Source organism: Paenibacillus wynnii (assembly GCF_030812855.1).
GTDB lineage: Bacteria > Bacillota > Bacilli > Paenibacillales > Paenibacillaceae > Paenibacillus_AQ > Paenibacillus_AQ wynnii_A.
Genome location: NZ_JAUSTK010000003.1, coordinates 114,154 through 171,824, shown reverse-complemented (window position 1 = coordinate 171,824; position 57,671 = coordinate 114,154). Strand labels below are relative to the sequence as shown.

Annotated in this window: 54 protein-coding genes and 1 other RNA gene (2 of these 55 only partly in view); 49 read left to right on the top strand and 6 right to left on the bottom strand. The window is 46.3% G+C overall.

Annotated features, from left to right (window positions below):
• From addB to rnpB, 30 genes are all read left to right on the top strand, one after another.
• On the top strand, positions 1–927 hold the 3' portion of the coding sequence (gene addB, locus J2T20_RS04775) for a helicase-exonuclease AddAB subunit AddB (protein WP_307586092.1). Its footprint begins 2,571 nt before the window's first position; 927 of the gene's 3,498 nt are visible here — the last part of the coding sequence; the start codon falls outside the window, past its left edge; it ends in the stop codon at positions 925–927.
• Positions 924–4,865 carry a helicase-exonuclease AddAB subunit AddA gene (addA, locus tag J2T20_RS04770; protein ID WP_307586090.1) on the top strand — a complete coding sequence of 1,314 codons (3,942 nt, stop codon included), beginning with the start codon at positions 924–926 and terminating at the stop codon, positions 4,863–4,865. The genes addB and addA overlap by 4 nt, the downstream gene beginning before the upstream one ends.
• Positions 4,866–4,912: 47 nt before the next feature.
• Positions 4,913–6,094, top strand: a complete 1,182-nt coding sequence (locus J2T20_RS04765; RefSeq protein WP_307586089.1) for an exonuclease SbcCD subunit D — start codon at positions 4,913–4,915, stop codon at positions 6,092–6,094.
• Positions 6,095–9,529: an AAA family ATPase gene (locus tag J2T20_RS04760; protein WP_307586088.1), complete on the top strand. Its 3,435-nt coding sequence runs from the start codon at positions 6,095–6,097 to the stop codon at positions 9,527–9,529.
• Positions 9,530–9,959: 430 nt separating this feature from the next.
• Positions 9,960–10,319, top strand: a complete 360-nt coding sequence (locus tag J2T20_RS04755) for a histidine triad nucleotide-binding protein (RefSeq protein WP_307586087.1) — start codon at positions 9,960–9,962, stop codon at positions 10,317–10,319.
• Between the two features lie 135 nt (positions 10,320–10,454).
• The gene (gene rpsU, locus J2T20_RS04750) at positions 10,455–10,628 is read left to right on the top strand and encodes a 30S ribosomal protein S21 (protein WP_036657994.1); all 174 of its coding nucleotides are present in this window, start codon (positions 10,455–10,457) and stop codon (positions 10,626–10,628) included.
• Between the two features lie 15 nt (positions 10,629–10,643).
• Positions 10,644–11,087, top strand: a complete 444-nt coding sequence (locus J2T20_RS04745; protein WP_036657988.1) for a GatB/YqeY domain-containing protein — start codon at positions 10,644–10,646, stop codon at positions 11,085–11,087.
• Positions 11,088–11,192: 105 nt separating this feature from the next.
• Positions 11,193–12,596, top strand: a complete 1,404-nt coding sequence (locus tag J2T20_RS04740; protein WP_373457755.1) for an NfeD family protein — start codon at positions 11,193–11,195, stop codon at positions 12,594–12,596.
• 60 nt (positions 12,597–12,656) lie between these two features.
• Positions 12,657–13,658 carry a flotillin-like protein FloA gene (gene floA / locus J2T20_RS04735; protein ID WP_373457754.1) on the top strand — a complete coding sequence of 334 codons (1,002 nt, stop codon included), beginning with the start codon at positions 12,657–12,659 and terminating at the stop codon, positions 13,656–13,658.
• A 16-nt stretch (positions 13,659–13,674) separates the two neighbouring features.
• On the top strand, positions 13,675–14,253 hold the full coding sequence (locus J2T20_RS04730) for a hypothetical protein (protein WP_307586071.1): 579 nt from the start codon (positions 13,675–13,677) through the stop codon (positions 14,251–14,253).
• A 134-nt stretch (positions 14,254–14,387) separates the two neighbouring features.
• Complete coding sequence (yqfC, locus tag J2T20_RS04725; protein WP_307586069.1) at positions 14,388–14,681, top strand: sporulation protein YqfC; 294 nt, start codon at positions 14,388–14,390, stop codon at positions 14,679–14,681.
• Entirely contained in the window at positions 14,678–15,868 is a 1,191-nt protein-coding gene (gene yqfD, locus J2T20_RS04720) for a sporulation protein YqfD (protein WP_307586067.1), read from the top strand. The genes yqfC and yqfD overlap by 4 nt, the downstream gene beginning before the upstream one ends.
• Before the next feature lie 6 nt (positions 15,869–15,874).
• On the top strand, positions 15,875–16,846 hold the full coding sequence (locus J2T20_RS04715) for a PhoH family protein (protein WP_307586066.1): 972 nt from the start codon (positions 15,875–15,877) through the stop codon (positions 16,844–16,846).
• Between the two features lie 16 nt (positions 16,847–16,862).
• Positions 16,863–19,115: an HD family phosphohydrolase gene (locus tag J2T20_RS04710; protein ID WP_307586064.1), complete on the top strand. Its 2,253-nt coding sequence runs from the start codon at positions 16,863–16,865 to the stop codon at positions 19,113–19,115.
• Positions 19,112–19,609, top strand: a complete 498-nt coding sequence (gene ybeY, locus J2T20_RS04705; RefSeq protein WP_307586062.1) for an rRNA maturation RNase YbeY — start codon at positions 19,112–19,114, stop codon at positions 19,607–19,609. Before J2T20_RS04710 ends, ybeY begins: the two co-directional genes overlap by 4 nt.
• Positions 19,609–20,004: a diacylglycerol kinase family protein gene (locus J2T20_RS04700; RefSeq protein WP_307586060.1), complete on the top strand. Its 396-nt coding sequence runs from the start codon at positions 19,609–19,611 to the stop codon at positions 20,002–20,004. The genes ybeY and J2T20_RS04700 overlap by 1 nt, the downstream gene beginning before the upstream one ends.
• 73 nt (positions 20,005–20,077) lie before the next feature.
• A complete protein-coding gene (gene cdd / locus J2T20_RS04695; RefSeq protein ID WP_307586058.1) occupies positions 20,078–20,500 on the top strand; it encodes a cytidine deaminase in 423 nt (140 codons plus the stop codon).
• Between the two features lie 528 nt (positions 20,501–21,028).
• Positions 21,029–21,922, top strand: coding sequence for a GTPase Era (gene era, locus J2T20_RS04690; RefSeq protein ID WP_307586056.1), 894 nt, complete (start codon positions 21,029–21,031; stop codon positions 21,920–21,922).
• Positions 21,923–22,025: 103 nt separating this feature from the next.
• A complete protein-coding gene (locus J2T20_RS04685) occupies positions 22,026–22,169 on the top strand; it encodes a YqzL family protein (RefSeq protein ID WP_307586054.1) in 144 nt (47 codons plus the stop codon).
• A gap of 36 nt (positions 22,170–22,205) precedes the next feature.
• Entirely contained in the window at positions 22,206–22,961 is a 756-nt protein-coding gene (recO, locus tag J2T20_RS04680) for a DNA repair protein RecO (protein ID WP_307586052.1), read from the top strand.
• Positions 22,962–23,003: 42 nt separating this feature from the next.
• Positions 23,004–23,177 carry a hypothetical protein gene (locus J2T20_RS04675; protein WP_307586050.1) on the top strand — a complete coding sequence of 58 codons (174 nt, stop codon included), beginning with the start codon at positions 23,004–23,006 and terminating at the stop codon, positions 23,175–23,177.
• A 217-nt stretch (positions 23,178–23,394) separates the two neighbouring features.
• Entirely contained in the window at positions 23,395–24,282 is an 888-nt protein-coding gene (gene glyQ, locus J2T20_RS04670; protein ID WP_307586049.1) for a glycine--tRNA ligase subunit alpha, read from the top strand.
• Positions 24,275–26,350: a glycine--tRNA ligase subunit beta gene (glyS, locus tag J2T20_RS04665; protein ID WP_307586048.1), complete on the top strand. Its 2,076-nt coding sequence runs from the start codon at positions 24,275–24,277 to the stop codon at positions 26,348–26,350. The genes glyQ and glyS overlap by 8 nt, the downstream gene beginning before the upstream one ends.
• Positions 26,351–26,523: 173 nt before the next feature.
• Positions 26,524–27,003 carry a YaiI/YqxD family protein gene (locus J2T20_RS04660; protein WP_307586046.1) on the top strand — a complete coding sequence of 160 codons (480 nt, stop codon included), beginning with the start codon at positions 26,524–26,526 and terminating at the stop codon, positions 27,001–27,003.
• Between the two features lie 39 nt (positions 27,004–27,042).
• Positions 27,043–28,863: a DNA primase gene (dnaG, locus tag J2T20_RS04655; RefSeq protein WP_307586044.1), complete on the top strand. Its 1,821-nt coding sequence runs from the start codon at positions 27,043–27,045 to the stop codon at positions 28,861–28,863.
• Between the two features lie 40 nt (positions 28,864–28,903).
• Positions 28,904–30,037 (top strand): RNA polymerase sigma factor RpoD, encoded by a 1,134-nt coding sequence (gene rpoD / locus J2T20_RS04650; RefSeq protein WP_307586042.1) that lies wholly within the window; start codon positions 28,904–28,906, stop codon positions 30,035–30,037.
• Between the two features lie 70 nt (positions 30,038–30,107).
• Positions 30,108–30,956 carry a hypothetical protein gene (locus J2T20_RS04645; protein ID WP_307586040.1) on the top strand — a complete coding sequence of 283 codons (849 nt, stop codon included), beginning with the start codon at positions 30,108–30,110 and terminating at the stop codon, positions 30,954–30,956.
• Positions 30,953–31,732, top strand: a complete 780-nt coding sequence (locus J2T20_RS04640; protein WP_307586038.1) for a tRNA (adenine(22)-N(1))-methyltransferase — start codon at positions 30,953–30,955, stop codon at positions 31,730–31,732. Before J2T20_RS04645 ends, J2T20_RS04640 begins: the two co-directional genes overlap by 4 nt.
• Positions 31,708–32,823, top strand: a complete 1,116-nt coding sequence (locus J2T20_RS04635) for a Nif3-like dinuclear metal center hexameric protein (RefSeq protein ID WP_307586036.1) — start codon at positions 31,708–31,710, stop codon at positions 32,821–32,823. The genes J2T20_RS04640 and J2T20_RS04635 overlap by 25 nt, the downstream gene beginning before the upstream one ends.
• A 79-nt stretch (positions 32,824–32,902) precedes the next feature.
• Positions 32,903–33,321: RNase P RNA component class A (gene rnpB, locus J2T20_RS04630), an RNA gene on the top strand.
• A gap of 186 nt (positions 33,322–33,507) precedes the next feature.
• On the opposite strand, the gene J2T20_RS04625 is transcribed toward rnpB, so the two are convergent.
• On the bottom strand, positions 33,508–34,728 hold the full coding sequence (locus J2T20_RS04625; RefSeq protein WP_307586034.1) for an aminotransferase-like domain-containing protein: 1,221 nt from the start codon (positions 34,726–34,728) through the stop codon (positions 33,508–33,510).
• 90 nt (positions 34,729–34,818) lie between these two features.
• Here J2T20_RS04625 and pdxR point away from each other — a divergent pair, with 90 nt between their 5' ends.
• A complete protein-coding gene (gene pdxR, locus J2T20_RS04620; RefSeq protein ID WP_307586032.1) occupies positions 34,819–36,258 on the top strand; it encodes a MocR-like pyridoxine biosynthesis transcription factor PdxR in 1,440 nt (479 codons plus the stop codon).
• Here pdxR and J2T20_RS04615 read toward each other — a convergent pair.
• On the bottom strand, positions 36,255–38,141 hold the full coding sequence (locus J2T20_RS04615) for a S8 family peptidase (protein WP_307586030.1): 1,887 nt from the start codon (positions 38,139–38,141) through the stop codon (positions 36,255–36,257). The two genes, pdxR and J2T20_RS04615, sit on opposite strands and share 4 nt — an antisense overlap.
• 165 nt (positions 38,142–38,306) lie before the next feature.
• Between J2T20_RS04615 and J2T20_RS04610 the strand changes: the two genes are divergently transcribed.
• The 6 genes from J2T20_RS04610 to thiI all read left to right on the top strand — a co-directional run bounded on the left by J2T20_RS04610 (position 38,307) and on the right by thiI (position 43,652).
• The gene (locus J2T20_RS04610; RefSeq protein ID WP_307586028.1) at positions 38,307–38,804 is read left to right on the top strand and encodes a YpuI family protein; all 498 of its coding nucleotides are present in this window, start codon (positions 38,307–38,309) and stop codon (positions 38,802–38,804) included.
• 180 nt (positions 38,805–38,984) lie between these two features.
• The gene (locus J2T20_RS04605; protein WP_307586027.1) at positions 38,985–39,212 is read left to right on the top strand and encodes a DUF1540 domain-containing protein; all 228 of its coding nucleotides are present in this window, start codon (positions 38,985–38,987) and stop codon (positions 39,210–39,212) included.
• Positions 39,213–39,222: 10 nt separating this feature from the next.
• Positions 39,223–39,615, top strand: coding sequence for a hypothetical protein (locus J2T20_RS04600; protein ID WP_307586026.1), 393 nt, complete (start codon positions 39,223–39,225; stop codon positions 39,613–39,615).
• Between the two features lie 589 nt (positions 39,616–40,204).
• Entirely contained in the window at positions 40,205–40,954 is a 750-nt protein-coding gene (locus tag J2T20_RS04595; RefSeq protein ID WP_307586025.1) for a lytic transglycosylase domain-containing protein, read from the top strand.
• A gap of 257 nt (positions 40,955–41,211) precedes the next feature.
• Complete coding sequence (locus J2T20_RS04590) at positions 41,212–42,366, top strand: cysteine desulfurase family protein (protein ID WP_307586023.1); 1,155 nt, start codon at positions 41,212–41,214, stop codon at positions 42,364–42,366.
• Positions 42,363–43,652 carry a tRNA uracil 4-sulfurtransferase ThiI gene (thiI, locus tag J2T20_RS04585; RefSeq protein ID WP_373457753.1) on the top strand — a complete coding sequence of 430 codons (1,290 nt, stop codon included), beginning with the start codon at positions 42,363–42,365 and terminating at the stop codon, positions 43,650–43,652. The genes J2T20_RS04590 and thiI overlap by 4 nt, the downstream gene beginning before the upstream one ends.
• Here the strand turns inward: thiI and J2T20_RS04580 are convergent.
• Positions 43,649–44,335: a TerC family protein gene (locus tag J2T20_RS04580; protein ID WP_307586270.1), complete on the bottom strand. Its 687-nt coding sequence runs from the start codon at positions 44,333–44,335 to the stop codon at positions 43,649–43,651. The two genes, thiI and J2T20_RS04580, sit on opposite strands and share 4 nt — an antisense overlap.
• 197 nt (positions 44,336–44,532) lie before the next feature.
• Between J2T20_RS04580 and J2T20_RS04575 the strand changes: the two genes are divergently transcribed.
• The 6 genes from J2T20_RS04575 (at position 44,533) to J2T20_RS04550 (ending at position 50,009) form a co-directional block, all read left to right on the top strand.
• Positions 44,533–45,192, top strand: a complete 660-nt coding sequence (locus J2T20_RS04575) for a TerC family protein (RefSeq protein ID WP_307586021.1) — start codon at positions 44,533–44,535, stop codon at positions 45,190–45,192.
• Positions 45,193–45,365: 173 nt separating this feature from the next.
• A complete protein-coding gene (locus J2T20_RS04570) occupies positions 45,366–45,878 on the top strand; it encodes a hypothetical protein (protein ID WP_307586019.1) in 513 nt (170 codons plus the stop codon).
• Between the two features lie 185 nt (positions 45,879–46,063).
• Positions 46,064–47,908, top strand: a complete 1,845-nt coding sequence (gene typA, locus J2T20_RS04565) for a translational GTPase TypA (RefSeq protein WP_307586017.1) — start codon at positions 46,064–46,066, stop codon at positions 47,906–47,908.
• A 121-nt stretch (positions 47,909–48,029) separates the two neighbouring features.
• On the top strand, positions 48,030–48,326 hold the full coding sequence (locus tag J2T20_RS04560; RefSeq protein ID WP_307586015.1) for a YlaH-like family protein: 297 nt from the start codon (positions 48,030–48,032) through the stop codon (positions 48,324–48,326).
• Between the two features lie 47 nt (positions 48,327–48,373).
• A complete protein-coding gene (locus J2T20_RS04555; RefSeq protein ID WP_307586013.1) occupies positions 48,374–49,453 on the top strand; it encodes an LCP family protein in 1,080 nt (359 codons plus the stop codon).
• A 103-nt stretch (positions 49,454–49,556) separates the two neighbouring features.
• Entirely contained in the window at positions 49,557–50,009 is a 453-nt protein-coding gene (locus J2T20_RS04550) for a pyridoxamine 5'-phosphate oxidase family protein (protein ID WP_307586011.1), read from the top strand.
• A gap of 40 nt (positions 50,010–50,049) precedes the next feature.
• Here the strand turns inward: J2T20_RS04550 and J2T20_RS04545 are convergent, their stop codons facing one another.
• Positions 50,050–50,580 (bottom strand): YhcN/YlaJ family sporulation lipoprotein, encoded by a 531-nt coding sequence (locus J2T20_RS04545; RefSeq protein ID WP_307586009.1) that lies wholly within the window; start codon positions 50,578–50,580, stop codon positions 50,050–50,052.
• A gap of 104 nt (positions 50,581–50,684) precedes the next feature.
• On the opposite strand from J2T20_RS04545, the gene J2T20_RS04540 reads away from it, so the two are divergent.
• Positions 50,685–52,016, top strand: a complete 1,332-nt coding sequence (locus tag J2T20_RS04540) for a PhoH family protein (protein WP_307586008.1) — start codon at positions 50,685–50,687, stop codon at positions 52,014–52,016.
• Between the two features lie 160 nt (positions 52,017–52,176).
• Positions 52,177–53,433: an extracellular solute-binding protein gene (locus J2T20_RS04535; protein WP_307586006.1), complete on the top strand. Its 1,257-nt coding sequence runs from the start codon at positions 52,177–52,179 to the stop codon at positions 53,431–53,433.
• Between the two features lie 20 nt (positions 53,434–53,453).
• Here the strand turns inward: J2T20_RS04535 and J2T20_RS04530 are convergent, their stop codons facing one another.
• Entirely contained in the window at positions 53,454–54,590 is a 1,137-nt protein-coding gene (locus tag J2T20_RS04530) for a coiled-coil domain-containing protein (protein ID WP_307586004.1), read from the bottom strand.
• Between the two features lie 183 nt (positions 54,591–54,773).
• Positions 54,774–55,010: a DUF2626 domain-containing protein gene (locus tag J2T20_RS04525; protein ID WP_307586003.1), complete on the bottom strand. Its 237-nt coding sequence runs from the start codon at positions 55,008–55,010 to the stop codon at positions 54,774–54,776.
• A 343-nt stretch (positions 55,011–55,353) separates the two neighbouring features.
• Here J2T20_RS04525 and J2T20_RS04520 point away from each other — a divergent pair, with 343 nt between their 5' ends.
• From J2T20_RS04520 to J2T20_RS04505, 4 genes are all read left to right on the top strand, one after another.
• Positions 55,354–56,004, top strand: coding sequence for an RsfA family transcriptional regulator (locus J2T20_RS04520; protein WP_307586001.1), 651 nt, complete (start codon positions 55,354–55,356; stop codon positions 56,002–56,004).
• Between the two features lie 123 nt (positions 56,005–56,127).
• Positions 56,128–57,102, top strand: coding sequence for a ketopantoate reductase family protein (locus tag J2T20_RS04515; protein ID WP_307585999.1), 975 nt, complete (start codon positions 56,128–56,130; stop codon positions 57,100–57,102).
• 5 nt (positions 57,103–57,107) lie between these two features.
• A complete protein-coding gene (locus tag J2T20_RS04510; RefSeq protein WP_307585997.1) occupies positions 57,108–57,494 on the top strand; it encodes a DUF3397 domain-containing protein in 387 nt (128 codons plus the stop codon).
• Between the two features lie 150 nt (positions 57,495–57,644).
• Positions 57,645–57,671 carry the start of a peptide ABC transporter substrate-binding protein gene (locus tag J2T20_RS04505; protein ID WP_307585995.1) on the top strand. The gene runs 1,677 nt beyond the window's last position, so only the first 27 of its 1,704 coding nucleotides appear in the window; its start codon is at positions 57,645–57,647; the stop codon falls past the right edge of the window.

The following is a 57,671-nucleotide window of genomic DNA, read 5'->3' as shown; positions in this document are numbered from 1 at the left end:
CGTGAGGCTGTTGAGACGGTGGATCGTCTATCACCGATGCTGCAGGGTGAGATCCTGATGAGCTCGAAACGTTATGGCTATATCTCCCGCAAGCTAAAAAATATTGTCGGCCGTGCCTCCGTAATCCTCGGCGAGCATGCCCGGAGAGGCAGCTTCGAACCGGTAGGACTGGAACTGGATTTTGGGCCCGGGAAACCCTTGCCACCTCTTCAAATTAACCTCCCAAACGGCTGCGTTATGGAGATTGTAGGCCGTATAGACCGTGTTGATATGGCAGAAGGCGAGAACGGTCTTCTACTGAGAGTTATTGATTATAAGTCGAGTCAAAAGGATTTGAAGCTGCACGAGGTGTACTATGGGCTGTCGCTTCAAATGCTAACCTATCTTGATGTCCTGCTTACGTATGCAGAGCAGTGGCTGGGTCGTTCTGCGCTTCCGGCTGGAACGCTATATTTTCACGTACACGACCCGCTGCTCTCGTCACCTAACGGAATGAACCGGGAACAGGCAGAACAGGAATTGCTGAAACGGTTTAAGATGAAAGGTCTGCTGACCGCTGACCGTGAGGTCGTTTCTTTAATGGACACCAGTCTGGATAAAGGACATTCCTCCATCGTCCCGGTGGCGCTGAAGAGTGACGGCAGCTTTTACAGCAGTGCTTCAGTGGCTACACCGGAGCAATGGACTCAGCTATTAAGCTCCGTACGAACGACTATTTCGGAGATCGGAACAAGGATTACGGAAGGTGATGTGGCTATTCAGCCTTACCGCATCCAACAGGAGACGGCATGCACTTTCTGTTCCTTCAAACCGGTGTGTCAATTTGACGAATCCGTTGAAGGCAACCATTATCACAATCTCGCGAAGCCGGGGAAAGATGTAATCTGGGACCTGATTTCCCGAAGTGAAGGAGGTACAACGCTGTGAATATAGTGTCCAAACCGGAAGGAAGCTTTTGGAGTGATGATCAGTGGCGAGCGATCGCTGAGAGCGGAGAGGATATTCTAGTAGCGGCAGCAGCTGGATCTGGGAAGACGGCTGTTCTTGTAGAGCGTATTATTCGCAAAATCAGCTCGGAACAGAGCGGCTTTAGTGTAGACAGACTGCTGGTAGCAACCTTTACAAAAGCAGCAGCAGCCGAGATGCGGCAGCGCATTCGGGAAGCGTTGGATCGGGAGCTGGAGAATACACCGGATAATGACCATTTACGCCGTCAGCTTGCACTATTGGGTAGAGCCTCAATTACTACACTGCACTCTTTTTGCCTTGAGGTCATCCGTCGTTACTATCAACAGATACCCATTGATCCCGGATTCCGTATTCTGAATGAGCATGAAGCGGAAATGATGCGGCAGGAGCTGCTGGAGGAACTATTTGAAGAAAAGTACGGTACAGCCGGTGAAGACGGTGTGTTTGTAACACTTGTCGACTGGTTTAGCGGAGAACGCACTGATGATGCTATGCATGCACTCGTCCAGAGGCTGCATGATTTCGCCCACAGTCATCCTTGGCCAGCACAGTGGCTTAGAGATACGGCTGCTGAATTTTCCGTACCAGACACGGAGAGTCTTGGGAATTCTCAATGGGTGCAGAGCATTCTTGAAGAGGCCAAGTTAACACTGGACGGAGCTATTAGCCAACTCGAACAGGGATATGCCATTTCACTTCAGCCGGGAGGCCCATCCGCTTACGCAGAGAATATGACTGCTGATCTCCAGATGGTTACGGGGCTGCGTGAGGCTTTGAGACAACAACCATGGTCTGAGTTGTACGAGGCCTTTCGGGGAGTATCCTTTGGTAAATTAAAGCCTTGCAAAAAGGATTCCTCCGACCCGGGTCTGCAAGAAAGTGTTAAAGAGCTGCGTGACAGTGTCAAAAAAAGCATATCCGAACTGCAAACCGCCTTGTTTGGACGTCATGCAGAAGTTTTCTTGAATGAATTAAATGAAGCGGCTCCACTTATGGAGGAATTGGCTGAGACTGTAATAGAATTCGGGGAGCGTTACAGAATTGAAAAGGCAAGCAAAGGCTTGGTCGATTTCAGCGACTTGGAGCACTACTGCCTGCAAATTTTGCGTCATCCCGATTCACTGCCTGGGAACCCTCAACCTTCCGATGCCGCTATAGAGTACCGGAATCAGTTCGATGAAGTGCTTTTAGATGAATATCAGGATACGAATAGTGTACAGGAAGAGATTGTACGGCTGATCTCCAGAGAAGGTCCGGGTAACCGGTTCATGGTCGGAGATATGAAGCAGAGTATCTATCGGTTCCGCCTTGCTGAACCGGGTTTATTCTTAGACAAATACCGGAGTTTTGGCAAGAGCGGTGAACCTGCTGATCCTACGGAAGTTTCCACGGGTCGGGTTATTGATTTAGCGCGGAATTTCCGCAGTCGGCTTGAGGTCGTGCATGCAGTTAACATGCTTTTCCGGCAGATCATGAACGAAACAGTGGCCGAGATAAGTTATGATGAACGCGCAGAACTGGTGTATGGTGCGAAATTTCCGGGAGCGGCCGAGAAGGGACCGGATTCTTTTTTTGCACCCGAGCTATTGTTGATTGATAAAGGTTCATCAGCAGCAGGACGTGCAGAGGAATCAGAGGATGGAGAATTGTCCACACAGGAAAGCGAAGTCATCGAGGCTGAAACGGCTCAGTTGGAAGCGCGGGCTATTGCCCGGCGTATCTCACAACTGACAGGAATGACCGGCGGTTCTCCGCTGCTTATTTATGATAAAGGAATCCAAAAGATGCGACCGGTATTTTACGGGGACATCGTGATTTTGCTTCGTTCTGCACGGATGTGGACTCCGCTGATCATCGAGGAGCTTCGTCTTGAGGGGATTCCAGCCTACGGGGATCAGAACAAGGGGTATTTTCAGGCTACAGAAGTGGAAATTGCCCTGGCCTTATTAAAAGTTGTAGACAATCCTCAGCAGGATATTCCACTAGCCGGTGTGCTTCGTTCTCCGGTCGTAGGGTTGAGTGAGGAGGAGCTGGCGAAGGTTCGTTTATGCAGCGGCGGGGCTTTCTATCAAGCTGTACTTGCCGCAGCCGGTGACCAGCCTGTTGTGCAACTAACTGCAGACGAAATTCCGGTCATTTCTATACAACTTCGTTCCAAGCTGCAGAATTTCCTGAACCAATTGAAGAATTGGAGAGATGAAGCGAGACAAGGCAGCCTTGGCGGTCTCATCTGGCGCATATACCGTGAAAGCGGGTATTTGGAGTGGGTCGGAGGATTGCCCGGAGGTTCGCAGCGACAGAACAATCTTAAGGCATTGTATAATAGAGCCGTACAATTCGAGAAGGATACCTCTTCCCGTGGCTTATTCCGGTTTTTGGTCTTTATTTCCCGACTCCGGGAGAACGGCGGTGACCTAGGTGTTGCCGGGGGAAGCGGTGAAGAAGGCAGCGGCGTAAGAATTATGACCATTCACAAAAGCAAAGGGTTGGAGTTTCCGGTTGTTTTTCTCGCAGGAATGTCCAAACTCTTTAATAAACAGGATCTTCATGCACCGTTTTTAATGCATAAGGAGTTAGGCTTCGGGCCTCGCTTTGTGGAGCGTGATACTCGGCTTAGCTATCCTACGCTGCCTTATTTGGCGATTAGCCGCCGAACCCGTTTGGAACTTTTGGCAGAGGAAATGCGTGTGCTGTATGTTGCACTAACACGCCCGAGAGACAAAATGATTCTAGTGGGAACTGTCCGTGATCTTCCCCGCAAAATTGCCGGATGGGCTGCAATGCAGGGCAGGGAAGAGCTGCTCATGGCTGATCATTTATTAGCCCGGGGCCGCAGTTATCTGGATTGGGTGGGACCTGCTCTTATAAGGCATCCGGGAGCGGCAATACTGCGAAAGATTGTGGGAAATGAAGGAACGACATCTACCGTTCTGCATAGTGATGTCTCTAACTGGAGCATTAGTGTGGTAAACTCCGCAGACCTTAAGGCCGGGTCTCTAGCTGGTATGGATAATAACGGGGAAGAAACCACGCTACGCGAGACTGTACTAGAAGCTTTGCGACAGGGCCATACCGTTCCTTCAATGGCAACGGAAGACGAGGAACTTACAGCGGGTAAGTTAAATTGGTCTTATCCTCATGAGGCCGAATCCACCATCCCGGCAAAAACCTCCGTCACCGAATTGAAGGCCTTATTATCCATGGAGGAGCAGCCTTCCTTTGATCGGTTGGAAGCGGAAGATAACGGCAGAACACCTACTGACATGATACGCAGCGGTGTGGAGAACCTTCGCTTAAGAAGACCGAAGTTCATGGAGAAACGCAGCATGACCTCAGCGGAGCGGGGGACCGTGTATCATACAGTGATGCAGCATATTCCCCTTGAAGGTCCGGTAAATAAGACGCAGGTGGAAGATACTTTGGAACATCTACAGCACGCAGGGATTTTGTCCGCAGAGCAGGCAGAGGTTGTGACTTCTTCTGAAATCCAAGCCTTTTATGACAGTGAGCTTGGTTCAAGGCTGCTGAATTCTTCCTGGAAAAGAAGGGAAATGCCATTCAGCTATATGGTTCCGGCATCTGATGCCTATCGTGGACTTCAATTTATGGATGAAGCGTTATCAGGGCTTTCTCCTGACAATCTTGAATCATCTCAGCCGCAAACGGTGCTGATTCAAGGTGTCATTGATTGTTTGTTCCGGGAGGGAGAACGGCTCATTTTGCTAGATTACAAAACAGACTCTGTTGTAGAGCATCAAGGCGGTTTAGAAGCTCTTAAAGAGAAATACCGGTTTCAGCTGGATCTCTACGGCAAGGCGTTACATGATATTTTAAAAGAAGAGATTAGCGAGACTTGGTTGTATTTTTTTGACGGTGGACATGCAGTTAAGTTATAGAGAAATTATATTATTTGCCACATAGAGGGCGGGGAAAGAGGCGGGGAATGCGGATACTACATACGGGAGACTGGCATTTAGGCCGTACGTTGGAAGGTAGAAGCCGGATGAAAGAGCAGGAGCAATTCATAGATGAGCTTGTGGAGATTGCTGATGAACAACAGGTGGATATTATCCTGATGGCGGGTGATGTCTATGATTCTGTTAATCCTCCGGCGGCTGCAGAGCAATTGTTCTATGATGCTGCTGCGAGGTTAACTGCAGGTGGCAGACCGCTGGTCGTCATAGCAGGTAATCATGATCAGCCCGAACGTGTCTCCTCCGTATCCCCGCTTGTTCTAAGACAGGGAATTACTTTGGTAGGTCTCCCTACTTCGGAGCCGGTTACGATTCATACGGCCCGAACAGGAGAGATTGCCAAGATTGCAGCACTTCCTTATCCCTCGGAAGCCCGTCTCGGTGAACTACTGGCAGGTGATGGGGATGAGTCACAGCTTCGACTTGCTTATAGCGCCCGAGTCGGAAAACTTATGCAGCTTTTAGGTCGGGAATTTACGCCTAAGACGGTTAATTTGGCTATGAGCCATATTTATGTACTCGGGGGTGTAGAGTCTGACTCTGAACGGCCTATTCAAGTGGGTGGAGCCTATACAGTAGATCCCTCTGCACTTTCCTCAGGTGCGCAATATACGGCACTTGGGCATCTTCATCGTGCACAGCGGGTCAAAGGGGACGGGATGATCCGCTACAGTGGCTCTCCGCTAGCCTATAGCTTCTCCGAAGCAGGACAGGCAAAGTCCGTGACATTAGTCGATGTTGAACCTGGTGGAGAGCCTGTATTCGAAGAAATCTATCTGCGCTGCGGACGACCGCTAGTGAGATGGAGCTCAACCGGAGGACTTGATGAAGTGTATCGCTGGCTCGATGAGAGCAGAGATCTCTCTGCTTTTATTGATCTGGAGATTCGGCTGACTGAAGCTATGTCTATGAATGATATTCAGCGCTTGCGCAAATCCCGGGAAGGGATTATTCATATCCGGCCGATTTATCCGCAGATGGAAGGGGAACTGGAAGTCTCTCCGCGTTCACGTATGCCCGTACAAGAGCTGTTCCGTAAGTTTTATCAGCGCCAGACGGGTGGAGCCGAGCCTGATGATAGTCTGGTAGAGCTGTTTCTTGAGCTTACGCAAGAAGAGTCGCGCGAGCAGAGTGAAGAGGAGGAGAACTAAGTGAAGCCGATTTTATTAAAAGTAGCAGGTCTGCAGAGCTATCGGGAGCAGCAGGAAATTGACTTTACCAGTCTGTGCGAAACCGGCCTGTTTGGAATATTCGGACCGACCGGAAGCGGGAAATCCAGTCTGCTGGATGCTATTACTTTAGCCATGTACGGCAAGGTAGAGCGGGCTGTTAACGGGACCCAAGGCATTATGAATCACTCGGAGGATTCACTTAGTGTGGCTTTTACATTCGAGCTGACCTCTTCCGAAGGAACTCGGCGCTACCGTGTTGAGCGGAGATTCAAGCGAACCGGCGAACAGTCTGTCAGCAATACGATTAGCCGGTTTGTCGAGATTACTTCTGACGGCGAGAATGTTATGGCGGACAAGCTGGCAGATGTAACCCGGTGTGTAGAGGAAAAAATAGGTCTCAAAATGGATGATTTCACCCGTGCGGTAGTACTCCCGCAGGGTAAATTTGCTGAATTTCTCTCGCTCCGCGGTGTAGATCGCAGACAAATGCTGCAGCGGCTGTTCCATCTGGAACAATACGGTGATCATTTGGCTATTAAGCTTAGCAAAAGAGTCAAAGACAATGAGGCTGCGCTTCGAGCGGTTGAAGCGGAGCAGCAGGGACTTGGAACCGCAGGTGAGCAGGATGTTGAGGCTGCTGCGGAACGATTGCAGGAGGCTGTTATATATGCGGCAGAGTGCCGCCGTAAATTAGAGATTGCGATTAAAGTATCGGAGAAATATGCCAAAATCCGCGACCTGCAGGAAGAGCGGACCCGGAGGGAACTGCAGCGTCAGGGACTGCTGGCACAGGAGGAGAGCATCCTCCTGCTGGAGAAGAGACTCGGCCAAGCGGATGAGGCCGAGAAGTTACTTCCCTCTCTCAAAGGCTGGAGAGAGTCGGAAGGTGCTTGGAAGAGCCTCCAGACCCGCGCCGAGGGGCTGGAGGTGCAGTCCGCAGCCGCCGCAGAAGCAGCGGCGCGTACCGTCGAGGCCGAAGCGGCGGCGCTGGCCGCGCTTGCGGCGGAAGAGCCGGCCCTCCGCGAGGGGGCGGACAAGTTCCGGCGTGCGCTCGAGCTTACAGCCGAGCGCGACCTTTTGCGGCGCGAGCTGGCTTCGCTCGCTGAGCGCCGCGGGGGCGCCTCCCGCAGGCTGGAAGCCCTGCGGGAGAGCCAGGCCCGGGAGCGGGAGCTTCTGGCCAAGGGCCAAAAGCGGCAGCAGGAGCTGCAGGCGCAGCTGCAGCCGCTGGGCGTCCGCTCCCAGGACCGGCAGTCTCTGCAGGAAGCCATGCAGAGACTGCAAGGTCTGCGCTCAGCTGAATCCCACTGGGATTCAGCTGAGCGTGAGCGCCGCGAGCGGGCGGTGACGCTTGCGGCAGCGCAGCAGCGGCTCGCGGAAGCCGCGGCGCGGCGCTCGCAGCTGGAAGCCCTCCGATCAGGTATGATCGGAGAGGCAGCGCTGCATATGGAGAAGCTGCTTGCAGCGGAGGAAGCCTCCGGTATCGTAACGGAGAAGTTGGAACTCCACAACAGCACTCTAGAAGCAGTACTCAAGAGCAGGGAGATTCACAGGTTGTCGCTAGCCTTAGCCTTGGATCTGGAAGAGGGACAACCGTGCCCGGTCTGCGGCAGTAATCATCATCCTCACCCGGCATCATTAGAAGGGAACGGGGAGCAGGATATACAAGAAATAGAGCTGGAAGCAGCCCGTTCATTATTCAAGCAGGTGCTGGAAGCCCAACACGTCCTCCGCAGCTTGCGGGAGCAAGATCATGCCTGGCTGGATCAGATCTACGGGGACGGTTCAATAGCTTCACTGAGTATTCCTGCCGCAACTGGAACTGAGCAAAAATTCAATGATGAAGCAGTTTTGTCCTTTGTTCCCTCCTTGAATAAGAATGTGCCGGATCAATGTACACTGACTGAGCTGAATACCCTTATTGCTGAGTTAAAAGAACACTCCACAGAGCTGCGTCGGACTGCGGTAGAATGGCAGCGCTCCATGAACGAAGCCCAGCAGAGCTTTCTGAAAGAATCCGCCAGTGCTGAAGCTGAGAGCGGATGGGGAGCCGGAATTGCTGCCAAGGCGGAAGAACTGGGTAGCCAGTTATCTACTTTACGGCAGAGCTGGAAGCAACAGTTCCCCCTTTTAGCCCCAGAGGACGCAGAGCAAGCGTATCGTGAATTATTACTTAAGGATGAACAGGCAGAGGAGATCCGCGGACGGTTAGAGATTAGCGTCAAATTTCTTGAGGACAAGAACCTGGCACTCCAACGAATGGGGGAGGAACTTGCAGGACTGGACATCGAACTGGCCCAATGGAATGCTCAATTTGAAGGTAAGGAAGAACTGCTTGGTGAGAAGGAACAACGCCTGCTCCAATATACTGGAGGGCAGGAAGCAAGAACTCTGTTGTCAGAATGTGAAAGTCGCCTGCAACAGCTTATAGCGGTAGCGGATGAATCTAAGCAGCAACAGCGTTCAGCGGCGGAAAAAGCCCAAGAGGATAGTAAGGTAGCTGCTATTGCCCGTCAGGCGGCAGAGTCCGCCAGGGAGCATTTTGCAGCGTCCTCCCTGAATTGGGAGGCAAGATTATCCGTCTCATTATTCACTTCAGCTCTTGAAGTGGAAGGAGCTACCCTGACCCTAGAGGAGCGGGAAGCCGCATCTGGCCGTGTGCGGACTCACCGTGATCAGGAAGTGGAAGTAAACTTGCAACTGCGACACATTGACGAGAAGCTGGAGGGAGCCAGTCTGAGCCAGGAGGATTGGCTGGAAAGTGTAACCGTGCTGACCCAATGCAAGGAAGATGACGAAATGTCGCTTCAGAGCCGGGCACGTGGGGAAAGAGACTTGGAGGATATAAGGCACAGGCATATCCGATGGAAGGCATTGGAGGAACAGAGGAAGGAGTACGGGCTAACCCAGAACCGCTTGTCCAAGCTGCAATCTTGTTTACGAGGGAATGCCTTTGTCGAATATATTGCCGAGGAGCAGTTAATGCAGGTATGCCAGGCGGCCTCTCAGCGTCTGCGTTTCTTGAGTAAGCAACGTTATGCGCTTGAAGTGGACTCCGGTGGCGGTTTTGTAATTCGGGATGATGGGAACGGTGGAGTTAGACGCCCTGTATCAACCCTGTCCGGAGGAGAGACCTTTTTAACATCTCTTTCCTTAGCGCTGGCTCTTTCGGCACAAATTCAGCTGCGCGGCCAGTATCCTTTACAATTTTTCTTCTTGGATGAAGGATTTGGCACTCTGGATCCTGAATTGCTTGATACCGTAATAACTTCATTGGAAAAACTTCATAATGACCAGCTCTCTGTTGGCATTATCAGCCATGTCCCTGAGCTTCGGGCACGTTTGCCGCGTAAGCTGGTAATCATACCTGCTGAACAGGGCGGCGGCGGTTCACGTATAATTTTGGAAAAAATGTGACCTTAGATTAACAATGTGACAACGATCACAGATACAGTATCAACCTGCTGTTATAATACAGCTAAGCCGACAAACATTTTGAAACACCTCGGCGGACGTATGATTGGGAGTACCTACTTCTTAATTATACGTGCGCCGCCGAATCAGCTTTATAAGCTGTGAAGGGTGTTTCTTTTTTTTGTCTATTTTTATCATTGTATGCTCCCTGTACCTTTTTTATTTGCCTCGAATAACTGGCTGTATTAGATACAGCTAGACTTATTATGGTTTTTGGATTTATTAAGTATAATTCCCCCCTTCATCTACCCTTTCGTTATCCATTCATTCCATGCTATGATGTACAAATAAATCGATGTTACCGAGCCAGTATTGTTATGGTGAAGCCGTACAGTTGATTTACACTCCACTAATTATAGGAGGAAGCAGTTGAATGGAGACCGTGTTCAGCAAAATTATTGAAGGGGTTATTCCCTGCAAAAAAGTTTTTGAAAATGATCGGATTCTAGCATTCTACGATATTGAGCCTGCTGCACCTGTGCATGTGCTAATTATCCCGAAGAAGTATATTGCTTCCATGAACGAGGTTACTTCAGAGGATCTTCCGCTGATTGCCGAAATTCATAGTGTAGCGCAGCAAATTGCAGTTGAGCTTGGAGTAGCAGAATCTGGTTATCGCTTGATCAATAATTGCGGACCTGACAGCGGGCAAGCCGTTCACCATCTTCATTACCATTTGCTTGGGGGAGCCAAGCTGGGGGCATTAACCGGAAATTCATCGTCACACGCATAAATTTTACTACAAGTCTTGAAGGACTTGAAAAAAAATTGCCGTGATGGTTGACACGTTATTTCGGTTTGACCTATAATGTAATTTGATGAACCGTGTTATGCTCTTGGACGGTCTGGTCGGAGGGAGGGGAAACTGGTGTCTGAAACGAAAGTTCGTAAAAACGAGACAATTGATGCTGCACTTCGTCGCTTTAAACGTTCCATCGCTAAAGATGGTGTCTTGGCTGAGGTGAAAAAACGCAAACATTATGAAAAGCCAAGCGTTAAGAAAAAGCTGAAGTCTGAGGCTGCTCGTAAGAGAAAGTTTTAGGAGGATTACCCACGCATGAATCTTAGCGAAAGATTGAACGAAGATATGAAGCAAGCGATGAGGGATAAGGACAAGTTCACTCTTTCCACAATCCGCATGATTCGTTCGACAATAAAGTATCTTGAAATAGATGTAAAGAGAACATTAGACGACAACGAAGTGCTTGATATCCTAAGTCGTGAAATCAAACAGCGCAAAGATGCCCTCCAAGAATTTGAAAAGGCGGGTCGCGATGAGCTTTCCGCGACTACAAAGGCAGAGATCGAGATTATCCATAAGTATCTTCCCGAGCAGCTTTCCGAAGAAGAAATTAAAGTCATTGTACAGCAGACCATCCAGGAAACCGGTGCTTCTTCGAAAAGTGAAATGGGCAAAGTTATGAGTGCGCTAATGCCTAAAGTTAAAGGACGCGCCGATGGTAAGCTTGTGAACCAAGCGGTTCAACAATTTCTGCAATAATATAACGCTAACACCCCTTGCAAAAGGGGTGTTTTTCTTTTTTTGGAACGATGTTAGGAGAAGTATCGTAATAGGGCTTAGAAGGTAACCTATATGGAGTGATCCATGTGCGAAGGAGTGAATATCTTGGGCGTATTACGGAAAATAGTACTGGTCAGTATAACCAATTTACTTATTTTTCTGTTCTTCATCCCGCTTTTAGCAGGAGTCAACGCAGCGGGGAGTGTGGCCGCTTCTGATACTGCCAACAGTAAGCCGAAGAGCGGTCCTGTATTTATCATACCGGTGGATCAGGAGATCGAAAGAGGGCTTCAGCGTTTTTTGGAGCGTGGCTTTGAAGAAGCGGCGAATTATGGCGCCGTGCTGATTGTGTTGGAAATTGATACACCAGGGGGTCTGGTAGATACAGCGGAGGAAATAGGGGCTATGGTAAGAGAGAGTCCTATTCCAACGGTCGCCTACATCAAAGGAGATGCGGCTTCAGCTGGCAGCTACATAGCTTTAAATGCAAATAAAATTATCATGAAACCAGGGAGTATGATCGGTTCCGCTTCTCTTGTGGATATGACCGGGAAAGCCGTTAATGACGCCAAGCTGGTATCCTTTTGGAAGTCAAAAATGGTAGGCGCTGCCGCATTAAATGGTCGCGACCCGGAAATTGCTGCCGGAATGACTGACAGTAATATTGTAGTTAATAAGCCGGAGCTGGGTGTTAACAAAGCTAAGGGCCAGATCATTGCGCTTACCAGCGACCAGGCGTTAAAGGCTGGCTACACAGATGATATCGCAGACACACCGGAAGAAGCCATTTCAACGCTTGGGTATTCATTAGATGACATTCTTCGCGTTAAACATACCGGAGCTGAAAAAATGTCGCAATTCCTGACAAATCCGATTATTATGACGATTTTACTCTTTATCGGGATCGCCGGAGTAGTGATTGAACTGCTTGTACCCGGGTTTGGGGCGCCGGGAATCATAGGGCTGTTGGCGTTTATTCTCTATTTCTTCGGTAACTATGTAGCTGGATTTGCCGGTGCAGAGACATGGCTATTGTTTATTCTCGGATTGGTTATGCTGGTGGTAGAACTATTTGTTCCGAGTTTTGGCATATTGGGGATCCTGGGTTCTGTAAGTCTAATTGCAGGTGTTGTAAGGGCCGCCTACAGTTTCACCCATGCATTATTTAGTCTAGGTATCGCGTTTGCCGCAGCAACGGTGGTAATTATCATTGTGGCAATATCATTCAAAGAACGCGGGATATGGAATCGATTTATACTGGCGGATAGTCTGACTAAGGAACGGGGCTTTGTGCCGGTTAAAGAAAAGATTACACTCCTTGGAAGCAAGGGTACAAGTCTTACATCGTTGCGTCCGGCAGGCACGGCAATCATAGAGGGTGAACGTATTGATGTGGTCACAGAAGGCAGCTTTATCGATGCAAACCTGCCTATAGTTGTAATAAAGGTGGAAGGTGTACGGATTGTTGTGAAAGAATTCAAGGAATAAGGTAAACTAGGTTAAGCGTGGAAATAAACACCAAATTATAAACGGAGGTAATTTTAAATTATGGAGGCATCTCTTATTACAGTTTTATTGATCGCGGTTGCCGTGATCATCTTGTTAAGCGTCTTTTTCAGCTTTTTCCCGGTTATGCTGTGGGTTTCAGCATGGGCTTCTGGTGTAAGAATCAGTATTATTACTCTGGTTGCCATGAGATTACGTCGTGTAACACCAAGTCGAATTGTAAATCCTTTAATTAAAGCAACTAAGGCAGGATTAGGTATTAATATTAACGAGCTCGAAAGTCACTATTTGGCAGGCGGTAATGTAGACCGTGTTGTAAATGCTCTTATCGCTGCCCAACGTGCGGACATACCTTTGGAGTTCACACGTGCCGCTGCGATCGACCTTGCTGGACGCGATGTGCTGTTGGCTGTTCAGATGAGTGTAAATCCACGTGTTATTGAGACTCCGATTGTTGCAGCTGTGGCCAAAAACGGGATTGAGGTAAAAGTTAAAGCCCGTGTTACAGTACGTGCTAACATTGATCGTCTCGTCGGCGGTGCTGGGGAAGAAACCATAATCGCCCGTGTCGGCGAAGGAATTGTAACCACTGTCGGTTCCAGTAATTCACATAAGGACGTTCTGGAAAACCCTGATTCTATTTCTCGAATGGTTCTATCCAAAGGCTTGGATTCAGGAACGGCGTTTGAGATCTTGTCTATAGATATTGCAGATATCGATGTAGGTAAGAACATTGGTGCTTATCTTCAAACAGAGCAGGCTGAAGCGGATAAACGTATCGCTCAGGCCAAAGCCGAAGAACGCAGAGCCATGGCGGTAGCGCATGAGCAAGAGATGAAAGCGCGCGTGGTTGAGATGAGAGCGTTGGTGGTAGAAGCTGAATCTCAAGTTCCACTGGCGTTGTCAGAAGCTCTGCGCGAAGGGAAAATGGGCGTTATGGACTATATGAACCTGAAGAATATCGAGGCTGATACTCAAATGCGGGGTTCACTGAGTAAATTGAATGATCAAGATAATGCCGGCGATTCAAAAACAAATAAATAAGGGGATGTGATATCCCATGAGCTGGATATATATCATAGGTGTGATTGTGTTTGCCATTGTGTCCAATGTGAATAAGGCGAAAAAAGGCAGCGATAATAAGAAACGGGCTCCGCGTGGAGCCATGCCAACCTTTGGCGGTGAGGGAAAGGATATTTTTGCGAAAATGCGTGGATACATGGAGGGTGAAGCTGAGCGGAAGCCACAAGCACAGGGTAGCGGTTTCCCCGTTCCAGGTAAATTACACCCGCAAACTCCGGAAAGACCATTCTCTTCCCCTTCGGTGAGCGAATATAATGCAACCCCTGATTACGAGACTGGTGAAGGTTCATCCATGGAGCAGCCTGGAGGGGGAAGTCTAGAAACCCGTATTAAGGAAATGGACCAGGAATTAGACCGATTGTATTCTGCCTTTAATCAGATAAGCGCTACCGATGACATCAAGGAAAACAGCCCGGCTTCTACCTCAAGAGTAATGGAGGCATCGGATAAACACACATCAATACACTCTAAGCAGTTGCAAAACGGTTTGATTTGGGCTGAAATACTGAGCCCTCCGCGTTCGAAACGTCCATTTAATTCCCGTAGAGAAGGCTGATACCGGCCTGTCTACATTGCTGAAGCCCGCGACCTGCGTTAGGTCGCGGGCTTTTTTTTTGTACGACACTTCTTCTCATAAAAAGTAGTGCTACCGCATAAGGTGTACAGTAGAGGAAGGGGGAGCGTCTATATATGACCCGGATCGGCCGGAGGCTGCGGGGATGGACAAACGGGATGCTGGATCTGCCGCAGGATTTGCTGCATGATATGCCCCGGATCACCCTGATCGGCAACAAGGAGTTGTATGTTGAGAACCATCGTGGTGTACTGCATTTTTCTTCAGAATTGTTGAAGCTTGCTTTATCTAAGGGATCCTTGGAGATATCAGGTAAAGGTCTGGAGATTAGGACCATATTGGGTCAGGAATTGGCTGTAGAAGGAATAATCGGAGAGATCAGATATAAGGAAAGTGAGGAGAGCTCATGAAGGAAGCACCTCTGTCATGGCTGCGGGGGGTCGTTACACTTCACGTGACTGGGCCGCAGGTAGAACTGTTTATTAATGCCCTTACCGGTCTTGGTATAGTCATCTGGGATGTGAAGCCCGTGAAGAGCGGCCTGAATCTGAAGCTGCTGCTGAATGATTTCTATGCTCTCCGGCCGCTTTTGAAAAAGACAGGCTGTCGAATACATATTACAAACCGTAGTGGATTACCTTTTATAACTGCGAGGCTTTGGAGACGAAAATTTTTTGCAGCGGGTTTACTGTTTTTCGGTATTGCGCTTTTTTTACTATCGTCTATGGTGTGGAGTGTAGATGTGGAGGGGAATGAACGCATTGCTGCCGAGGATGTGCTCGATGCGGCCCGCCAAGAGGGGGTTTTTCCATTTCAGTGGATTTGGCGTATGGAGGATCCGGACAAGCTTTCTAGAGAGCTCACGGTACGGTTGCCGGGCACATCCTGGATTGGGGTGCAGCGAACCGGTACAGCAGTGAAGATACAGATCGTGGAAGCTGTGCAACCGGAGAAGAAGCCTTTGTATAGTCAGCGACATCTGGTTAGCAGGACGGATGCCGTAGTTACCGAAATTTATGCGGAGCAGGGAAGACCTGTTGTAGGCCGTAATACCCGAGTAAAGAAAGGGGATATTCTGATCTCCGGAGCTCTGGGCGATGAAGAGAGCATTCAATACGTAGTGGCTAAAGGCGAGGTTAAGGGCCTGGTATGGCATGAGTATAATATAAACGTACCCTTGAAGACGGATGTCAATTCTTATACAGGCCAACGTAAAGATCATTCTTATCTGGTTCTGGGCAAATGGGCGGTACAACTGTGGGGTTATGGCAAATCTCCTTTTGAGAAATCCAATACTCTTACGGAGAAGGTTCCTTTATCCTGGCGCTCTATCCATATGCCAATCGGGTGGATGACGGAGAAGGAATTGGAGGTTGAGGTCAAGACAGTCACTTTAACTCCTCAGGAGGCCCGTGATAAGGGTTTGGAGATTGCAAAGAACGATATTTTAGCCCATTACGGCAATGATAGCGTCCTCAAAAGCCAAAAAATTTTGCATGAGAAGAGAGAGAATGGTAAAGTTTATATGAAAGTGCTTTTTGAAGTGGAAGAGAGAATTGCGGAAGAACTTCCGATAGTATACAACCGAGGAGAATGAGGCTACTTGTCAGAACAGACTGAAAGCATACGGATATCACTGCAAAATGCGGGAGAAGCACAAGCGCTATTTGGCCCGCAGGATGGATTTCTGAAAATAATCGAGTCTGAAATACACGCTATTATTGATTCCCGTGAAGCTGAATTGACAATCCGGGGGGCAGAGCGGGAAGTAGATATGCTAGGTCAGCTCTTTAATGTGTTGCTTTCCCTGATCCGAAGTGGATATGTTCTTAGTGAACGGGATATAAAATATGCTGTGGAGTTGGCAAAGGATTTTCGTGCGGATCAGTTGCTTGATCTGTTCAAAGGCGAAATTACAACTACCTTCCGCGGAAAGCCCATCCGTGTCAAAACGATTGGTCAGAAACATTATGTGACGACTATCAAAAAACGGGATATAGTATTTGGTATTGGACCTGCAGGAACAGGCAAGACGTATCTTGCAGTAGTTCTAGCCGTAACGGCTCTTAAAGAAGGCTCCGTTAAGAAAATTGTCCTCACTCGTCCGGCTGTAGAGGCTGGAGAGAGCTTGGGGTTCCTTCCAGGCGATTTGCAGGAAAAGGTAGATCCATATCTACGCCCGCTTTATGACGCCTTATTCGACGTTATGGGGCCAGATCAGGTTGCCAAAGCCCTTGAGCGCGGAATAATTGAAATTGCGCCCCTTGCCTACATGCGGGGGCGTACACTCGAAGATTCCTTTATTATTCTTGATGAAGCACAGAACACAACACCGGAGCAAATGAAAATGTTCCTGACACGACTCGGTTTCGGATCCAAGATGGTCATTACAGGCGACGTAACCCAGATTGACTTGCCACGGGGCAAGAAATCCGGTTTGAATGAAGCCAAGGCGATTTTGTCAGGTATAGAAGAGCTTGGCTTTGTCTTCTTTGGGGAACAGGATGTAGTTCGGCATTCCCTGGTTCAAAAAATTATTGTTGCCTATGACCGCTCTGCCGAAAACCTCGACTAAAAAGGGGATTGTCTTCATGGCTTCAAAGCAACCGTCTAAACTTAGTGGATTTGTATATAGTAACTACGGCTGGAAGTATAGCGCGCTTACGCGCTATACTCTCTTTGCGCTGCTGGGTATTTTGTTCTACATCAGCTTAAGCTCTGATCTCCTGCCTAAACGGTATGATATTAAAGAAAATACTTATAGCGCTAAAGAAATAACCGCCCCCATGAGGATACCTGATAACAAGGCTACTCTGAAAGCGCAAGAAGAAGCAGCTGAACAGGTACAGCCCAAATACAAGATCATTCCGACTCGAAGTGAGAATCTAGTTACTTCGCTGCTGGATCGGATCGATCGTCTTAATCAAGATGATTCCATTTCTCAAAGCGATAAGACTGGAATTTACCGAGAGGAAATTCCTCAGCGGGCTCGGGACTTTTTATTGAATTTTGTGTCTTCGAGTCGAAGTAGCAATGCCTACTCCGAGCATTTGCTGGATGAGATGCAATCTAAGATCAAGGAACAAACTTATGTCATCCCGGAAGAGACTTTTATTAAAATTCCGCGTCTGACATCACAGGATATTATAGAGATGAAGCCTGTTGCCCGGGAGATTGTGATTCGGCTTATGAACGACCAGATTTCCGATGCCCAGACAGCGAGAGCCAAGGTAGCCGAGCTTGTCAGTGTTAGCTCCCTCACTCAACGAACTGCACGCGAAGTGGTACAAGAGATAACTAGATTGGTGATCACAAGTAATAAGTTTTATGACGAGGACGCTACTAAGGAAGCGGAGGTTCAAGCCCGCGAGAATACGCCTCAAGTGTTTATAGAACAAGGCGAAGTAATGGTCAAAAAAGGAGAACTTATTACTCCGGAACTGTACAAGTTTCTGGATGAGAATAAAATGCTCCGTAATGAAGTTAATTACTTACCGCAGCTAGGCTTGCTGCTTCTTGTATCCATGCTCACTTTTGGACTTCTTACTTTTATTAGATACAATGGAACATCGGGCTTTAAATACAACAATTCCCAGCTGTTGATGCTGGTTCTTGTCTTTGCAATTACCATAATTTCTATGCGGTTGGCGGCATATCTGCAAACAGATGCCCGACCTTACATAGGTTTTCTGGCTCCCGTTGCCATTGGATCCATGCTGGTAGCTATGCTGCTTGATATTACACTGGCCTATTTTTGTTCGATTCTCTTTGCTATATTGGCGAGTATTATATTAAATGTTCAACAAAATACAATTTTCGACTTTACTTTCGGATTCTTTGTCCTGATTGTTTCGTATGTGGCTATTTTTGCTACCCACCGCGCTGGACAGCGTTCTACTTTGCTTAAGGGCGGTATAATGGTATCGCTTTTCGGGGCTTTGACAGTCTTTATCCTATCTCTACTAAACGGCGGGGTTTGGAAAGAAGTAGATACGTTGTATGCTCTCGGGTTTTCTTTTGCGGGGGGATTGATAACGGCGGTGTTGGTAATCGGACTCATGCCATTCTTTGAAACCACCTTTGGCATTCTTTCAGCCTTGAAGCTGGTGGAGTTATCCAATCCCAATCATCCGCTGCTCCGCAAGCTGCTTACTGAAACACCAGGAACCTATCATCATAGTGTAATGGTTGGCAATTTGTCTGAGGCGGCTGCGGAGGCCATTGGGGCGGATGGATTGCTATGCCGAGTAGGATCCTATTATCACGACATTGGTAAAACCAAACGCCCATTCTATTTTATAGAAAACCAGAATGGGATGGAGAATCCGCATGACTCGATAGAACCTAAGCTAAGTAAGTCTATCATTGTAGCCCATGCGCGCGACGGTGTGGAGATGCTGAAGGAATACAAGCTGCCTAAGCCGATACGCGATATTGCCGAGCAGCATCACGGTACAACCTTTTTGCATTATTTTTATCATAAAGCACTGCGACTTGCAGAAGATAAGGGTTGTGAGCCTGATTTCACCGAGGATGACTTCCGTTACCCCGGTCCGAAGGCCCAATCGAAGGAATCGGCAGTTGTGGGAATTGCTGACAGTGTAGAGGCGGCAGTGCGTTCGCTACGCAAACCTACAGTGAGTCAGGTAGAGACAATGATTGAAAAGATTATCAAAAGCCGGCTCGATGATCATCAATTTGATGAGTGCGATCTAACGATTAAAGAACTGGAAACTATATCACGGACGCTTAAAGAGACGGTAATGGGCATTTTCCATTCGAGGATAGAATATCCCGAAGATATGCGTAAACCGAAAAAAGAGGAAGGGGCTGTAAATGGATGAGCCTACAGATGATTTGGAACAACGAGCAGAATGAATTTGAGATTAGTGATTCTCTTATTGAACTTCTGGAGACCATTTTGCAAAAAGCGGGTGAGCTTGAGGGTGTAGATGAGGGTGAGGTTGATCTTACCTTTGTGAATAATGAGCGTATTCATGAGCTAAACCGGGATTTCCGCGGTATTGACCGCCCTACAGATGTGTTGTCTTTTGCTATGAACGATACCGGGGAAGATGAGCCGGAGATCATATATGAAGTAGAAGAGGGCGAGGAATCTGAGGAGATTCCTAATGCGCTCGGAGATATCATAATCTCCGTAACACGAGCACAAGAACAGGCAGCGGAGTATGGACATTCCCTGGAACGTGAGCTTGGATTCCTGTTCGTACATGGCTTTTTGCATTTATTAGGCTATGACCATCAGGATGAAGCTACCGAGGCTGAGATGATGTCTAAACAGGAGCATGTACTAAGCCAAGTCGGGCTGACACGCTAATGGTTAAGAACACAGCAGTGGGCCATAAAAAATTCTGGCACTCTTTTCGCTTTGCGGCGCAGGGAATCGCAAGTGCATTCAGAAGCGAACTGAATATGAAGGTGCACAGCGGGCTAGCTGTTGTTGTTCTTGTTGCTGCTGCTTTGTTCAGGCTCCCGCCGATTAGTTGGATGCTGCTTCTTCTTGCGATAACTCTTGTGTTGAGTGCTGAACTACTCAATACTGCGATCGAAGCGGCTGTAGATCTCATATCGTCGGACATTCATCCACTGGCTAAGACCGCAAAAGATACCGCCGCAGGTGCTGTCCTGCTTACGGCGGTGTTTGCTGTTATTACGGGGATATATGTCTTTTACCATCCCGTGATGGACTGGATTACAGGACTTATGTCATAATCAGTGTACTTCCATCACGAACAATAGGTTTACGAAGCCGGTTTTGCTCTACAAAACTTTTAGGGGGACAACTATGAATACCGCTTTACTTCTTCAAGAAGCCGCTAAAGCACGCGCTAATGCGTATATCCCTTATTCCCGCTTCGGAGTGGGCGCTGCTCTACTTGATCAAGACGGGCATGTGCATCACGGCTGCAATGTGGAAAATGCAGCTTTCGGACCTACCAATTGTGCTGAGCGCACCGCGTTATTTCGTGCTGTAGCCGACGGTCATAAACCCGGATCCTTCAAAGCAATCGCCGTTATTGCCGATACGGATGAGCCTGTATCTCCTTGCGGCGTATGCCGTCAAGTTATGATTGAGCTATGTCATCCCGATATGAAGGTTATTCTTGGTAACCTTAAGGGAGAGATGAGAGAGACTACGGTACGTGATCTTCTGCCAGGTGCATTTGGTCCTGCAGATCTAGAACAAGGACAAGCGCCTGAGTTGTAATTAGCTATACTTGCACTTTCTGCAGTTAAACGCCTTGAGAATTATCAAATGTTCATTTTAACTGTATAATATGCAACTATATACTCAAAATTGTTATGGTGTGGCTTTAGGTGAGCAATATAACTGCAATAAATGCAGTTAAATCGATATAATCAATGATTCAGGATTATTTTATTGTACAAAATACAATTAAAGCTAAAACTTGTGGTGTGTTTAGAGTTACATAGGGTTGGTAGTAAGCGATGCGGCATAGCCGCCAGCGCCTGTTAGCACACTCCTTATCAGATAACACCAAAAGTAACACAATGCTCCATCTTCTTCGACTTTACCGTCGCCGCAGTTAAGCGTGTTCCCGCAAGGGAACGTTAGCGCTCCAAGCACCATTACCCTCCAATGCTCCGTTCGTCGCAGGTACGCCCATTCCGGGTGTCCAGAGGGCCGGGGCCCTTGGGGTCCCCCTTGGCTAAGGGGGATTTAGGGGGATCGAAAAAGTTTTTAAAATAAGAACCATCTTGGAAGGAAGATCATATGAAATTCAAATCAGGGTTTGTGGCAATTGTCGGCAGACCGAACGTAGGTAAATCGACTTTAATGAATCAGGTTATCGGGCAGAAGATTGCGATCATGTCAGACAAACCGCAAACAACAAGAAACAAAATTCATGGAGTTTACACCAATAACCAATCACAAATCGTTTTCCTGGATACACCCGGAATTCATAAACGTCAATCAAAGCTTGGCGATTACATGAACTCGACTGCATTAAGCACACTGGGTGAAGTAGAGGCCGTGCTGTTTCTTGTAGACGCCGCAGAAGGAATGGGCGGTGGTGACCGTTATATTGCTGAACAACTAAATAATGTGAAAACACCAGTTATCCTCGTCCTTAACAAAATAGACAAGCTGGAGCCCGAGGCTCTTTTACCGCTGATGGCGGAATACCGTAAGTTGCATGACTTTGCTGAGATCATCCCAGTGTCCGCCAAATTTGGCAGCAATGTGAATACACTGCTTGACCAGCTTCAGAAATATTTGCCGGAGGGGCCGCAATACTATCCTGCAGATCAAATAACGGATCATCCGGAGCAGTTTGTTATCGCTGAGCTTATTCGGGAGAAAATTTTGCATTTAACTCGCGAAGAAGTGCCGCATTCTATTGCAGTTGCGATTGAAGATATGAAGCTTGAACCTAATGGCGTCGTACATGTATCTGCGGTTATTTTTGTGGAACGTGATTCCCAAAAGGGAATTATTATCGGGAAACAGGGTGCGCTTCTTAAGGAAGTAGGAAGACGGGCACGTACGGACATTGAGAATTTGCTGGGCTCCAAAATATTTTTGGAATTATGGGTAAAAGTCAAAAAAGATTGGCGCAATCAGGATCGCGTACTGCGTGATTTAGGCTTCCATAAAGATCTTTAAACCTCCAACATGTTGTTGGCAGGAATTGCAAGGATAGAACCTGTATCATCGCACATCCTAATTTCGAAGAGACATCGTGTTTCCGAAGAAAGGATGAATACGAATGCGAGACTTTTCGTGGAAGTATTTTGCAATGACTGGAGATGTCGACGCATACCTGCTGTACAAGCAAGCCGGTGAGCCGCCAGTGAACGACGGGGATCTGCTGATGGGGGAAGAGAAGGATTATGATGAAGAAGCGCAGTAAGGATTGGTTGCTTGCCGAATGGTTGGGAGAAGAGGCATGCTACACAGGGTGGAAGGGATCGTCATCCGCAGCATGGACTACGGTGAAGGGAACGCAATCATTACGCTTTGCACCGAGAATGCCGGTAAGGTAGGGGTTCTGGTGAGAGGTGCTAAGAAGGCGAGAAGCCGACATGCTGCGCTCATTCAACCGTTTACTGTCGGACAATTTGTTTTTTTTAGAAATAACGGCGGTTTAGGGACGCTTAATTCGGGTGAGATCACGGAGTCTCATCATCCATTACGTGAAGATTTAGTGAAAGCTGCTTACTCTTCTTATGCTTGCGAGCTGCTGGATCGTGTACTCCATGATGAAGAAACAGGCAGCTTCTGGTTTCGTCAGCTTGCTGCTTGTCTAAACGGATTGGAAGAAGGAAAAGAGCCTGGGGTCATTATAAATGTTTATGAGATGAAGATCTTACAGGCTGCAGGTTACGGCCCACAGTTGGAACATTGTGTGATATGCGGACGTGAGAAGCCTGATGATCAACTATTGATCAGCCCCCGCCTTGGCGGGGTGCTCTGCCGCAGCTGCAAGCATAATGATCCTCCTTCCATGGAGATTTCCCCGCGATCATTGAAGCTGCTGAGACTGTTCGCTAAGCTTGATTTAACAAGGCTTGGGAATGTGGATGTTAAAGCGGATACCCGTGAGGAATTGAAAAAGGTCATGAGAGCCATCATGGATTTCCAGCTTGGGCTTAGGCTCAAGTCGCAAAATTTCTTGGATCAACTGGATAAGTATAATATTTGACGAAACGAGAAAATTCCGTTACTATGGGTACAGTTTCTTTTTGTGAATAAAACAGCCGTTGTAACTCCAACTTATGGAGAGACGTGCAGTGATCGGGAAAGTAATGAACCTAAGATCCAATTCAGCGAGCCGGGGGCAGTGGAAGCCTGGCAGGATAATGTTCATGAACAGGGCACCCGGGAGTGCGTAGAGGGCAGTGAAAAGTGGATTTCGTGATGAGAGTACCGGCTGAATGAAGGCTGGTTCCGTAGCGAAATCAAGTAGGGTGGAACCGCGGGAGATTATTAGCTCTCGTCCCTATGTCTGTATATCAGGCATGGGGGCGGGAGCTTTTTGTTCTGTGGCAAGGACTGTTTTACAGAAATTGTTCTCAGAACGACCGTTACGCCGTCGTGCAATAAAACTTGTGAAAAGCGAAGGAGCCGGTGGAATTATGAATTTTCAGCAGATGATTTTGACGCTGCAGCAGTTTTGGGCAGAACACAACTGTATTATCGTCCAACCGTATGATACGGAAAAAGGGGCGGGCACTATGAACCCTATGACTTTTTTGCGTTCGCTAGGACCTGAGCCGTGGAAAGTGGCTTATGTTGAGCCGTCCCGCCGCCCATCGGACGGACGTTACGGAGAAAACCCTAACCGTCTATACCAGCATCATCAATTTCAAGTGATTATCAAACCATCACCGGATAATATTCAAGAAATTTATCTAGATAGTCTGAAAGCACTTGGTGTTGAACCGCTGCTACATGACATTCGTTTTGTTGAAGACAACTGGGAAAATCCGTCGTTAGGCTGTGCAGGTTTAGGTTGGGAAGTATGGCTGGATGGTATGGAAATCACACAGTTCACTTACTTCCAACAAGTCGGAGGTATTGAAGCTAATCCGGTTGCCGTAGAAATTACATACGGTATGGAACGGTTGGCGTCCTATATACAGGATAAAGAAAATGTGTTCGATTTGGAATGGGTAGACGGTATCACGTATGGTGACGTATTCCATCAACCGGAGTTCGAGCATTCAACCTATACCTTTGAGGTTTCGGATGTCAAAATGCTTTTCACGTTGTTTAATACCTACGAGGAAGAAGCACGCAGAGCCATGGAGAAGAATCTTGTGTTCCCTGCTTATGATTATGTGCTTAAATGCTCACACACATTCAATCTGCTGGATGCGCGCGGAGCCATCAGTGTAACCGAACGTACCGGATTTATAACAAGAGTACGTAATCTTGCCCGGACTGTAGCGGCGACCTATATGGAGGAACGCGAGAAGCTGGGCTTCCCGCTGCTGAAGAAAGAAGGTGCTGAACATGTCTAAAGACTTGTTGTTTGAAATTGGTCTGGAAGAAATACCTGCTCGCTTTATTCGAGCAGCAATGGAGCAGCTTCAAGATAGAACTTCTAAATGGCTGGAGGCTTCTCGTATTGCGCATAGTGGTGTCACCGCGTATGCAACACCCCGTCGACTTGCCGTTCTAGTCAAGGAGGTTGCTGAGAAGCAGCAAGATATCAGTGAAGAGGTTAAAGGTCCTGCCCGTAAAATTGCTTTGGACGCAGCAGGCGAATGGAGCAAAGCAGCGCTTGGCTTTGCCCGCAGTCAAGGTGTAACTCCTGAACAGTTTACTTTCAAAGAGCTTGGCGGTGTGGAATACATTTACGCTACCAGAAATAGTGATGGAGTCGAAACAGCTTCCCTGCTTACTGAGGGACTTAACGGGATCGTAAGTGCCATGACTTTTCCGAAAAATATGCGCTGGGGAACTCATGATTTCAAATTTGTCCGCCCGATCCGTTGGATGGTGGCGCTCTTCGGCACAGATGTAGTAAATTTGGAAATCACAGGTGTTAAAGCCGGGAATGTAAGCCGTGGGCACCGTTTCTTGGGATCCGAAGCCGTGATCACAGAGCCCTCAGCGTATGTGGAAAGCTTGCGTGCTCAACATGTACTTGTGGATGTAAAGGAACGTGAACAGCTGATCCTGGATCAAATCAACACTCTTGCGAAGGAAAAAGACTGGACCATTGCGATTAAAGAAGATCTGTTAGAAGAAGTGCTGTTCCTTGTCGAAACACCAACCGTCCTTTTTGGAACCTTCGACCCCTCTTTCCTGCATATACCGCAGGATGTGCTTATTACTTCGATGCGCGAGCACCAACGTTATTTCCCGGTACTGGATGCGACAGGCAAACTGCTGCCCTTTTTCGTAACGGTTCGTAACGGTAATGCTGTATCGCTGGATGTGATTGCAAAAGGTAATGAGAAGGTGCTTCGTGCCCGTCTTTCGGATGCTAAATTCTTCTATCAAGAGGATCAAAAGCTTAAGATTGAGGATGCGCTGGCTAAGCTGGAAAATATCGTGTACCACGAAGAGATGGGCAGTATCGGTGATAAAGTTCGCCGGATTCGACAAATTGCTGATGCTTTGTCCCTGAAGTTGGGTCTTGCAGCAACTACTGCAGCAGAGGTTAGCCGTACGGCTGAAATTTGCAAATTCGATCTGGTTACACAGATGGTCTATGAATTCCCTGAGCTTCAAGGAACTATGGGTGAAGATTACGCCCGTAAAGCCGGAGAGTCGGATACTGTCGCTAAAGCCATATTCGAGCACTATCAGCCACGTTTTGCAGGAGAAGCAGTTCCTGCATCAGAAGCTGGATATGTCGTGAGTATCGCTGATAAAATCGACACCATCGTCGGCTGTTTCTCGATTGGTATAATTCCTACAGGCTCTCAGGATCCTTATGCGCTGCGTCGTCAAGCGGCCGGGATTGTACAAATTGTTCTGGAACATAAGCTGTCCATCAGTCTGCAGGAAATATTTGAAATTGCTGCACAGGTTCATGAAAAATCACGTAATATGAAACATTCTGGTACCGAACTGCGTATAAACCTGTACGAGTTCTTCGGACTTCGTGTAAAACGTTTATTATCCGACAATGTGCGCTACGATGTTGTGGATGCAGTTATTGCGGCAGGCTATGATGATGTTGTGGCCGTAGTCTCCAGAAGCCGTGCGCTTAATGATGCCGTGCAGACCCAAGAGGACTTCAAAATCACCGTAGATTCTTTCAACCGGGTTGGTAATTTGGCAGCCAAGGCACAAGGTGGATCTGTAGATCCTGCTCTGCTGTCAGATGATGCTGAAGTTAAACTTTTCGAGACTTGGCAATCTCTTCACGCCCCATATCATGAAGCGTTGTCTGCTAGAAATGCGGACGAGGCACTTCGTATCCTTTCAGGATTAAAAGATGCGGTTACCGGATTTTTTGATTCAGTTATGGTTATGGCGGATGACGAGAAGGTACGTTCCAATCGTCTGGCTTTGTTGGCCGGTATTGATGCGGATACAAAAGTCTTTGCGGATTTTAGCAAGCTGGTCTGGTAATTTTACAGGGATTTTTATGAAAAATGAACCTCTCATGGTATAGAATGATGGATTAGGGTATAAATATACGGAACGGTGCCAATGCGTCTCTTTGTCATCCGTTCCGTATTTATGCTTTTCAAAGAAGGATTTCATACCGTCAGCGCGTATATATATTACACGGGAAATTGGTGATGTTCATGGAAGGAACTCCGGGAAGAACCATAGTGGTTGATGGGGATGCCTGTCCGGTTAAAAAGGAGATTGCTGCCGCTGCCCGTATGTTTAACATTCCGGTGATAATGGTTTCTTCTTTTAATCATGTGTTAAAAGCTGAGGATGGTGTTACTGTAGTGCAGGTGGACAGCAGCGACCAAAGTGCTGATCTGTATATCGCGAATCATATTACTCCGGGCGATATTGTCTTGACCCAGGATTATGGATTGGCGGCGCTGGCACTGGGTAAACGGTGTAACGTTCTCTCTTTTCGGGGGCAATCGTATCAGGATACTACTATGGATTTCATGCTGGAAGGCAGGCATGCCAGAGCAGTTGAGCGAAGACGCGGTCACTATTCCAAAGGCCCAAAAGCGATAACTGCGGAGGAAAAGATTTTTTTTCAACATAAACTGACAAAACTTTTAACGGTTTTGCAGGAGAATGTCCAGCGATAGCGAATTATATTTATTTGTTAAGAGATGAAGGTGGTTAGGGTGGCTAGCGGACACGGTAATATTCCGGAAGAGGTCATCGAAAGCGTGCTGGCGCGGCATGATATTGCCGAAACCGTAGGCAGGGTTGTCCATTTAACCAAGCGGGGGAAATATTTATGGGGCCTCTGCCCGTTCCATTCGGAAAAAACCCCTTCCTTCACAGTTACTCCAGACCGGGGAGTGTTTCATTGTTTTAGCTGCGGTATGGGTGGAAATGCCATCAAGTTCAGGATGGAAATCGAAGGACTATCCTTCCCCGAAGCAGTTAAAATAATGGCCGAGGAAAGTGACATTCCGATCCCCGAGGGAAAAGGAGGCGTGCTGTCTGCATCCGATCCGGAACGAGACCGATTAATTCAAGCTTATGAATGGTCTGCAAAGTTCTATCATTATCTGCTGAAAAATACGGAACACGGCACAGCCGCAATGGAATATTTAAGATCCCGGAATTTCAGCGATAAAATGATTGACCAATTTCAGATCGGGTATGCTCCGGACCGCTGGGATACACTGCTTCAATTTTTGGAGAAAAGAAATTTTGATCTCGCTGAGATGGAGAAAGGCGGCCTGTTATCTGCCAGAGGTGAAGGGAAAGGTTATATTGACCGTTTCCGTGGCAGGGTTATCTTCCCGATCAGTAATCGTACAGGCAAGGTAATTGCATTTGCTGGAAGGGTTCTTGGAGAGGGTCAGCCGAAATATTTAAATTCTCCAGAGAGCAAACTATTTAACAAAAGCCGGATATTGTATAACTTGCACCAATCCAAAGCATCCATTCGCAAAACGCGGCAAATCGTACTATTTGAAGGATACGGGGATGTCATATCGGCTTGGGATGCAGGTGTGCATAACGGAGTAGCAACAATGGGGACATCGCTTACAGAGAACCATATGGCGCTTATGAAGAGCATGGCTGATGAGATTGTACTGTCCTATGACGGTGATCGGGCAGGACAAGCCGCAGCTATGAAGGCTATTCCACTGCTTGAAGGAAACGGCCTTCGGGTCAAGATCGCTTTATTGCCAAGCGGGATGGACCCCGATGAATTCGTATCCCGTTACGGCGGGGACAGGTTCAGAGAACAGGTAATCGAATCTGCAGTTTCCACCGTAAAATTTAAGCTTATATATCTGAAAAAAAACCATATACTCCTAGAGGAAGATGGCAAAATCGCTTATGCAAAAGAAGCGATTGAGATCATTGCCATGCTTCATTCTTCCACGGAGAGAGAGGTTTATCTAAGGGAAATTGCCTCTGAGCTCGACCTGTCTTATGACAGTTTGAAGCAAGATTGTAACTTACTCAGAGCCTCTATGCAAAAAAACCTTCCCGAAGGGGATAATAACGACAAAAGGTGGAATAATGGTAGGCATAAAAAAGGGCAGGTTCAGACTCCAACTTTACTGCCTGCTTATCATGTTGCGGAACGGCGTTTACTGTCTTTTATGTTGCAGGATCCAGAGGCTGCAAGCTATGTAGGTGAACGTCTGGGAGAAGCTTTCAACATCGATGATCATGCGGCAATTGCCGCTTATCTATACGCCTTTTACGCGCAAGGCAAACCACCGGATATAAGCCGGTTTCTATCATCACTTCAAGATGACCGTCTGGAGAAGACTGCAACCTCAATATCTATGATGGACACACCACCGGATTGGAATGTACAGGTTCTGGACGACTGTATCCGCGAAGTGCAGAGATTTCCTCTGCAACGCAGGATGGAGCAGAAGCGGGAAGAGATGATCGGGGCGGAAAAAAACGGAGATTTTTTGCGTGCGGCACAAATAGCAAGTGAGATTATAGCCCTAGAGAGACAATGAAATGCCCACAGGATGTACCTAGGGAGGAGGGAGTCGAATTATGGCGAACGATCAGCATACTGAACTGGAAGCCGAATCTACATTGGACCAGGTCAAAGATCAACTTATTGAGCAAGGTAAGAAAAGATCATCATTGAATTACAAAGATATTATGGAGAAATTGTCGCCGTTTGATCAAGACCCTGAACAAATGGAGGAATTCTACGAGCAGCTGAGTGACCTCGGCATTGAAGTCGTGAATGAGAACGATGAGGAAGTATCGACTCTTCGGCCAAGCGAGGACAATGAGAACAACGAGAACGAAGAATTTAGCTTTGACGATGATTTGTCATTGCCTCCGGGAATCAAAATTAACGACCCCGTCCGTATGTATCTGAAGGAAATCGGTCGTGTACCGCTATTATCGGCTGATGATGAAGTTGAGCTTGCTATGCGTATCAAGAATGGTGACGAGGAAGCAAAACGTCGTCTTGCAGAAGCAAACCTACGTCTCGTGGTGAGTATCGCCAAACGTTATGTTGGGCGTGGCATGTTGTTCCTGGATCTTATTCAGGAAGGTAACATGGGTCTAATTAAGGCCGTGGAGAAATTTGACCACAACAAGGGCTTTAAATTCAGTACCTATGCAACCTGGTGGATTCGTCAAGCGATTACCCGTGCCATTGCGGACCAAGCGCGGACCATTCGGATCCCAGTGCACATGGTTGAGACCATTAACAAGTTGATTCGTGTATCCCGTCAACTTCTGCAGGAGCTCGGACGTGAACCTTCACCAGAAGAGATTGCGGCTGAGATGGAATTGACAGTAGAGAAAGTCAGAGAGATCATGAAAATTGCCCAAGAGCCAGTATCACTGGAAACACCAATTGGTGAAGAGGATGATTCTCATCTGGGCGACTTCATAGAAGATCAGGAAGCATTGGCTCCGGCGGATGCCGCTGCTTATGAATTGCTGAAGGAACAGCTGGAGGACGTGCTGGACACGCTCACGGAGCGGGAAGAGAATGTGCTTCGCCTGCGTTTTGGACTTGATGATGGACGAACAAGAACTCTCGAAGAAGTCGGCAAAGTGTTCGGCGTAACCCGGGAACGTATTCGTCAGATTGAAGCCAAAGCACTGCGGAAGCTCCGTCACCCAAGCCGTAGTAAACGACTTAAGGATTTCCTCGAATAGTTTTTATCTATTGGACCTTCTGCTGCACAGTGGCAGGAGGTCCTTTTAGTTTTAAATTAGGATAGTAAATGTGTCTGGAAAGAGGGATGAACCGTTGAATTTGGAGAAACGTGACATCATTTTAAAAGAAATTCAGTACTGGAGGAAGAACAGGTTGCTATCCGAGCAATACTGCGATTTCTTAACTAATCTGTACGATGATGAAGCTACCGTTAAGAACGGTAATCCGGTTTCGCTACATAATCTTCAACAGGGAAGCATTAAAATTTGGCTGTTTGGTTTTGGAATTATTTCCTTCATTTTCTTAATTAGTCTTTATTTTAGCGTTTTTCCATGGAGTTTGCAACTGGCTACAGCCTTGTCTTTGCTGCTCGTCTGTTATGGATACTCAGGGGTTTTGAAAGATCGTCAAAGGGTAATAAGCCTTATGTTGGCTGGAATTGGCAGCGTGCTGACGCTTGGTTTCGGAATGTGGATGATTGCGCTTCATGATCTCGATCCTGAAGTTTGGCGGCCTATTCTAATTGGTTCTTGTGGGATACTATGGTGTATTCTGGGGTTTATACTACGTATCGGCCTACTGCAATATTGCGGCTTTGTGTTCTGGGCGTTGCTGTATGCTGGGTTTTTCGGAGGGATTCGTCCAGAGGCGTCAGTATTGGAGCTTGAAATGTTATGGCTTCCGCTTTGTATACTGATGATATGGCTAAGCTGGCTTCTGCATCACCGGATTAAAGGTGTTTCAGGGGTTTATTTCGCAGTTGGAGCAACGATTTGGTTATTACCTGAACTGGACAGTCTTCTGCTTAGACACGGCTATCCTCATTGGGTTTCGTATATACTATTATTAAAAATCGCCATTGGTTTGGCGCTGTTATTCATATTTAGAAAAAAATGGATTGCGTGGGTGGCTTCATGAACAATATTAAATTATCGAATAGACTCCATCTTTTATTGGACAAAATCCCAACAGGAAGCAAATTCGCAGATATAGGCTCTGATCATGCCTTATTGCCGATAGCAGCAATCGAAAGCGGGAAAGCTGTGTTTGCGATTGCCGGTGAGGTGAACCCTGGACCTTTTGACGCGGCCTGTAAGGCTGTTGCAGCAGCTGGACAAGGAAAGGTAATATCCGTAAGACGCGGGGACGGTCTAGAAGTGCTGAAGCCCGGTGAGGTGGATTGTATAACCATAGCAGGAATGGGGGGCTCTTTAATTGCCTCTATTTTGAATCGCGGGCAGGCCAACGGAAAGCTTCAGGGTGTCTCGGTCCTGGCCTTGCAGCCCAATGTTGCTGAGGATATTCTGCGGCGCTGGCTGGTTGATAACGGTTGGGTGCTCATTGCCGAGAATATTTTAGAAGAAGACGGTAAGATTTATGAAGTGCTGACAGCGGTGCCTGAGGTTAAGGGGTCTGAACTGTCGAATGAGAATCTTTACAAAGAGTTGCTATTGGATGGTGGCAAGGTGAAGTGCGGAGGGGAGATGCTGGTACAGATGGGTCCTTGGCTGCTTAGGTCTCCTAATGCTGCATTCCATAGTAAATGGAGAGGTGAGATCTCGAAGCTGGAGACTATTTTAGCCTCACTTTCCCGCTCGGAGTTAGAATCTGCCGAACAAAAACGGATCACCATCCAAGCCCGGATTCAGGAAATCACGGAGGTGCTTCAATGCTTGCCAAAGGACAAACCGTAGTTCAATATATGGAGCAGCTGGCTCCAAAACATTTAGCTTATGATTGGGATAAAATTGGACTGCAGCTTGGCACGTTGCAAAAGGAAATTTCGAATGTGCTGGTTGCTCTTGATGTCAATGATGAAGTGGTCGAAGAGGCGATTTCGCTGGATTGCAATCTGATCATTGCTCATCATGCTATTATTTTCCGGCCGTTGGAGGGCATTCAAACGGATACACCTGCGGGCAAACTTTACGAAAAACTGATTAAGAACGATATCGCCGTTTATATTAGTCATACTAACCTGGATGTTACTGAAGGCGGTATGAATGACTGGATGGCTGAGGCTCTGGGAATAGAGAACGGTACTCCGATCAAGGATGCTCATACGGAACAGCTATCGAAATTGGTTGTATTCGTACCGAAGGATCATCATCAAAAGGTGCTTGATGCTGTACTGAACGCCGGAGCAGGCAGGATCGGCAATTACAGCCATTGCAGCTTCAACATTGAGGGGTACGGTACTTTTATTCCGCAAGAGGGTACTAATCCTTATATTGGGCAGCAAGGGAAAATGGAGCGGGCTGACGAGATTCGGATTGAAACCATCGTTCCGCTGACTATTCGTAACAAAGTTGTGCAGGCTATGCTTAAAGCACATCCCTATGAAGAGGTAGCGTATGACCTCTATTCAATGGATCTTAAAGGCCGTAGCCTCGGCCTGGGCCGGGTGGGGAAACTGAAAGATCCCGTAACCCTCCGGGAGTTTGTCGACAGGGTTAAAACGGGACTGAATGTTGATAAGCTTCGCGTGGTTGGAGACTTAGATCGCCCTATTCGCAAAGCCGCAGTAATAGGTGGGTCAGGTGCAAAATATTTTAAGAATGCGATTTTTCGCGGTGCTGATGTGCTTGTTACCGGAGATATAGATTATCATACTGCTCAAGATGCTTTTCTGGCCGGTATTACACTTATTGATCCGGGGCATAACGCCGAGAAAATTATGAAGGAAAAAGTAAGAGAGTGGATGGCGGGTAAACTTGTCGAAGATAAATACGAAACTTCTGTTTATGCTTCGCAGGTAAATACGGAACCTTTTCAGTTTTTATAAAGGGATGGAGCGGCGGATTTCCAACCATTTACACTTGTTTCGGTAGCAGTATGTCTGTATAATATACAATGTTGATCGGAAAGTTTGACAGACAATCGCCGGTGGCGTGAGAACGCCACGGGAGGAAAGTCCGGGCTCCAAAAGGCAGGGTGCTGGATAACATCCAGTCGGCGCGAGCCGAAGGAAAGTGCCACAGAAATGGACCGCCGATGGCCGCTCTTTAGGGAGCGGCACAGGTAAGGATGGAACCGAGGTGTAAGAGACCCCGAGGAACGCTGGTGACTTCGTTCCTGGTAAACCCCATCTGGAGCAAGACCTAATGAGACGCCGCTGATCCTTCACCGGAAGAGGCAGCCTTCGCCTGAGGCGCGTCTAGGTTGGTCGCTGGAGCTGTGCAGTAATGTACGGCCTAGATAGATGATTGTCGCTTATGGTGGGAGGGTAGTTCCCGTATGAACCACGACGAGCACAGAACCCGGCTTACGACAAACTTTCCTAACTGCAACATTATAATCTTACATTTTATAATTTAACGACGACGTCACTCGGTTATACCGGTGACGTCGTCTTTTTGTTCAAATATAAGAAAGTATAAGTTTTCAGTATACTTTGCTTATATTTCTACGAGAAACGGATACCTGAAAGCGATACGGAGTATCGCTTCTTCGGAAGCATAAGCTCCCATTAAGGACGGCAAAGCTGTTTCTTCTTGTTGAACTCCACTAAGGCACTATCCAGACGTTCTATCGCAAGAGGGATCAAATCTGGAGCTGTATGAGTGAAATTAAGGCGCATCGTATTTTTCTGGGGCAGGGACGAATAGAATACTTCTCCTGGAACAAAGGCGACTCCTTTGGGAATAGCCAACTTAAGCAGTTCGGTGGAGTTAACATGCTCAGCGAGCGTTAACCACAGAAACATTCCGCCCTTAGGTTCACGAAAGAAAGAGCCTTCCCAATTACGGGAAGTTATTTCCGAAGACAATTTATTCATTCTCGAATGATATTCCCGGGAAATTATAGAGATGTGCTGCGCTAAATCAAAATTTAAGAGCAGATTATCCAATGATCGTTGATCAATGGTGCTGGAGTGCAGATCAGCGGCTTGTTTCGCTTTAGCCAGAGTCTTAATCAACTCGCTTCCACCAACGATCCAGCCGGTTCGAAGGGCAGGTGCAACGATTTTTGAGAAAGTACCTGTGTAAGCTACACAATAATCTCCAGAGTAGCTCCGGTCTATGGCTGCAAGCGTGGATGGACAAACGTCTTTATCGGACTGAAAAGAGATTTCACCGTAAGGATTGTCTTCGAGAATAAGTACACCGTAATTCCTGCAAAGTTCAACTACTTTTATTCTCCGCTCTTGACTCCAGGTTGCCCCGGTAGGATTGCTGAAGGTAGGGACAACGTATAACAGCTTAGGGCGGTATCTGCGCAGCTTGTCTTCCAGATCATCGGGTAGTATCCCGTCTACGTCGCTTTCGAGTGTTTGAATGTCCGCACGGTAAGAGCCCAGTACTTGTAGAGCCGCAAGATAAGTTGGGGCTTCTACTAGTACGGTGTCTCCCGGGTCGAGTATGATTTTACATAGAAGATCTATAGCTTGCTGGGAACCTGTAGTTAACACTATCTCTGACGATGAAGTCGGGATGCCTTGTGAGGAGAGTCTTGCGGCAATTTTGTCTCGTAATGGAGCGTAGCCTTCTGTTAATCCGTACTGAAGTACGGAGGGATTAGAGGAAAGCACTTGGGAGTACGCCTCCTGAACTGCTTTCAGTGGGAAGTGATCCTCACTGGGAAGACCGCCAGCAAGTGAAATAATATTGTTGCCTTGAGTCAGCTTTAGAATATCGCGAACTGCTGAAGAGCCTAAATGCTTAGCTGCATTTGAATAATTGATGTTCATAAAATTTCACTCCACCTTTCGATTGATGGTATCATAGCGGCAGAGCGGTATAACAGTAAAGCACTCGATATAACAGTTAGGGGGATAACCTTGCATATTGAATTGAATCGAGATGGAAGAAAATCACTTCCTACACAGATCAGCGAAGCGTTAGGATCTCGGATATCTTCAGGTTTACTGGAACGTGGAGCTCGCTTACCTTCTGTGCGTCGGCTGGCTGTTGCGCTAAAGGTAAGTCAGGTCACGGTTAGTAAGGCCTATGCAGAGTTGGAAAGACAGGCACTAATTCACTGCGAGCATGGATTAGGCTGTTTTGTATCGGATGCGGAACAGAAAAAGGGCTATGTAGAAGCCTATTGGCCTCAGCAATATGATGATTATTTACCTAGGGCGCAGCTTTGGCGGAATTTTGATTACTCAGAGGTGAAATATCCTTTTCATCTGGCAGCTATTCATGCTGACTTGCTGCCATTGAAGCCCATCGGGGCTCAAATGGCTTCTTTGGTGTTGGAACAGCCGGAGTTAATGGCAACTTACGGGAATTTTCAAGGAGATCATGAATTGCGGGAAACCATGAAGGCTCATTTGCAGGAGCGTGGAATCGTACTGCCGAGCTCTAATCTAATGATAACAAGCGGGTCACAGCAAGGGATAGATCTAGTAGCCCGCACCTTTGTAGGCCCCGGTGATACGGTTTATATGGAGGCTCCTAGCTATACAGGTGCTATTGATGTCTTTGCCGGACGTGGAGCGGAGATGATATTTGTACCCATGGATAGTGAAGGGATGAGGGTCGATATTCTTACGAAGCTATGTGATCAAAGACCCCCGAAACTCATTTATACTTGCCCTACTTTTCAGAATCCAAGCGGTGTCACCATGAGCACAGCAAGAAGACAGCGGCTACTGGAATTGGCTCGCAGCTACCGCTGTCTAATTGTGGAGGATGACCCGTTCAGTGATCTCTACTTCCATATGCCTCCGCCGCCCCCCATTAAGTCAATGGATATCGAGGGGCATGTTGTATATATGAAAAGCTTCAGTAAAGTATTGGCTCCCGGCTGCAGAATTGCCTGCGTCGCTGCCGAAGGTAATATTCTTTCCCGCCTGATTGCTGCCAAATCTGCCAGTGACCTTGGCAGCCCCCTGCTTACACAACGGGCAGTGCTGCCCTTCATCGCCAAGAAATACAACGCTTATGCGGATCATCTGCGTGTTGCATTGCATAAGCGCATGGAGAAGGCTTCTAAGCTGCTGAAACAGTATGCACCATCCGAGGTCAGTTGGGTTCTTCCAGCGGGGGGACTGAGCCTTTGGCTGGAGCTGCCGCCGACTACTGATATTACGGAATTGCACGCTTTGGCCAAAAGGAAGAACATATCCTTTTTGCCAGGCGATGTATGTTACTCCGGGGAGATTAGGTCTAGGCATATCCGTCTATGTTACGCTCAATTGTCAGAGTCGGATATGGAGCAAGGTTTGAAATTGTTTTTTACCTTACTTTCCGAATATCTTAAAAAGATTAATTAAGGATTGTTTTTAATCCGCTGTATTAAATGATCGAACTGCTGTCGGACCCGCTGGGGCCACATCTGCAAAGGGACATCCCCGCCGCCGGCGGCTTGAAGGGTTTTGAAGATATCGATTTGACCCCAGCCGTAATACTTGTCCTGACCTGGAGTCCCGAGGTCAATGGCCTGATCTGTCATCAGCTTCATAACCTCAGTATTCGATAAGTCGGGGTTAAGAGAACGGACCAGACCGGCCAATGCGGCAACATGAGGACTCGCCATAGAGGTCCCGGATAACGCCGCATATTGGCTATCGGGGTACGTACTGGCGATACTTTCCCCGGGTGCTGTCAAGTCAATATAATCTCCGAAGTTTGAGAAGGATGCTTTTTCCGCAGAGGCATTGGTGGCAGCTACTGCTAGTACCTCTGGATATGCTGCCGGGTAACCGGGCCGCTCCGTATTGTCGTTTCCGGCGGCAGATACAATTACGATATCCCGGTCATATGCATATCTAATGGCATCATGCAGAAATTGGGAGTCGGCATAATTACCCAAACTTAGGTTGATCACCTTAGCGCCATTGTCAGCTGCCCAGATGATGCCTTCCGCTACGGAATAAGTGGTGCCCGCCCCAGAATTGTCGAGCGCTTTAACCGGAAGTATTTTGTTGTACCAGCTGATCCCCGCTACACCTTCGGAATTATTTACTAAGGCTCCTATGATGCCTGCTACATGAGTTCCATGCCCCACATCGTCATCAGGCGTTGATCCATTTGTGATTGCATTATAGCCTGCAAGCAGCTTTCCCTTCAGATCAGGGTGGTTGGCTTGGACTCCAGTATCTACCACAGCAACAATTACATCATTGCTTCCCTTGGATAACCGCCAGCCCAACTCTGTCTCAATTGCCGGAAGATTCCACTGATACGTGGAAAATAGTAAATCATTGGGCGGAAGATTCCCTTCTGTATTTTCGTTTACCTTATCATTGGTTAAATACATATAGTGAGGCTCTGAATACAGGGGGTGCCAATTATTGGTGAAATAAGGCTTAAGCTGGGTGTAATTCATGTCGGATGAACGGAAAATATAGGCATATCCTAGTTTGCGCGGCATTTTGCAATGAATATCCCTTGAAATGTCCTTTAACTGTGCTTCCGTCAGATGTCCATTGGGGAATCGGACAACAATTTCATTCTCATAATAATGACTTGCATTCTCATTATCATGCCCCGTCTTGACGGTCATATCACGCAGCGTATCCGCATGAACGGATTCAACATGATATCTACCTTCCTTCGGATAGGGGATCAAGCGTAGATTTTTCAGTTGGTGGTCGGTAACCCGCCCTAATACTTTCTGATTAATCAACGCAATCACACCGGTTGTCCCCTCCTGATCACGTTGGGCTATGAAATAATATTTCTCAGATCCGATAATTAAGGTAGGCGACTCATACGATTGATGTCCCTTGACAGCAGCTTTGGCACTCTTCATATGTTTTTGGAGCTGTTTCTGTTCCGTCTCACTTCCTTTGGGGAGAGAGGATTTGAAGATCATTGTCTTGTTGGTACGGAAATCGATCCACATCAGCATGGCAATATACCCGTGCTCCTGTTGTAGCTTTCGAGCATACACTGCTACATCTGATGTTGATGAATCATGATTCTTGGAGAGAAGGGTTCCTAAATGTCTGCTTACATCGACTTTGTTTAATCGATCGGTCATGTCCACATCCTGATTCAGTGCGTTTTTTTTCATAGTTTTTTCTACTTGGGGTTGAGGCTTGCCCGGGGCTTCCGCAATCTCATGAGTAGCAGGCCTCCAGGCGAAAATCAATATAGCAGCGGTAAATGCCGCAGTAACCAGGCCGGCAAGCATTATGTTTTTTCGAGACATATTTTCCGCTCCTTCATCACACTGTCTTATCTGTAGGTTGAGAAGGGAACGCTAATTTTATGCATTTTAGAAAAGGATACCGTCGTCCAGTTTTTTATGATAATATCAGAACATAAAAAACAACCACAACACAAAAGCAAGGAACAATAAGGGGGAGCAACCGCCATGACAGCAGCCAATGTGCATAAATTGAGTGAAACGACCAGAGAAAAGTTGAAATACGCTATTGAGAAAATGGAATTATTCCTGAATCAAAATGCGTTGCCGCAGTTAGATACAGATCAGGATGAGGAAATGGTCCATTTTTACCAAGGTTTCCTGTCTGACCTTCGACATTTGCTTGTTTTCTCTGAGATGTCTTATGAGAAATTGGGAGTTGCTCTGCGACGCGCCACATTCGATGAATCTTTTGCGCAAAAAGCGCTTTATAACGTTTACCATTATGGTGTTAATAACTTCTTCTACCCGAAGAATGAGAGCTATTCTGAAGATGGACGTTATGCTTATACAGGACAAGATGCCATTCGTTTCCGCAAAAAGCCGGTACGCCAGGCACGCGATATTATCATGGATATCACAAAAGTGTACGAGGAACTTCGTGATGATCTCACTTATTATGAAAGTGATTATTTGACCGAGCGCCGTATGCAGAATCAGGTGTAATCTAACCCATAAGAATGTAACCCAAAAACCTAAAAGGATTGGTTCCTTCATGAAAAATGAAGAGACCAATCCTTTTTTTTTAGTTACAAACCGGTGTCATGAACCGATGTCATGAACTGGAAGTTGCTCATCGGATAAAGCCGAATTACGGTGGGTATAATGAACCCGAGGTGATATTATATGTCGAATACTGCAAAAACACATGTTAACTGCAGTGTAAGCAATTGTAATTATTGGGGTTCAAGCAATATTTGCAAAGCGAACGAGATCATTATCGAGATCGACAAGCATGTAGGAAGCAGCTACAAGGAAGAATTTGCAGAAGAGATGACTCTAGGGAATAAGCACCATGATACGGCGGTAAGTTCTTCAGCTACCTGTTGTTTGACCTTTAAGCCAAAGTCTTAGGAGGCAGCCAATGGATACAGAGAATACTCAAGGTACAAATGAACCTTCGGAGCCGAAGAGAATCATTTTAAAGCCTCGAAGAGTGGATTATCCGCGTAGAGATCGTAAGCTTGATGAAGAGTATGCGGAGGAAATCAGCCCGCTTCCAAATCGGGTACCCAATATTGCCCGAGAAATCAGTGATCAAGCGCAAACCATGGTTAGCGGAAAAACAATGGGATATGTAGGGCTTGCCTTCGGAATTGCTTCCTTGTTCCTGTGGTCTGTTATTTTGGGTCCGATTGCTGCAGTAATTGGATATTTCGCCTATGGCCGCGGACAAAAGACAACCGGGGCTTGGGCGATGGGTTTAGGAATAGTTGCTGCACTCAGTTATTTTGTAATGCTTCCCTTTGCGCGTTAACAATCAAACAGGCTTCAAGACCTAAATATAAGGGTCTGAAGTCTGTTTTTTTGTGGGATGTTATAGTAATCATACGGAATAAAATGTAATATTAAGACACATTTAAATATAAATAAGCTTGTGCCAAATAGCAGCATCTAAAGTATATATATTTAGGTAGATCGGGTGAAGAACTCTATGCGGACACAGATGCCGTTATTTGTGAGTACTGGGCTATTTTCTAGCCGAATTCTTGTGAATAAGGCCTTCAGAGTCCGCATAGATAAGGAATTCAGGTAAATGGAGTAAATAGCGTCCGCTGGGTCCGCTAAGCTTACGCATTCATTTTGAGCAGATATCCACGCTTGTTCGTACATCAAGAGGGGAGTTAGTGGCTATTCATGCGGAGCAGAGATCTACGGCTGTTCATTAATCCAGAAAAAAATCGAACTTTATATTAGAGAAAAGGGAATTGAGTTTTGAAACTGTAGGAGCGATAGCGACCAGTAGGAAGTCCAAATCTTCACGGTAGTGACGCCTGAGCCTTAAGTTAATATCTTAAGTTCATTTTATATATATAAATTTACAAGGGAAGAAGGAATTAGTCAGCATGGATATGAATTCGGCTGTGGCCGGCGGGCTAGGTCAGTTAAAGTGGACCAACCTTAAGGGAGTTACGGGCAAAGGCGGAACCGTAAATTCCAAGGAAAGTTCAGGTGTGAATACTTCGCGATTTGCGGAAATGCTGCAGGAAATATCAGAACAATCCGTGGAAGACCAAGGACCCAATTCGGTTGGATTACCCCCAGGAGTCACTTATAAGGGCGGCCTGTTGTGGCAGCAGCTTCCGGCCAAGGGTGAAAGTATAAGCGATAACATTTCCGGGGAAATATCAGGAAGTGCCGAAATTTGGACAGAATCTTCTGGATCAGGGGAGACTAAGCCTACAGATTATGAAGACCTCATTCAAGCAGCGAGCAGCAAGTATGGTATACCGGTTGATTTGATTAAGGCTGTAATTGATACGGAATCATCCTTTAATCCTAATGTGGTGTCTTCCGCAGGAGCCAAAGGACTAATGCAGCTAATGGATGGAACCGCCAATGGGTTGGGAGTATCTGACCCGTTTGATCCTGCACAAAGCATTGACGGCGGAGTGCGTTATTTATCCTATCAGCTCAAACGCTTTGACGGGCAGGAGAAAATGGCGCTGGCGGCATATAATGCGGGCCCGGGGCGTGTATCTAGGCTCGGCGTAAGTAATGACGAAGAGCTGATGGCGCAGTTGAGCAGGCTTCCTAAAGAGACTCAGTCCTATATCTCCAAAATTGAACGCGCTCGTGATAAATACGCTGTATAATAAAAAGGATCAAACGGGATAAATACTCTAGGGCCTTATTTTTATGGCTACAGAGAAGCCTGTTTGGTCCTTTTTGAAAATATTAAGAAAGTATAAGTTTTTCAGTATACTTTGCTTATATTTCCACGAGAAACGGATACCTGAAGGCGATACGGAGTATCGCTGCTTCGGAAGCATAGGCTCCCATTAGGACGGCAAAGCCGTTTCTTCTTGGGCCTTAGGCCAAGTACAGCTGTAAGCAAAGGAGATATTCATATATGCTTTATTGGGACTATGCCGCTGCTGCACCACCTTATGATGAGGTAATGCAGACGATGGAACAAATCATGAAGCTGCATTACGCCAATCCATCCTCTCTCCATCGTGCGGGGACAGAGGCTGGTAAATTAATTAGCCGAGCTCGTGAAGTATGCGCTGGGGTTCTTTCTGTGCGACCTGAGGAGATCTTTTTCACCTCCGGAGCAACGGAGTGCAATAACCTGGCTATCAAAGGTGCTGCCCTGCAGTATGCCGGGCGGGGACGCCATATTATAACTACGGAACTTGAACATCCCTCGGTGTATGAAAGCTGTTTACAACTGCAAAAAATGGGTTGGGAAATTACTTTTATACCACCAGATCATACTGGAATTATAGATCCATCACTACTTGCTGCAGCGCTTCGTCGAGATACAGTGCTGGTAAGCGTTATGCATGTGAATAACGAAATCGGTACTGTCCAGCCTCTTCAAGAAATAGGTCGAATTATTAAAGAGATCAATCCACGGACTCTATTTCATGTAGACGGTGTACAGGGCATCGGGACCTTTGTCAGCTCACTTCAGGAGTGGGGCGCTGATCTGTACAGCTTGTCACCGCATAAAATCCGCGGTCCGCGCGGTGTGGGCATACTGTATGTGAGACAAGGGATTACACTTTTTCCGTTATTAACAGGAGGATCTCATGAGGGTGGAGTTCGTGCGGGTACCGAAAACGTTGCGGCTATTGTGGCTTCCGCCAAAGCACTGCGGATGACAAATGAACGGAGAGAAGAGTATGTTGCCCGTATATTGCCTTTAAGAAACCATTTGCTGCAGTTTCTAAGAACTGTTCCGGAATTAACCGTTAACAGCAGTGACAATGGAGCTCCGCATATTGTTCATTTCTCTTATCCGGGAATGAAGGGTGAGGTTATGGCGCGTAAGTTGGAAGAGCTCGGAATGGTTGTCTCGACCCGTTCCGCTTGCTCATCCAAGCACTCAGAGCCGAGCCGGGTATTATTAGCAATGGGTAAAGATACAGCAACGGCCGAAGGTGGAATACGGATCAGCTTCGGTGATGTCCATACCCTTAAGGACGTTGAAGCATTGGAACAGGCAATATTGAGGGCAATCAAAGATTTAAAGCCAGCTGAAGGAGGCAGGAAGCAATGATGAAACCGATGGAATCCGCTGCATTTGCAGCTGCAGGAAATAGTGCCGATAATGCAGATTTGCTGCTTTTACGATTCGGAGAATTTATGTTAAAGGGTAAGAACCGTGCCCGCTTTGAGAAGAGAATACTGCGCCATGTGAAAGAAATGCTTATTCCATATCCCAAGGTCCAATTAACTAAGGATTTTGGTCGAATATATGTTGAACTGAATGGAGAGCCAGCAAAGGAATTGCTTGGAGCCTTAAAAAATGTATTCGGAATTGCATCCATAAGTCCGGTTAAAGTAGCGAAGTCAGAGTTAGAAGATATCCTTGCGGTCAGTGCACACTTTCTAGCTATTATTGCACCGGCACCGGGTACAACCTTTAAAGTGAATGTACGCCGGGTGTGGAAAGACTTTCCGCACGGCTCTTTGGAAATGAATAAGCTGGTTTCTACACCGCTGCTGCAGGGGTACTCCGGACTTATCGTTGATGTGAACACTCCACAGTTGGAACTAAGGGTAGAGATTCGTCAAGCACAAACTTATATCTTTTGCGAAAATATATCGGCTGTAGGTGGTTTTCCGCTCGGAACCAACGGGAAGGCGATGCTGCTTTTATCGGGAGGGATTGATAGTCCTGTTGCCGGCTGGTCCTCCATGCGTCGCGGATTGGAAGTAGAATGCATTCATTTCTACAGTTATCCTTATACAAGCGAGCTTGCCCGCCAAAAGGTCATCGATTTAACTCGGGTTCTATCCCAGTATGCAGGAGTTATCAAGCTGCATTTGGTGCCTTTTACGGAGGTGCAGACGTCTTTTACAGGTATTGGACAAGACAACCTTATCATTACGCTTATGCGCCGGGCAATGCTCCGAATTGCGACATCCTTGGCGGAGAAAGAAGAGGCTCTTGCACTTGTTACGGGAGAAAGTTTGGGACAGGTAGCTAGTCAGACATTGCCAAGCATGAATGTGATCGGGCGTGCCACACTTCTGCCTCTCCTGCGCCCATTGGTCATGATGGATAAAAGTGACATCGTTGAGCTGTCCAAAAAAATTGGCACCTATGATTTATCCATTCTGCCATACGAGGATTGCTGTACATTATTTGTACCAAAGTCACCCTCAACAAATCCCAATCTGCGGATAATAGATAAAATTGAAGCAACGCTTCCTAATTATTCATCCCTTTTATCAGCAGCTGTAGCCTTAACCGAAACGCTTGAAATCACACCTTATGGAAATGAACGTCCGGAATCAGAAGCCGGATCGGAAGAGAGAATGAAGGAAGAGTGGTTCTAGCATTGAGTGGTTCCGCTATTTGTTGTGTTCTGTTGTCCCTTCCGCCGCTTCCAATGCCCGGCAGCAAGGATAGCGGCGATTACCATCCCGATAAAAAGATAGTGTAGAACCGGATGCACCCGGAAAAAAAATTTTATTCCCGATTCTTCAGCAATCATACTGGAGGCCGTATAGCCTAATACAGCCGATCCAATATAAATAATCCATGGATATTTGTTAATCAGCTTGATGAATAGGGTGCTGCCCCATACAACAATGGGTACACTGATCAGAAGTCCTAATATAACCAAAGAAATGTTGTGCTTGGCTGCACCAGCAACTGCAATAACATTATCAAGTCCCATGGCAGCATCAGCCACAATGATTGTTCTTACCGCTGTCCACAAGCTTCCTTCCGAACGGATATCATTATGACTGCTATTATCAGTGAGCAGTTTATAAGCAATTACTATGAGCAGCAAGCCGCCGAGAAGCAGCAGCCAAGGGATCTTAAGCAGCCAAACCACAAGAATGGTAGCAATGATGCGTAGAACGACTGCGCCTGCCGTTCCGAGTAGAACTGCCTTTTTCTGCATATCCGCTTGCAGATTACGTGCAGCGAGACCTATAACAATAGCATTGTCTCCGGCCAAAATGAGATCCAGGAAGACAATGTTCAGCAATGACAATACAAACTCCCACATTGCAGTATTCACATGAGTCACTCCTATGGTTCGTGGTTGGTACAGATCCTAGTGAGCCTTCAAAAAAAGGTATAGTTTTGTATACGCTAAAAAAGGCGTTGACATGCTTCCCTATACTAAAAAAATGGACAGGAAGCATAGCTGTCCTCTTTCGGACATACATGTTAGTACATGTAGTTCGGGGGAGGTTATGGATAATGGATTCAGTGTGGCTGCTAGCTGAAATATTGATGGTAAATCTAGTCCTAAGCGGCGATAACGCTATGGTAATCGCACTTGCCAGCAAAAACCTTCCGGAGAAGCATCGTAAGACTGCGGTCTGGTGGGGAGCTGCCGGAGCGGTATTTCTTCGCTGCGTGCTTACATTTGCTGCAGTATTTCTGCTTAAAATTCCTTACATACAAGCAGGTGGAGGTTTACTGTTGTTATGGATATCTTTCAAGCTGCTGTTGGAGGAGGATGAAAATCTTCGTGTGGTTGAGGGTGGAACGATCTGGAGGGCCATTCGTACCATCTTGCTAGCGGATTTTATTATGAGCTTAGATAATGTTCTGGCGATTGCAGGGTTAGCCAAAGGGAATTTATCTCTGATTGTGATTGGGATTGCCTTAAGTATTCCTATTGTGGTCTGGGGCAGCGCCATTATCGTTAACTGGCTGCACCGTTTTCCGGTTCTCGTATTCATAGGAGCCTATATTCTGGCCTTTACTTCAGGGGAAATGCTGCTCCAGGATGCGAAGTTTGGTGCAATCATATCCTTATTACTTCCCACAATCCATACTATACTTCCAATTATACTTGGGGTGACCGTCGTTATAACAGGAGGCATCAAACAGCGCACTCGTGCAGCAAGATAAAGCTTAAAGGAAATTAGGGGGTGTCTCAATAGCCATGAAAATGGCTTCTGGGACACCTTTTTAGTTGTGTACGGGCAGCATTAGAGAATGATGGTGTTTTTTCAGGAATTCAGATAAAATATAAAGAGAATCCTGTCACATTAAAAGTTGAATTCTGAAGGGATGGGTGTGAGATGTCATCTAAAAATGATATAAAGATCGGATTGTTCATCGCCGCCGCTGGCATCGTAATATTATTCGGAAAGCTGGGAGTTTTCGGTTTCTTAGGACGCAACCTATGGCCACTTTTAGTTTTACTCCCGGGTCTGTTCCTGCATATGTTATTTTTCAGCCGCCGCGCTTCAGCGGGAGTACTCATACCTGCCGGGATTTTGACGGTATACGGTTTACTTTTTGGCCTCTGTAATACGTGGGGATGGGGATTAATGAAAAATTTATGGCCTATCCTGCTGCTGGGATTTGCGGTAGGCTTGTATGAATATTCGCTGCATACCTCGTCGCGTACAGCCGGACTGTCCGGTACTGCGATCATTCTGGGATTGCTTAGCCTAGTGCTGCTTATTTTCAGTTTGCTTGGAACCGGAGCGCTGTATCTGTTAGGTGCCATTCTGATTGCTGCAGGGGTTTGGCTTATAAGCGGAGTAGGCAAATCACGAAATCGGAAGAAATGGAACAGAGGTTGGTAAAATAAAAATAAGAATTTTAAATGTTTTTTTCATAAAAAGACTTGCTTTTCATGGTGCTTTCACTATAATATTAAGGATATTGAAGCGTCGGCTTTCCGCCAGGCGCTTCTTTTGTGAGATTGCCTAAACATGTTATAAATTTTAACATTTTTAATTTGATAAATGAGAGGATTTGGATACAAATCATGCATTCAAGAAAAGATATTCGCAATATTGCGATCATTGCCCACGTTGACCACGGCAAAACGACACTAGTCGATCAGCTTCTGCAACAATCGGGGATTTTCCAACAGCACGAAACTATGCAGGAACGCGCTATGGACTCCAACGATTTGGAGCGCGAGCGTGGTATTACCATCCTAGCTAAAAATACAGCCATTACCTATAAAGAGTTCTTGATCAACATTGTAGATACCCCAGGCCATGCTGACTTTGGTGGCGAGGTAGAACGTATTATGAAAATGGTTGACGGTGTACTATTGGTTGTTGATGCTTATGAAGGCTGCATGCCGCAAACGAAGTTCGTTCTGCGTAAAGCCCTTGAACAGCATCTGACACCTATCGTTGTCGTGAACAAGATTGACCGTCCGGCTGCCCGTCCGAAGGAAGTTATTGATGAAGTTCTAGATTTGTTTATCGAGCTTGAAGCTAGTGATGATCAGTTGGAATTCCCAGTTGTATACGCATCTGCCATCAATGGTACATCCAGTATGGACCCAGACAAGCAAGACGAAACCATGCTTGCTCTTTATGAGACCATTACTGAGCATATTCCAGCTCCGACTGAAAAAATCGAAGAACCCCTTCAGTTCCTTGTAACACTGATGGATTATAACGAGTATTTGGGTCGTATTGCTATTGGACGTGTTAACCGTGGTGTAATCAAGCAAGGGCAATCCGTTACTGTCATTATGCGTGACGGTAAGAGCAAGACAGCACGTATTGAGAAGCTGTTCGGCTTCCAAGGTTTGAAGCGTGTGGAAACAGAAGAAGCAGGCGCAGGTGATATCGTTGCTATTGCCGGCATTAAGGACATCAACATTGGTGAAACCATTGCCGATCCGCAAAATCCTGAAGCATTACCAGTTCTGAAGATTGACGAGCCAACCATGCAAATGACGTTCCTTGTCAATAACAGTCCTTTCGCTGGTAAAGAAGGTAAATGGGTAACTTCGCGTAAATTGCGTGAACGTCTGTTCAAAGAGCTTGAGACTGATGTCAGCTTGCGTGTAGACGAAACTGACAGCCCGGATGCATTTATCGTATCTGGACGCGGTGAGCTTCACCTGGGTATTCTGATTGAGAATATGCGTCGTGAAGGTTATGAAATGCAAGTATCTAAGCCTGAAGTTATCGTTAAGGAAATCGACGGAGCCAGAATGGAGCCACTTGAGCGTTTGATGATCGACGTTCCAGATGAAAGCATGGGCGCAGTTATGGAAAGCCTCGGAAGCCGCAAGGCTGAAATGGTTAACATGGTAAATACAGGTACGGGTCAAGTTCGTCTGGAATTCCTGATTCCAGCACGTGGTTTGATCGGTTACAATACACACTTCCTGACATTGACACGCGGTTACGGCGTTATGAACCATGCCTTTGACAGTTATGCTCCATTGGTTAGCGGTCAAGTTGGCGGACGTCATCAAGGCGTTCTCGTATCCAGTGAAACTGGAACTACAACTCATTATGGAATGATGGGTGTTGAAGACCGCGGTATTCTCTTCCTGGAGCCAGGAACAGATATCTACGAAGGTATGATTGTGGGTGAACATACCCGTGATAACGACATTATCGTTAACATTTGTAGAGAAAAGCAGCTTACTAACGTGCGTTCTGCTACGAAGGACGAGACTGTAAAAATGAAGACGCCACGTATGTTCTCTCTGGAACAAGCGTTGGAATATTTGAATGATGATGAGTATTGTGAAATCACACCTAAAACCGTTCGTCTGCGCAAAAAGATTTTGAATAAGAGCGAACGTGAGCGTGTGGAAAAACAACGCAAAACGGCGGCACAAGCCAACTCGTAATACAAGGTATAACTACAATCAGCCGCCGGAATTATTCCGGCGGCTGATTTTTTAAATATTGGAATACGTCTATATGATATAATGTAATCATTATTATATACACAGAAGGAGTGACTGAGCTATGCAGGCCTGGTTTGCTGCGCATCCGATTATTGCCTATATTGTTATATTTGTATTGCTTACTTATGTGTATAACCGCGTATTTCGAGTTAATCAAAAACTGCCTATTGGCAAAGAAATTGTGCTATATATTATGATGGCCGTAGGCTCTGGCATGCTTCTGATTTTCCAGCATGATAAGTTGCCGATAATCCAGTGTCTATTAGTCGCAGTCGGTCTGATGCTTCTTGTGCGGGTGCGTTATTTTGTGGAAGCCAGACAGAAGAGAAAAGCCGCCGCATTAGCTAAAAGACAATAATACGCAGCTCTTACATTCCAAATGAAATGAAAAGGACTTATTCCATTATGAGTACACGCAATACAAGCTTGCCACCTAGGAATGGACAACAAAGAAACAATAGGCAGCAGCTACCAAAATCTGTTCCTAAAAAGTCTAAAGGAAAGAAAAAGAAAGGCTTCTTCGCCAGACTGGGAAGAGCCATCCTCATATTCTTTATTATTGCAGTTCTAGCAGTGGCCGGATACTTTACTTACTTGTACATGAAGCTCGATCAAGGCGTATTGGATACCGGTGTTAACAAGCCGGTGGCTCCTGAGCAATCAGCCAAGGTCAAACCTCTAACCATGCTTCTTTTGGGTACGGATAACAGACCTAAGCACGCATCTTCCCTAACAGATGTCATTATGGTTGTTACGCTTAATCCGGTAACCAAATCCGCTACCATCGTTTCACTTCCGCGTGATACGTATGTAGAACTGAACGGATATAAGAAGGATAAAATTAATGCCTACTATTCGCGCTTCAAGAAAAGAGAGAAAACCTCCGGTCTTTCGGCGGAAGATGAGATGAAGACAATGATGGGCAAGTATTTGGACATTAAAGTGGATTATGTAACCATTCTGGATTTCCAGGCCTTCCGTGAAGTGGTAGATGCGTTAAAAGGAGTTAATGTAAACATCAGTGACGACATGTGTTATACGGATAGCGTAGACGGGACGGATATCAATTTGAAAAAAGGGCCGGCAAAGCTGAATGGTGATAAAGCGCTTGACTATGTCCGGTACCGTAAATCCAATTGTGAGCCTAAAACCAAAGGATCAGATGATTTTGAACGCAATAAGCGCCAAAGCGAGGTTCTGCATTCCATGATTGACAAAATGCAGTCTATTGGCGGTGTAGTGAAGATCGGTCGTGTTCTGGATGCTGTCGATAACAATATGAAGACCGATATTGAGCGGGATCAGTTTAAGGATATGATTGCCCAGTATTACAAAATCTCCAAGAATGACGTGGAGTTTAAGCCCGTCACTGGAACATGGCGCAGTCCCTATGTATATATTAACGAAGAAGAGCTTGATGCCGCCAAACAAAGTCTTCAGGACCGACTGACTGAAATATCCCCGGCAACCTCAGACAGTCCATGATTGATAGGGCGCATTTCTGATAAAATTGAATGCAAGTTTCAACCTATGTTATAATACAATTAATTAATTGAATGCATTCATGTCGCATAGGGGGTCAGCTGCTATGTCCGAATCCGTTGCTTTACTTAATGAATCGCTCTTGACGATGCTCCAATCGGAAACCTTTGTCCTCTTGAACACGGTTGATGCGGAAACTGGAGGCCCTACGTCCACTGCGATCTCGTGGATTTACGCGGTGAGCCCATCCATTATTCGTCTTGCAGTTGATCATCGCTCCAGACTTGTTAATAATATGAAAGTTAACCAGCTTGTAACTATTACTGTATTTGGTGAAGGCACAGTGCATGCTATCAATGGGCATGCTATGGTTAAACAGGATCCGCTTATGGATGTGCCTTTCAAGATGTGCTGTTTTGATGTTGAAATTGAAGCGGTGCGTAACGCACTTTTTTATGGAGCGCAGTTGGACTCTGCTCCTCGATATGCTAAGGTATACGATCAGCGAGCGGCAGACAAGCTCGATGGTCAAGTGTTTGCTGCCATGAAAAAAGCCTAGTGAGTTCTCACTGGGCTTTTTTTGACCAAAAGAAATTGATTTATTGATCTCCTTGAGGTTTGGTATCCTCTGGGAGCTGGGGAAGAATCCGGCCGATAATATCAGCCATCTCAGCAGCGAAGCCCGAGACAGGATGTCCCTGGCCCACATGGCGGCTCAGCTCGGCCAGTCTGTTCGACAGATCCATATCAGAAGTAACAAGTGCGTTCAGGCCTGCGGGGTCCTTCCGGAGCGCCTCAGCCACCGAGTATTTGATGGTACCGACTCGGGAACGCGGCAGATTGCCGTCTACATCGATCCCGACTATGGCGGTATTTCCCATTACGACGCAATGAGCGCCGTTAACCCCCGGAACTCTTATTGCCAGTTGTTCCAAATGATCTTTGGTGGCAATATCGCTGTTGTCGTTCGCTGGAGTCGCACCATCATTCGTGAGCTGCCTAATATCACTATCCCCGTTGTTGTTATTTGCAGATTGTTGATTCTGAGGAGAGGGTGATGACTCTTTATTAACGATACCGCAGCTTGTCAGCAGCAGCAGTACCAGCAATAGACACATTGGTTTTCTCATATGTGCTTACTCCTTTCTGCCAAGATCAGTAGTGAATTTATCTTTGCCCAGGGTGGAAAGAGTTATGTATGATCAATCAAACCAGGCGCTGTGGAGGGGATAACATGAAAAAAATCTTTGTTCTAGACACCAACGTGCTTCTGCACGACCCCAATTCAATTTTTGCTTTCAAGGAGAACGAGGTAATCATTCCTGCGATTGTGCTGGAAGAAATCGACTCCAAGAAACGTAATGCTGATGAAATTGGTCGCAACGCCCGTACTGTGTCGCGTCTGCTTGATGGTCTCCGTGAAAAGGGCCACCTGCATAGTGGGGTTGAACTTGAACACGGAGGAAAGCTGAAGGTAGAACTCAACCATCGCAGTTTTTTAAAGGTACAGGAAATGTTCGGTGAGGTGTCTAACGATAACCGGATTTTAGCTGTAGCTCTTAATTATCTGAATGAGGAGAAAGAAAAACCTGATCCGCGCCCTGTGGTGCTTGTAAGTAAAGATGTACTGGTCCGGATTAAGGCGGATGTTCTTGGCATTACCCCGGAGGATTTCCTGTCTGACCGGACAGGGGATCTGAATGAGCTGTATGCAGGCTATCAGACGCTTATGGTTCATCCTTCATTAATTGATGAATACTATAGCAACCGCTCCTTAACTGTCAAACAGTTGGGATTGTCGTACTCCCTGTATCCTCATGAATTTATTATTCTAAAAGATGAAATAGGCAGTACAAAATCAGCTCTTCTCAAAGTGAACAGTGACGCCTCCCGCTTGGAGCCACTATTCTTGGGGAACGATGCTGTATGGGGAATTAGTGCCCGCAACGCCCAGCAACGGATGGCTCTGGAGCTGCTACTCAATGATGATATCCCGCTGGTGACTATCACTGGCAAGGCTGGAACAGGTAAAACTCTACTTGCTTTGGCCGCCGGCTTGTTCAAGGTGGAGGATGCACATAAATATAAGAAACTGCTTATTGCCCGGCCGGTAGTGCCGATGGGTAAGGATATCGGTTATCTGCCAGGGGAGAAAGATGAGAAACTCCGGCCTTGGATGCAGCCGATCTACGATAATCTTGAATTTTTATTCGACACCAAAAAAGCCGGTGATATCGATAAAATATTAATGGGTTTAGGCAGTATTCAGGTAGAGGCGCTTACTTATATTCGTGGCCGTTCGATACCGGCGCAGTTCATAATTATTGACGAAGCGCAAAATCTATCGCGCCACGAGGTGAAAACTATCGTCTCCAGAGCAGGAGAAGGCAGTAAAGTAATCCTTATGGGTGATCCGGAGCAAATTGACCATCCTTATCTGGATGCAGCCAGCAACGGGCTAAGTTACATTGTTGAGAAGTTCAAACAGCAAGGTATTAGTGGACATATCACGCTGGAGAAAGGCGAGCGTTCGCACCTGGCTCAATTGGCCGCAGATCTGTTATAGGAGATCATTTTAATAGCATTATATATTACAAAAGCAGCAAGTCCCCATTTCATTGGAGGCTTGCTGCTTATATTTTAATTGACTATATTTTAGAAAAACAGCGTTTTCAATGGGTGCAGACAAATAGAGGAAAGATTGGTAGAATAGGTAGATAACTTTGGTGAAGAGGGAGGGGAAGGTACTGAAGCGTAAAAATTATTGGCTATTATTTGCAATATTACTGCTTTCATTGACTAGTCTCTCTCCCAGCCTGGAACTGAATACCAATGAAGGATATCATCCTAAAAGTAAACCTCAAGATCAGTCCACACAACCTTCTTCCGGAGAAGAGGGGGATTTGGGGAGGCTTCATATTACCGTATCCCTGAGTGAGGAAGAATTTCGTGAACTGGAGCTGATTAGTGAACGATACGCGTTGTCCAGCGGTGTCGCGGTTGACCTGAAGAATGTAGCTGCTGAACAGGCGGAGCAGACGCTGCTCAGTGATTTAACTATTGGAGACAGCCCGGATATTATCATGACTGAGGGCAGGAACATTTTGGATTTGGCAACTCAAGGATTCTTACTTCCTGTTGATGTATATCAGAGCGCCCCGGGGAGCACACCCCTTACCTCATTAATTCCGTTGTATCAATGGAACGGCTATGACTGGGGAGTACCTCTTGATATTGATCCCTACGTTCTTGTATATGATCCACAAAGACTTGGTGAGTTTGGAATGGATAAGCTACCGAGGAGTTTGGAGGAATGGAACATTCTGCTGCAGAATGTCCGTAAAGTAAAAGGGGCCAGTTTATTATCAATGGATACCCGCAATCCTTACGGGTATTCGGCCTTATTGGAGAGTATGGGCAGTGATTTGCTCTCCGAGGATTCGGCTCCAATAGAATGGACTCAAAATGCACGGAGCTATTTCTATTTAACCAGCCAGTATAATACAAAAGTATGGGATATGCTTCAGGACGGCAGTATAGCCATTGCCATTATGCCATTATCGGAGTGGCAACTTCATGGAAATTCAACATTAACAGCAGAAGCACCGCTGACTAAAAGCAACAGCAGAGGTCTTGGCGCGATCTCTAGCCGTTGTTTTGCACTTTCGGCACAAACCCTTTACCCCGAGGAAGCCGTCAGTTGGTTATCATATATCACTTCAAGATCTGCTCAGTTGGAATGGGCGGAGTATACCGGACGTTTACCGGCACTGGATGAGTTATACCGATTAGGACTCGGTACAATAAACTTGCCTTTCGAGACCTATATCCTTCTAAGTGAGGATTCTACCCCTGATCATAGAAACGAGAGCAACTGGGGGAAGGCGGCCGCAGCGGTAACCTCATTCCTCACAAGTAAGATTGATGCCACCGCTTATAAGGAGTCGATAAGCACGCCTCAACCCGAAGCTCAGGAACCTTAAGCTGTATCAGGGATCATGAATTAGAATTTTAAAGTGAGTGTGACATGAAGAACGCCTTTCTTGCTTTCCACTTCGGTAGCATGAAGGAAGGAAATCACCTTTTCCGGATAAAAACCGAGATCAAACTCCTCTTCCAGTGATTTTCGTGTCGTATCCGGAAGCTTCAGACCATTAAATATAATATCATCGACATGAAACATCAGACCGCTTTCGGGCGGTGCCAATAGAGTATAATGCCCTTTTAATTGGAGCGATAAATTGCCGCTTTTTCCGGCAGCGGTTACGGCACCTTCATCGAAGTGAAACGCGAAATCCTCAAAAAGCTTATTTTGGGAGTGTAAGAACTCATTTAAGTCTTCTTCCTTCAGTTTCAGGTTATAAGTCATTCCTCGCCTCTCCAGCACTCCTTCGCGGTTTTGGACAAATTGTGGTAGATTCTTCATCGCTGCCGACAATGCCTTGAAATAGGTTTTGACTTCATGAAGCCCGATATTTTCCCAATATTGCGTAAACTCCTCTAGTAATGCGCTCATTTTTATGGGATCTGTACTCGCTCCTAACCCGCTTTCAATCTCCTTGTTAAGAGTTTCTACTCTAATCTTCTGTTCTTCCAAGCTGTACTTGAGCTCCGTTAATTCCCTGGAACTTCGTTCTGCCGATTGAATCGTTGACTGCAAATCCTTAAATTGATCTTCATATTGCTCCAAAATCTCATGGTCCCGTCCAATAGTCAGTTCATAATAATCAAATAGCATAAAAAATTTACTTAAGCTCTTAGCCGATAGAAAGGCCGCCAGTAGCCCGTCTCTGTCCCCTGTATAATAAGAACGCACGATAGCGCCTGCACGTTCCTCTTGGGTGGCAATCGCAGTTTTCTTTTCAGTAGCTTGTTTATTCAAAAGGGCTACCTTTTTCTCCAAAGAGATTTGGTCTGCGCTAATACGGATAATTTCCCGGTCTATTTCAGACACGGACAATGTTTTTTGAAGGAGATCGCGAGTTTCTTCATTATCCGGCATATCGAGAGAAAGAGTAGGGGGAACAGAATCGCCGGGATTAGAAGCTAGAATAACTGCACCATGAGGCAGCAGTGTTATGCAGCATAACGCTACAAATATGGCCGCAATCATGCGACTTAGAGAACAACGGGATAGCACCACACCACCACCTTGTTAAGTTATAAGATTTAGGAAACGGGATAAGTCGTATCTTTCATAATATGATCGTGCCCCCTAAAATATCATAACCCCTTTCAAGCTTTTGACCTACAAAAAAAATGCAAAAAAAGGGCGATCCCCCTTATGAGAAGGAACAGCCCCCGTTTGATGAAAGAATAATGTTTATAGTGGAAGACCCATCTGGAAAATTGTCCAATAGCTGAAGCCTGTAAAGGTTACAATCATGTACCCCCAAAATAAAAGGATATAAATCCTTTCTGTAAATTTCATATAACCGAGAATTACGAAAAATGCAGTTTGTAAAAAGAAAAGCAGAGCCATCTCCGTCAAATCTCCTGCAAATGCCATCAGCCCGATAGCAAGAGTGAAAAAGCCCAGTACTCGAAACATGCGGTCCACTTGTGAGTCCCCCCTTCAGTATGTATCTGACGAACAATCCTTTATTTAATTATACCCGCTTCACAAATGTGTGTAAACGAATTCAAACAAAAAAAAGAGCGAAATTCATAAAAATGTGATAAATGCATTTGACACCGATAAATTAAGTGTAATTTGAGAATTTATAACTACCTGTGTATGATCAGCACATAAAATGGAAATACAATTTAGTATCAAATAGATTCTATGAACTCTATTAGAGGCATAGGAATGGAGTAAGCAGCTTTTATCCCTATTCACAATCCGGCAGAGCTGCCGGTTATGAAGATGGTTATTTTATGATGTTGTTAGGAGGTTAGGTTGGATGACAGCCGTTAGACAGGATGCATGGAGTGTGGAAGACGATCTAATATTAGCGGAAGTAACCCTACGCCACATTCGGGAAGGGAGTACGCAGCTTGCCGCTTTTGAAGAGGTAGGCGAAAAAATCGGCAGAACCTCGGCAGCATGCGGGTTTCGCTGGAATAGCTGCGTCCGCAAAAGCTATGAAGATGCTATTGGAATCGCAAAAGGTCAACGCCAGAAACGAAGTTATTTGAAAAAACAACCGAGTGTAAGAGGAGCTCAAGTAGCGGCTCTTATGATCGGGGAAATTGAAGAGGGATACGGGCGAAGTGAAGGATTAAATGAGAATACGCTTTCTATTGATGCCGTTATTCGTTTCCTCAGACAATGGAAGGGCACTTTTCACGAGGCGGGCCGGCAGTTGAAAATGCTGGAAAGAGACTTGCGGGACAAGGAAGATGAACTGACAGATCTACGGTTAGAGAATGAGCGTTTATCCAAGGAAATCAATCTTGCCCAAAGTGATTATCGTGTAGTTAATGATGATTACAAAGCCTTAATACAAATTATGGACCGCGCACGTAGATTAGCTTTTTTGAACGAGGAAGAAGATGAAATGAAGACACGCTTCAAAATGGATGCTAACGGAAATCTAGAGCGTATCGAATGAATCTTTAATTTTATGTATAATCCCGCAGGTAGCCTGGCTATCTGCGGGATTTTTTGTTTTTGCTTTTGCAAGAGCCATAGGGATATACTGTAAGCAAATTGTAGGTAACGGTGGGTGGAATACATGAGAATTGATCTAATTGGTGCGGGTTCACTAGGCTTGCTGCTGGGTGGAAAACTAGCCTCGACCGGGAATGATGAAATCAGATTATGGTGCAGAGGTGAACAACAAGCCCAGGAACTGAAAAGGAAGGGTATAACCGTAAGTTATGAAGATGATCGTGAATCACTTTGGATTCCGGGTGATCGGCTGGATGCATTAGCAACAACAGGATTTGTACATGAATATCTCCAGAGTCCCTCAGACTGGATCATTCTTATGGTAAAACAAAACGTATTGCATACGGAGCTAGTTAAGCTTTTGGCGCCACTGCATAATTATAAACCTCATATTTTATGTTTCCAGAATGGAAGCGGACATATGGAGATGTTGCAGGAATTGCTGCCTGAGGCACATTTATATGCTGCCGTAACGACCGAAGCTGCTAAGGTTAAATCGAAGAGAGAAGTAATTCATGCGGGTACCGGGGAGACATGGGTGGGTTTATGGCATCAATCCAAAATCAAAAAAAGACCTGTAAATGATCAACCTGAAGCAATTAGTTTACTTACCCGTTTAAATTCAGCAGGATTCTTATCCCATTTGTCGAATGAAGTGGAATCCAAGATTTACCGAAAGCTCTTGATTAACGCTATTATTAATCCTCTCACTGCTATATGGCGTATTCCTAACGGCGAACTGCTTTCTTCATCTTCTCGGATGCAGTTAATGAGGGAACTCTATGAGGAAGCAATTACCGTTTTTGACGCTGTTGGAATCGACTATGATGCCAATGCTTGGGAGAATGTAATTCAGGTCTGTCAGGCTACTGCTGGAAATACTTCTTCAATGCTTGCGGATGTTCTTGCAGGTAGAGCAACGGAAATCAGATGGATAAATGGTAATATTTTAGATATGGCGGATCGGTCAGGTGTAGCTGTTCCAGCTCATCGCTGGATTTGCAGAGTGGTGGAAGGCATGAACGTGGAGAAGGGGTGAAGCTATTGGAATTACTGCAAAATTCGGTTATAACTCTAAGTGTTATTCCGTTTATTCCTTTTTTACTCGTATATTTTATAAGTATCGCCCTAAAAAAGGATAAGAAGAAATCATTTTTACTTGCAATGGATGTAACTACGCTTTTTTTACTACTATCAGTATCTGCTTTATTTAATATTATTTTCCAAAACAACTTTGGATTCTATTTATTCTTACTTATTATCTTAATTGCGGCAGGTTTGATCGGTGGAGCACAGAACCGTTTGAAGGGAAAGGTGGATGGAAAACGCTTGTTCCGCGCCGTTTGGAGACTCAGTTTTTTGTTAATGAGCATCGGTTATTTAGTGTTTATGTTCGTCGGATTGATCCAGTACATATCACAGGTCGTGTAATGTTCCATTGCTTCGGTGAAGCGTCAATGTCACAAAATTTTAAAGAATTAAAAAAATATCGTTTTCAGAAAACATTCCTCTAGATTTTTTTGACCACTGGTTGTATAATCAGAAACCATATACCACATTCTATTTAGGGGGAACTGCTAGATGAAGAAGAGTAAAAGTTTATTGCTC

Bases quoted from the DNA above. Each gene is read 5' to 3' on its own strand.
- J2T20_RS04765 (WP_307586089.1), top strand. From the start codon at position 4,913: ATGCGGATACTACATACGGGAGACTGGCATTTAGGCCGTACGTTGGAA.
- J2T20_RS04755 (WP_307586087.1), top strand. From the start codon at position 9,960: ATGGAGACCGTGTTCAGCAAAATTATTGAAGGGGTTATTCCCTGCAAA.
- J2T20_RS04745 (WP_036657988.1), top strand. From the start codon at position 10,644: ATGAATCTTAGCGAAAGATTGAACGAAGATATGAAGCAAGCGATGAGG.
- J2T20_RS04740 (WP_373457755.1), top strand. From the start codon at position 11,193: ATGTGCGAAGGAGTGAATATCTTGGGCGTATTACGGAAAATAGTACTG.
- floA (WP_373457754.1), top strand. From the start codon at position 12,657: ATGGAGGCATCTCTTATTACAGTTTTATTGATCGCGGTTGCCGTGATC.
- J2T20_RS04730 (WP_307586071.1), top strand. From the start codon at position 13,675: ATGAGCTGGATATATATCATAGGTGTGATTGTGTTTGCCATTGTGTCC.
- yqfC (WP_307586069.1), top strand. From the start codon at position 14,388: ATGACCCGGATCGGCCGGAGGCTGCGGGGATGGACAAACGGGATGCTG.
- yqfD (WP_307586067.1), top strand. From the start codon at position 14,678: ATGAAGGAAGCACCTCTGTCATGGCTGCGGGGGGTCGTTACACTTCAC.
- J2T20_RS04710 (WP_307586064.1), top strand. From the start codon at position 16,863: ATGGCTTCAAAGCAACCGTCTAAACTTAGTGGATTTGTATATAGTAAC.
- ybeY (WP_307586062.1), top strand. From the start codon at position 19,112: ATGAGCCTACAGATGATTTGGAACAACGAGCAGAATGAATTTGAGATT.
- J2T20_RS04700 (WP_307586060.1), top strand. From the start codon at position 19,609: ATGGTTAAGAACACAGCAGTGGGCCATAAAAAATTCTGGCACTCTTTT.
- cdd (WP_307586058.1), top strand. From the start codon at position 20,078: ATGAATACCGCTTTACTTCTTCAAGAAGCCGCTAAAGCACGCGCTAAT.
- era (WP_307586056.1), top strand. From the start codon at position 21,029: ATGAAATTCAAATCAGGGTTTGTGGCAATTGTCGGCAGACCGAACGTA.
- J2T20_RS04685 (WP_307586054.1), top strand. From the start codon at position 22,026: ATGCGAGACTTTTCGTGGAAGTATTTTGCAATGACTGGAGATGTCGAC.
- recO (WP_307586052.1), top strand. From the start codon at position 22,206: ATGCTACACAGGGTGGAAGGGATCGTCATCCGCAGCATGGACTACGGT.
- glyQ (WP_307586049.1), top strand. From the start codon at position 23,395: ATGAATTTTCAGCAGATGATTTTGACGCTGCAGCAGTTTTGGGCAGAA.
- glyS (WP_307586048.1), top strand. From the start codon at position 24,275: ATGTCTAAAGACTTGTTGTTTGAAATTGGTCTGGAAGAAATACCTGCT.
- J2T20_RS04660 (WP_307586046.1), top strand. From the start codon at position 26,524: ATGTTCATGGAAGGAACTCCGGGAAGAACCATAGTGGTTGATGGGGAT.
- rpoD (WP_307586042.1), top strand. From the start codon at position 28,904: ATGGCGAACGATCAGCATACTGAACTGGAAGCCGAATCTACATTGGAC.
- J2T20_RS04640 (WP_307586038.1), top strand. From the start codon at position 30,953: ATGAACAATATTAAATTATCGAATAGACTCCATCTTTTATTGGACAAA.
- J2T20_RS04635 (WP_307586036.1), top strand. From the start codon at position 31,708: ATGCTTGCCAAAGGACAAACCGTAGTTCAATATATGGAGCAGCTGGCT.
- J2T20_RS04625 (WP_307586034.1), bottom strand. From the start codon at position 34,728: ATGAACATCAATTATTCAAATGCAGCTAAGCATTTAGGCTCTTCAGCA.
- J2T20_RS04615 (WP_307586030.1), bottom strand. From the start codon at position 38,141: ATGTCTCGAAAAAACATAATGCTTGCCGGCCTGGTTACTGCGGCATTT.
- J2T20_RS04610 (WP_307586028.1), top strand. From the start codon at position 38,307: ATGACAGCAGCCAATGTGCATAAATTGAGTGAAACGACCAGAGAAAAG.
- J2T20_RS04605 (WP_307586027.1), top strand. From the start codon at position 38,985: ATGTCGAATACTGCAAAAACACATGTTAACTGCAGTGTAAGCAATTGT.
- J2T20_RS04600 (WP_307586026.1), top strand. From the start codon at position 39,223: ATGGATACAGAGAATACTCAAGGTACAAATGAACCTTCGGAGCCGAAG.
- J2T20_RS04595 (WP_307586025.1), top strand. From the start codon at position 40,205: ATGGATATGAATTCGGCTGTGGCCGGCGGGCTAGGTCAGTTAAAGTGG.
- J2T20_RS04590 (WP_307586023.1), top strand. From the start codon at position 41,212: ATGCTTTATTGGGACTATGCCGCTGCTGCACCACCTTATGATGAGGTA.
- thiI (WP_373457753.1), top strand. From the start codon at position 42,363: ATGATGAAACCGATGGAATCCGCTGCATTTGCAGCTGCAGGAAATAGT.
- J2T20_RS04580 (WP_307586270.1), bottom strand. From the start codon at position 44,335: ATGTGGGAGTTTGTATTGTCATTGCTGAACATTGTCTTCCTGGATCTC.
- J2T20_RS04575 (WP_307586021.1), top strand. From the start codon at position 44,533: ATGGATTCAGTGTGGCTGCTAGCTGAAATATTGATGGTAAATCTAGTC.
- J2T20_RS04570 (WP_307586019.1), top strand. From the start codon at position 45,366: ATGTCATCTAAAAATGATATAAAGATCGGATTGTTCATCGCCGCCGCT.
- typA (WP_307586017.1), top strand. From the start codon at position 46,064: ATGCATTCAAGAAAAGATATTCGCAATATTGCGATCATTGCCCACGTT.
- J2T20_RS04560 (WP_307586015.1), top strand. From the start codon at position 48,030: ATGCAGGCCTGGTTTGCTGCGCATCCGATTATTGCCTATATTGTTATA.
- J2T20_RS04555 (WP_307586013.1), top strand. From the start codon at position 48,374: ATGAGTACACGCAATACAAGCTTGCCACCTAGGAATGGACAACAAAGA.
- J2T20_RS04550 (WP_307586011.1), top strand. From the start codon at position 49,557: ATGTCCGAATCCGTTGCTTTACTTAATGAATCGCTCTTGACGATGCTC.
- J2T20_RS04545 (WP_307586009.1), bottom strand. From the start codon at position 50,580: ATGAGAAAACCAATGTGTCTATTGCTGGTACTGCTGCTGCTGACAAGC.
- J2T20_RS04540 (WP_307586008.1), top strand. From the start codon at position 50,685: ATGAAAAAAATCTTTGTTCTAGACACCAACGTGCTTCTGCACGACCCC.
- J2T20_RS04520 (WP_307586001.1), top strand. From the start codon at position 55,354: ATGACAGCCGTTAGACAGGATGCATGGAGTGTGGAAGACGATCTAATA.
- J2T20_RS04515 (WP_307585999.1), top strand. From the start codon at position 56,128: ATGAGAATTGATCTAATTGGTGCGGGTTCACTAGGCTTGCTGCTGGGT.